This is a genomic window from Corallococcus carmarthensis (assembly GCF_003611695.1).
In the GTDB taxonomy this organism is placed as follows: Bacteria; Myxococcota; Myxococcia; order Myxococcales; family Myxococcaceae; genus Corallococcus; species Corallococcus carmarthensis.
Map to the genome: position 1 here is coordinate 1 of NZ_RAWE01000041.1, position 57,671 is coordinate 57,671.

Sequence of the window (57,671 nt, forward strand, 5' to 3'; positions counted from 1 at the left end):
CCCCCACGCCCGCGCCGGACCGCTCGCCTTCACCCGCGCGTCCCGCGCCACCGAGCATCTCCATCTCGGTCGGACGCATCGAGATCGTCGGCAGCCGTGCGCCCGCGCCACGGCCGGTCGCGGTGCACGCGCCGCGCTCGCATCAGATCGAGCCCGGGCTCCCGCTCGGCCCTTTCGGCGGGAGGTGGTAGGTGGCGACGTTCAACAACCTCTACCACGCGACCGAGGCCATCAAGCACGTCCTCGAGACGCGGATCATCCCGGCGCCGGGCAACGTCATTGCCGGCCCTCCGCCCGACAACGCCATCACCATCGAGGAGCTTCGGGTGTCGCTCCTCTGGGTCAACGAGCAGGCGGGCCACAAGAACGACGGCTACATCCGGAACCCTGACGGCACGTCGTCACCGCCTCCCGCGTCACTGTCCCTCTTCGTGCTGATCACCGGCTACGGCGAGGACCCCGAGACCAACTCCGCCGGCGCCCACCGCCTCATCGGCGAGGTGCTGCGGATCTTCCACTCGGAACCGCACATCGAGCTGCCCATCCCGGCGCTCCCGAGCAACAGCGGCAGGGGCCGGATCTCGCTCAGCCTGGTGCCGCTCACGCCCGACCTGATGGAGAAGCTCTTCTCTCCGCTGCAGATCAAGCACCGGCCGTTCCTGCTCTACGAGGTGGGCCCGGTCCAACTCGTGAGCAGGCTGGCCGCGACTCCGGTGTCCCCGGTGGTCGCCCCGGGAGGCGTGGTCCTGACCGGGCCCTCCATCGCGACGCCGCCCAGGATCGCGCGGCTCGTGCCGAACAGCCTCGCTGAAGGGGGCTACCTGCGCATCGACGGCGCCTTCTCGTCTCCCGTCGACGCGGTCTGGATTGGCACCCGGAAGTTCGTCACCGGCGGCTTCGACGTCATCGAGCCGGGCCGCTCCCTCGGGCTCAAGCTGCCCACGGCCGGACCGGGCGCGATCGAGCCGGGCACCCACCGCGTGTCGGTGATGAGCGGCAAGGTCGGGTCGGAGCCCGCAGACCTTCGCGTCGTCCCGGCGGGTACCTGGTCGGTCGACGGGCCGAAGGCCCTCTCCGTGGCGAAGGGCGCGCTCTTCAAGCTGGAGGGGCAGGGCCTCGCGTCCGCCACGCAGGTGTACCTCTGGCCGGACAGCGGCATCTTCGCGCCCAGCGACGTGCATCGGGTTGGCGGCCTCACCGTCACGCCCACCTCGGTCGAATTCACCGTGCCCAACCTGCTTCCCGGCGACTACCGGTGCTCGGTCGAGCTCACCCTCGGGGCCTCGGTGCCGTTGCAGTTCACGCCGTTCGTCAGCGTGGAGATCCGGGCATGAGGGACGCCGTGCCTGCTCCCGTGTCCGCGCTCGCCCTCGCGCGCGAACTGGCGCTGCTTGGCGCGGAGGCCGCTGTGCGTGAGCGAGAGACCTCCACGTTCGACGTGGCGGCGGGGTTCGCGCATGCGCCCGACCGGTTCCGTGAGCTGGGCGCCCGGATGCGCGCGTGCCTGCTGCAACAGGACCCGATGACGGCCCGGCTGCGTGGCCGGCTCGGCCTCTCCGAGGAGGGCACCTGGCTCGTCGTCCTTGCCGCCGCGGTCGAGGCCCACCCGGAGTGTGCCGCGGCAGCGAGCATCCTCGCCGAGGATGAGCGCGTGCACCTGGTGACGCCGGCCGCGTTCGCCCGGCTCCTCGTGTCCGCGCAGGGCGTCCCCTTCGAGCGCGCCCTGTCCGAGGCGATCGCGGGGGGACCGGCGGAGCGCATGGGCCTGCTGGAGCGCATCGAGGTGGCCGTCCAGAAGCCGCTGGCGCAGGTGCCCGTGCGCCTTTCGCCCGCCGAGGCCCGGCGCCACCTGCTCGGAGATGTGCCCGACGTCGAGCCCTCGCAGCTGGCTGTCACGCGCGAGCCTCCCTCCCGCATGCTCGGGCTGCCCCAGGCACTGGTCGAAGGGGCCCGCGCCATCCTCGACGAGGAAGGGGTCCTATGCCTTCGCGCCGGGACGGCTCGCACGTCGCGTCAGCTTGGACTCGACCTCGCCTCCGTGGCTGGCGAGACGGCCTTCCTCGTTGGCACGGGCGCGGACGAGCCGCCGGACGCGGCCGAGGTGATGCGCCTGCGCGGCGGCCTCCCCGTGGTGGACCTCCACACCGCCTGTCAGTCGCGCCCCTTTCCGGAGGCGTGGATCCGGATGGTGTCGCGGCACCTCCCCGCCGTGGTGCTCCTCGTGCCCCACAACGCGTACACCGGCTCCTGGCCCACGGTGGATCTGCCGGAGCTCGATCTCGGTGCGCGCCGCCGCGTGTTCGAGGCTGAGTTCGGCGAAGGGCCGGTGGCCTCGGCGCTGGCCCTCCGCTTCCGCTCGAGCCTCGACGAGGTGCGCGCGGCCTCCCGTGCCGCCGCCACGAAGCAGCGCCTCTCGGGCGGAGCGTCCTCCGGGATCGACGCGGAAGGCGTCGCGACGGAGCTCCTCGCCCAGGGCGCGCGGAAGATGGGCCGGCTCGTCACGCACCTCTCGTCGCGCGCGGTGTTCGACGACCTCGTCGTGCCCCCGCACCTGCGCGACACGCTCGTCGACATCGTGGGCTTCTATCGTGCAGCGCCCCGGGTGCGCGCGGAGATGGGCCTCTCGGGCACCTCGCCGCTCGGCCGCGGCCTCTCGTGTCTGTTCTCGGGGAGCCCCGGCACGGGCAAGACCTTCGCCGCGCAGTGCCTCGCGAGCGCGCTCGGGCTCAACCTCTACCGCATCGACCTCAGCCAGGTCGTCTCCAAGTACATCGGTGAGACAGAGAAGGCGCTGTCGCGCGTGTTCGAGGAGGCCGAGGCCGGGCACGGCATCCTCCTCTTCGACGAGGCCGATGCGCTCTTCGGCAAGCGCAGCGAGGTCAAGGACGCGCACGACCGGTACGCCAACGTGGAGGTCGCCTACCTGCTCCAGCGCATGGAGTCCTTCGAAGGCATCAGCATCCTGACGACCAACCTGCGCAGCAACATGGACACCGCGTTCCTGCGCCGCCTCCGGTTCGTGCTGGAGTTCCCCATGCCCGACGCCACCATGCGGACGTCGCTGTGGCAGCGCTCGCTTCCTCCCGCCGCGCGCTGGGCTCCCGGGCTGGACCTGCGGCCCTTCGTGGAGCGCTTCACCCTGGCGGGCGGGAGCATCTACAACATCGGTGTCTCGGCGGCGCACCTCGCCGCGGCCGAGCCCGACGGCCTCGTGCGTATCGAGCACCTGGTCCGCGCCACTTACCGGGAGCTGGAGAAGGTCGGGCTCGGGCGCTCGCGGGAGGACTTCGGGCCGCTCGCCGTCCATCTGCCGGGCCAGGAGCAGGAGCTGAACGGCAAGCCCAGGGTCTGGGCGCGGGGGCGCGCATGAGCGGCATCTCCGTCCGCATCGACAGCATCTCCGTGCTGGGCCTCTCCGAAGGTGCCGGCGAGCAGGCCATCCAGGCGACGGTGCAGGACGCGCTGCGCAGGCTCGCCGAGCGCCTCGCGAAGTCTCCCCTCGCGCGCTCCGGAGTGAAGGAGCTCGCCCTGGAGAGGCTCTCGCTCGACGCGCTCCCCGCGGACGAACTGCTCTCCGAGCGCGGCGCGGAGCGGCTGGCCGACGAGTTGTACTCCGCCGTCATGAGGAGGTTCCCGTGAGCGATCCTGTCAGCTACCTGCGCGGCGCCTTCATCGCGTATGAGCCGGGCGGCTACCCGAACGGCGACAAGCGGGTGATTCCGTTCCGCTTCAACCCCGAGATCTTGACCCGGGCCTTCCAGGTCGAGCAGGGCAAGAGCGGTTCGGGCACCGAGGGCGCGGCGAAGGGCTCCGGCAAGGGAGAGCAGGGCGCCGACGCCGCGAGTGGCAACGTCAAGCAGACCCTCACCGTGCAGGTGCGGTTCGACTTCGACGACCGCCTCCAGAGCGCGGAGAGCCTGCCCGCGGAGCTCGGCATCCTCCCGGAGGTCAGCGCGCTCGAAGGACTGCTCTTCCCGGCGGAGAGCCCGCAGGACCGGAGCTCAGACGGCAAGGAGCCTGTCAAGGCACGCAAGCAGCGGCCCACCGTCCTGTTCGTGTGGGGCAAGAAGCGCGTGCTGCCCGTCCGCATCACCGGGATGAACGTCAACGAGACCCGCCACAACCGCGACCTCAACCCCATCCGCGCCGAGGTGGACGTGCAGCTGGAGGTCCTCACCGACGCCGACGCCAAGGACAACAAGGCCGTCCAGGACGCGCTCTCCTTCACCGCTTCGAAGCGCTCGGAGATGGCCCGGCAGTTCCTCGACACGACGGCCGCGCAGGGCACCAACATCCTGCCGCTCTGAAGAAAGGCGCTCACCTGTGATCGACAAGACGAGCCGCTACGCGAAGACCCCCACGGACACCGCCACCGACGCCTCGGGAGAGGAGGTCACCCTCGTGTCGCTCCGCGAGATTCCGGCGACGGGCGGCGTCTTCTTCCACTCGCCCGGCGAGGGGGAGCGGCTGGACAACCTGGCCCAGCAGTACTTCCGCGATCCGAAGAAGTTCTGGCGGATCTGCGACGCCTCCAGCGTCCTCGACCCGTTCGACGTGCTCGTCCCCGGACGGCCCGTCCTCATCCCGCCGAACCGCTGAGGAACCATGCCGGATCCGCGAATGCTCGTATCCATCGATGGGGAGCCGATCGAGGCCTCGGTGCTCGGTCTGCTCACCCGTATCGAGGTGCGCGAGAGCGACGCGGACCCGAGCTTCCTCGCGCTGCGGTTCAACGCCACGCAGTCTCCCGAGGGCGAGTTCTCCCCACTCGACGAGGGCCTCTTCGTGCCGTCCGCGAAGGTCTCCGTGCAGATTGAACCGCCCGGCGGCAACTCCGTGCGCCTCTTCGAGGGCTTCGTCACGCACGTGCGCCCGCACTTCGAGTCCGTCGAGTCGAACTGCTACGTCGAGGTGCTCGCCATGGACGCGGCCGTGCTGCTCGCCGCGGAGGAGCGGGTGGAGGCCTACCCCGACGTCACCGACACCGAGGCCGCGGAGAAGGTCTTCTCCCGCTACCAGCTCACCTTCTCCGGCGAGACGACCGGCACGCGCCACGAAGAGAAGAAGCAGCTGCTCGTCCAGCGCGGCACCGACTGGGAGCTGGTCCAGCGCCTGGCCCGGCGCAACGGCTTCGTCTGCTACCTGGAGCCCGACCCGCAGAGCGGCGCCGTGACGGCGTACTTCCGGCCGCGCGCCATCAAGGACACGCCCCAGCCCGACCTCACCCTCCTGCGGGACGATCCCAACCTCAAGTGGCTCGACCTCCAGGCCACGATGACCGGGCCCGCCCGCGTGAAGGGCGCGGCCATCGACCCCATTGGCAAGCGCATCGTGCGCTCCGACGGCAGCCCCAAGCTGGACCCCCTGGGCGAAGCGCTGATGGGCGATGCGCTGGAGAAGGGGTTGAAGCAGGCGGGAGCCACTGGCTCCGTCACGCTCCTACGCGACCCGTTCCCGGCGGAGACGGCCATCGCTGACGAGGGCTCGGCCGCCACCGACCGCGCGCTCTTCGGCGTCGAGGCGAGGGGCGAAGTGGACACGCCCCTGTACCGCGGGCTCCTCCGCGCGCGCCGCCCCGTGCTGATCAAGGGCGTGGGGCGGATGTTCGCGGGCGTCTACTACGTGCGCGCCGTCCGGACGACCGTGGATGAAGGGGTGATCAGCCAGACCTTCGTCGCCGAGCGCAACGCGCTGGGCCTCTCCGGGAAAGAAGACTTCGGCCAGAGCGCCGAGGAGGTTCCGCCGCAATGAAGGTGGAAGACCTGCTGCGCGCGTTCGAGGAGCGGTTCCTGCACCGCTTCTATGGAAAATACGAGGGCGTCGTCACCGACAACGCGGACCCGCTGGAGATTGGCCGCCTTCGCGCGAAGGTGCCCGCCGTCCTGGGAGAGGACGTCGCGACGGGCTGGGCCCTGCCGTGCGTGCCCTACGGAGGCGGAAAGGACCGCGGCTTCCTGTTCACGCCGGAGGTCGGTGACACGGTGTGGATCGAGTTCGCGGCCGGTGACCCGAGCCGCCCCATCTGGTCCGGCTGCTTCTGGGGCGCCCCGGAGAGCACCGGCCAGGCCGACGACCTTGGCACCGAGAGCGGCACGGAGGTGCCCACCTCCGAGGGCACGAAGGCCGGCCCGATGAAGCACCTGCTCCGGACCAAGGCAGGACACCGCATCTTCCTGGATGACGACGGCGAGGTCGTCGTGCTCGCCCACGGCGGCGACAAGGTCGAGCTGCGCCTGACCAAGGACGGGGAGCTGATCATCAAGGCCGACAAGATCAAGCTGGGCGACTCCGCGCAGCAGGCCGTCGTCCTGGGCGACGACTTCATGCAGCTCTTCAACAGCCACACGCACCCGACCGGCGTCGGACCCTCGGGGCCACCGGCCCAGCCGATGCAGTCCAGCCACCTGTCGAAGAAGTCCTTCACCGAATAGGCCCGCCATGCCCCTCGTGCTCGACACGCTCAAGACCCAGCTCGAACAGACCTGGCTCGTCCCGGAGGGCGGCTCCTATCCCCAGGACGTGAACGCGTCCGCGGACCACTTCGCGACCGCGGTCTCCAGCTGGTTCGCGGCGGGGCAGGCCGCGGGCATCCCCTGTGCGACGGCGCTCGCGCGCAAGTCCCAGCTCGCGTCGGCGGCGGCGGGCGCGCTCGCCGCGCAGTCGGCGCAGGCTGCGGGCACCCAGCTGGCCATGGGCGTGGCGGCGTACATGGCGGGCCAGAGCTTCCCTCCCGGCACGGCGTCGTTCCCGGCCGCGGCGGGCGCGGCGGTGTCGCAGATGATCGCCGTGTTCTCCGACGTGGACGGGTCGGTGTCGCAGAAGGCGCAGCAGATCGCCACGGCGTGCACGCTGCTCGCGTCCACCACCCTCGTCATCTTCCCCATTCCGCCCGGCCCTCCGCCCGCGCCCATCACCTGAGGAGGACACCCCATGGCCGATCGCTTCCTCCAGCATCCCTTCCGGTTCGGTGCCCAGGGCGGGGTCGCCGTCATCGACGACGCGGACAAGCACCTGCGCGACAAGATCCTCGCGGTCCTGTTCACCGCGCCGGGCGAGCGCGTCAACCGGCCGGACTTCGGCGTGGGTCTGAACCGCGCCGTCTTCGACGAGCTCAACGACCTGACGATTGGCGCGCTGGAGTTCCGCATCTCGCAGTCGCTCCGCCGGGACATCGGCGATGAGGTCCTGGTGGACGGCGTGGACGTGGAGGCCTCGCCCGAGGACGGGGAGCTGCTGGTCAAGATTGCCTTCCGCCGCCGCACCGACCGCAAGCCTCGCAACCTGGAGGTGAGGCTGTGACGTCCCCGTGGCTACAGTGGTCCGGCCGCCATGGGACCTCGCAGTTCCAGGGCATCGACTACCTGGAGCTGAAGCTCCTTCCCGACGAGCAGGCGCCCACGTCGGCCACGCTGGTCGTCCACCTCCAGCGGCCCTGGGTCGCCCCCCAGTTCTCGGAGAAGAGCTTCGCCATCTCCGGCGGCCTGCGGATCACCGACGTTGGCTTCACCTACGTGGGCGAGGACGGCGCCCAGAAGACCGTCACGCTCGCGCTCTCGAAGGTCGGTGATGCGTCTGATTACACGTTGACGCTCCTCTCCGCCGGAGATGGGCCGTCCAGCCCGCGGGTCCACCCCTTCTTCGGAAGCGCGACGTTCGAGTTCACCCTGAGCTGCGAGCGCGGCGACTGCCGGCCGCTCGCGGAGCAGCCCCCGAAGGCGTTGCAGCCGCGGCCCGCGGTGGACCTCCTCACCAAGGACTTCGCGGGCTTCGTGCAGATGTTCGGCGACTGGGTGCGGGTGAAGAACCCGGCGTGGGCCGACCTGTCGCCCGCGGCGCTGGAGCGCGTGCTCGTGGAGTTGCTCGCGCACCACGGCGACTTCCTGAGCTACTACCAGGACCGCGTCGCCAACGAGGCGTTCGTCGACACGGCCAGCCAGCGGTACTCGCTCCGCCAGCACGCGGAGATCCTCGGGACCCGCCTGTTCGACGGCACCGCGGCGGAGACGCTCCTGTGCTTCCAGGCCCTGAGCGACGGCTACCTGCCCGTGGGCGTCGAGATCACGACCCCGGCCGGAGCGAGCGGCGCGGAGGTGGTGTTCTGGCTCACCGAACGGTCGCGGGTGCTCGCCGCGCACAACGTGCTGCCGCTCGCCGCCTGGCCCGGGGCGGAGGACGCCATCATCCCCGCGGGCGCGAGCGAGGTGCTCCTCTGGGGCACGATCGAAAACCTCTACGTGGGCCAGCCGCTGGCGTTCCTGCAGGGCAATCACTTCTCCACCACGCCCCCGGCCGAGCCCGTCCCCCCCGCGCAGATCGTGACCGTCACGGCCTTCCGCCACGAGCGGCTTCCCGGCTGGACGGCCTCTGCTTCCGACGCCCCGCACACGAACGAGTCCGAAGTCACGGTCGTCGCGTTCGAGCCGCCGCTCGCCACCGCTGTGCGGCCGGCGTGGGGTGAGCCGGACGCGCTCCGGATCCACGGTAACCTGGGGCGGGCCCGGTTCGGCCGGTCCCGGCAGGATCGCTACAGCCGCTCCGAGACGGCCTTCTCTCGCGACCGCCAGAGCTACGTGCTGGAGCGGAGGCCGGGGTTCTCGCACCTGCTGCTGCGCGCACTGCGGCTGTCAGAGACGCAGGTCGTGTTCGAGTCCTCGGTCACGGCGGCGGGGCTCACGGTGTCCTCGGTCCGGGTGGAGCTCTCCATCGGTTCGGAGAAGTGGCAGCGGGTGGAGCACCTGCATGCCTCCCAGTCGTTCGACAGGCACTTCATCGCGACCTCCGACGAGGACGGCTCTCTGTGGTTGGAGTTCGGTGACGGCAAGCAGGGTCGCGCCGTCGAGGTGTGGTCCGAGGACGCGCTGAGCCAGGCGCAGCAGAACAGCGAGCAGCTCCCCGGCGACATCGTGGTGGACTACCGCACGGGAGACGCGGTCGCGGGCAACGTGGGCGCCGGCGTCCTGACGCGTTTCGTGCCCGGCCAGTCCTCCGTGGCGGGCTTCACCGGGCTTCGCGGGGTCAACGTGCTCCCGGGCAGGGGAGGGCTCCGGGCCGAGACTCGGGAGGCCGTGCGCCTCCGCATTCCTGCGTCGCTCCGGCATGGTCCCGTCGAGCGCGCCGTCTCGCTCGCCGACTACGCCGCGGCGGCCGCCACCGTGAAGGACGTGGGGCGCGCGACCGCCAGGCTCCTGGGTGGACCCTTCAACGCGGTGCTCGTCCTGGTGGATCCAGAAGGACAGGCGGGGCTCTCCGAGCCGCTCCGGCAGGCTGTGTTCGACCGCATCGATGCGCTGCGCATGACGGGGCGGGAGCACTTCGTGAGCGCCGCGGAGTACGTGCCCATCGACGTGCGGCTCGGCATCTGCGTGGAGCCGGGTTCGCTGCCCCACCGCGTGCGTTCGGCGGTCCTCGCGGCGTTGCGCCCCGGCTCCAGCGCCAAGCCGGGCTACTTCCACCCGGACCGGCTGAGCTTCAGCGACGGGCTGGAGGTCGGTGAGCTGCTCGCGTTCGTGCAGCGCATCCCGGGGGTGCGGTCGGTCAAGGCCCTGCGGTTCCGCAAGCTGAAGGTCCTGTCTCCGAATGAGGTCGAGTCGCGCATCACGCTCGCGCCGACCGAGGTCGTCCGCAACGACGGCGACGACGACATGCCGGACCACGGCAAGTTGAAGGTCCTCGTCGTCGGACTCGACGCGGGCGTCACCGAGAAGGACTTCGTCATCGAGGAGGTCGTTGCCCCGTGAGCCGCCCACCGCGCTTCCGCACCGCGTACTCCACCACGGGCGAGCCCCTCGCGGGCCAGTCCGTGCTCGACTACCTGCCGGACGAATTCGCCGACCTGCTCGACGAGCAGCGGACGCTGGCCTCGCACGAGCTGGGCTTTCCACCCTCCACCGCGCAGGGCGACTTCGCCGGCACGCTGATGGAGCTCGCGGCGCTCCTCGGCCACACGCTGGGCGCCTATCAGGACCGGTACGCGAACGATGCCTTCCTGGGCACGGCGCTCACGGCGAAGGCGCTGGTGCGCCACGGACGCCGCCTTGGCTACGAACCTGGACCGGGCCTCGCGGCCACCGGGTACGTGGTGCTGACCCTCAAGGACGGTGTGTCCGGCACCGTGCTCCGGGGCCTGGCGATGGGCTCGGCGTCCGTGGGCGAGAAGAAGGCGCAGGACTACGAGACGACCGAGGACGTGGCCGTCAGCGCGGCATGGAGCGAGCTCTTCCCGTACGACGCGCTCGCGGTCCTGCCGCTCGCCGGCAAGTCGACGTTCGAGGTGGAAGGGACGGGCTTCGGCATCGAACTGGGCGACTTCGTGGTCATCGAGCGGGGCAGCACCCTCACCGCACACGAAGTGAGCGCGCCGCCCGTGGAGGATGGAGGACGGACGCGGCTCACGGTGAAGCAGCCCCTCACCGGGAGCAACGGCGACTACCCGGGTGCCGTCGTCTGGGCGAAGCCCGCGCACGACCTCCACCTCTTTGGCTGGGACACGCCGGCCTCCTCCTTCACGGAGGCGGAGCTGCAAGGCGGCGAGCTTCCGGCCAGCCCCGGGGCGTACCCCGTCCACGGCTACACCGTGACGCCCGCGTACGACGCGAACGACCTCTATCTGTCCGAGGAGATCAAGAAGTCGGTCGCCGGTTCTCCTGGAGTCCTCGTCACCAGCGCGGGGCCCTCGGCGCTCAAGGTCACGGCGGAGACGTCCAGGAACGTCACGTTCTCGAAGATCCGCCACGTGGTCGTCCAGATTCCGGCGGACCCCACGAAGCCGACCGGGCCCCAGGTCACCGTGCTGGATGAGAAGCCCACCGTGAGCGTGGCGAGGACCGTGACCGCCATCCAGGCGAAGGCGGGCGGCACGTCCCTGGTCCGCAGCGGCCAGGCCATCCGGACGAGCCGGTGGCTCCTCGGCTTCGCTGTGAAGGCGCCCCTGGTCGCGACCGGGCCCAATCCGGTGACCGTCACGCAGCCCGGCTCGACGCCCGTCCGGCTCGACCGCCAGGCCGCGGATCTGGAGCCCGGCCGGCTCGTCGCGCTGGGAGAGCGCGGGGGGGCAGGGCGCTTCGAAGTCGTGCGCCTCACGTCGGTGGGGTCGTGGGCGGACGGCGCTGGTGCCGTGCGGACGCAGCTCACCTGGGAGCCCGTGGAGCCGCCCGAGGCTGGCGCCCCGTGGGCGCTCGGGACGCTTCGCATCCTGGGCAACGTCGCGCGCATCTCCCACGGGAAGACCGCGACGGAGGTGCTCGGCGGCTCGGATGGGAGCACGCCCTTCCTGCGCCTCCCGCTCAAGCAGAAGCCGCTCACGTACCTGCCCTCACCGGACGGCGCCGAGCCCGAGTTGGAGGTCCGCGTGGCCGACGTCCTGTGGAGCCGCGTCGTGGACTTCGTGGCGGCGTCGCCGGAGGACCGGTGCTACCTGGTCCAGCGCGACGAGACCGGCACGGTCAGCGTGGTGTTCGGGGACGGCATCCAGGGAGCCATTCCTTCCTCCGGGAGGAATCACATCGCCGCGACGTACCGCACCGGCATCGGCCCGGATGGCGACGCGGACGCCTTCGCCGTGAGCCGGCTCAAGAAGGCGCATGCCCTGGTGGAGCGCGTGGCGAACCCGCTCGCGGTGAAGGGCGGCGCGGCCCCGGCCGAGCCCGAGGAGGTGCGCACACAGGCGACGGGCTACATCCGGACGTTCGACCGCGCCGTGTCCGTGGAGGACCACAAGCAGCTCGCGCTGCTGTTCCCCGGCATCGTGAAGGCGAGCGCGGAGTGGACGAAGATCGAGGGCGACCTGGAGGGGATCCGCGTGGTGGTCGCCGACGCGAAGGGCACGGCCGCGACCGCGTCCTCGGTGAAGGCCTTCCTCCAGGCCCGCCGTGACACCACCGTGCTGCTCGACGTGGTGGGCCCCGAGCTCGTCGGGCTCAAGCTCAAGCTGGTGCTGGAGAGCGACCCGGCGTACCTGCGGGAGACCGTCGAGCGGGCGGTCCGTGACGCGCTCTGCGGCACCTCGGAGGCCGAGCCGGGCCTGTTCGCCTTCGTGGCCCGCGACCTGGGACAGCCCGCGTTCCTGAGCGAGGTCTACGAGCGCATCGAGCGTGCACCCGGCGTGCGCTTCGTCGAGCTGCGCCTGTTCGACACCCTCGAAGAGGTCGGCAAGGGCCAGCCCCCACGGGTGGCCGATACCGTCATCGCGTCGCCGAAGCAGATGCTCGTGCTCGCGCCCCAGGACATCGAAATCCTTCCCCCGGAGGCCCCATGAGCGGCGAAGGCGGTGACACCCCCACGCTCGACCCCGGCGTCCGTACCCTCGTCACGGACCTGCTCTATTCGCACCTGCCGGCGCTGTACCGCGTCGTCGACATGGCCGAGGGAACGCGCGAGCCGCGGAAGTCCCTCGCGCCCAAGGGCGTGGAGGAGCTCTACAAGTTCCTGCGCATCCTCGCCGCGCCCATCGCGCGGACGCGTCAGAACATCGAGGAGCTGCACGCGGACCTCTTCATCGACAAGAGCGCCGATTGGATCCTCCCGTACCTCGCGGACATGATCGGGATGAGGCTCGTCTTCCCCGAGGCTCCGTCCAACCGGCGCGACGTGCGCGGCACGGTGGGCTGGCGCCGCCGCAAGGGCACTCCCTCCATGCTGGAGGAGATGGCGGGAGACCTCTCCGGTCAGCTGGCGGTGAGCCGCGAGGGGTGGAAGCGGATCCTGCTCGCCCAGGACCTGGACCTCTACCGGCCCGAGCGGACGATCGCAGGGCTTGGGCCGGCGACGGTCGCCGAACGCGCGTCGGGCCCGCTCGATACGTCGTTCCACGCCGTGGATCCGCGCCGGATTGGCCGGACCACCGGGCGCTACCACCCCAAGCACGTCGCGCACTGGCTGTACCCGACGAAGCTGTTCCCCGTCACGGAGGGAACGGCGAGGGACCGCACGCTCTACGACGGCGGCGGGGCGCCCAAGGTGGATTACCGGTTCGCGTTCAACCCGCTGGGCGCGGACGTGCCCCTGCGGGTGCGGCGCGCGTCGGCGGAGGACCGGCTCGCGGGAGATCGCGTGCCGCCGCTGCACTTCGCCGCGCGCCCGGGTGATTACTTCGACCAGGAGGGTGGCAGCGGCGCGCGCTTCACGGTGCGCTTCACGGGCCTGCCTGCCGCCGTCGCCACGGCTTCGAAGGAGGCGCGGGCCTCCATCCGTCTGCCCGCGGAGCGCGCGCTCGCCGCGGACCTCTGTGACGTGCTGCTCCTCTCGCACGTGGCGGAGCGGCTGTCGTCGCCGGTCCGGGTCGGAGTGATGGCCGTGCCGCTCACCGGCGCGGATGCCAACGTGCCCAACACCGCCGCGGGCGTGCTTCGCGGCGAGGTGCGGATTGAAGCGCGCGGTGGGACATCGTCCCTCGGCGTGGCGGGGCCCGTGGCGGGCCCGTATGCCGTCATGCTGCGGCTCGTGGCGGACGGGGGCGCGGGGTACTTCCCGGGCGCCGTCATCGAAGTCGCCTGCCGCGCGCCCTCGGCCGCGATGCCGCCCTCGGATCAGCGCCTCGCCGCGATGGGGTTCCTCGCTGGCGCGCTCGCCGTGGAGCTCCCCGCGACGTGGGTGGTGGGAGAGCGGTGGCTGTTCGTCGCGGCGGACGGCAGCGTGTACGACGCGGATCCTCCCGGCACCGCGCTGGCCGTCACTCCCCAGGGGCTGCGTCTGCCCGGAGAGGCCCTGTCCGCGGGACCGGGACCGGCGTGGCCCCCGCTGCCGCTCACCTCCGAGCCCGAGCCGTGGCGCGGCATTCCCTCCGCGACCGCACGGGGGCCGGTGGTGGTTCACGGTCCACGCGCGCTCGACGTGTCCGGGGCTCCGGCGACGGCGGGCAACACCGTGGCGCTGCGGCTGGTGTTCGCGCTCCGGGTGAAGACCCTCATCCGCCCCTTCCTCCAGCTTGCATGGACGGGTTCGGATCCCACGGCGGTCACCGCGTGGAAGGCCTTCAAGGAGGATGGCACCAACGTGACGAGCGCGGCGGAGCTGCGCGCGGCGTGGGCGTTCTTCGCGCAGGAGAACGCGGCCTCGCGGGACGATGCCGAGCTCTGGCTCCGGCTGGAGTCCGATACACAGCGCATCCTCCTGCCGTCCTGCGAGGTGTCGTTCACGAGCGACCAGTCGGAGGCGGTGCTCATCCATCTTCCGGCGCTCGAGACGAAGGTGCCACCGCTCGCGGGGTGGTCTCCGTCACTCGCCTTCGCGAGCGAGGCCGTGTCGGTGAGGCTCGACGGTTCGACGGTCTGGGCCGGCAGCCTGCAGGTGGCGCGCTTCGCGTGCGGAGCCATCACTCCCATTCACGAGGCGAAGACGCTCCGCCGCCGCCAGCTCCGGCAGCGCACGCTGTGCTGGTGGAAGAACGAGGATCCGATGAACCCCCAGCTCGGCCTCGCGACGCCAGCGGGCTTCCTGGACATCGATCCCGCGCACGGGCTGTTCTCGTTCGCGAAGACCGAACCCGCGGCGCCGTTCACCGTGGCCTCGGTGCACACGGGGGCCGCGGGCTGGCCGCCGCGCCCGGTCACGGTCGACTTCCTGGAGGGCTATTCGTTCCACACCGGGGCCCGCCCCGACGCGCGAGAGCCCCTGCTCGCCGAGGAGCTGCCAGCGCCGACGCGGCTCGTGCTCGGAGGAGGCAGCCTGCACCGGGGCGCCCCCCTTTCGTATCAGGCACTGCCACGCTACTCGACGCTCGGGGAGGCGCTCGCCGCCGTCGTCGCGGATGGCGTGAAGGCGGCGGCGCACGAGGTCATCCAGCTTGAAGACAGCGCGACGTATGCGGAGAGCGCGCTGGTCTGGCCGGCCAACGTGAAGTCGCTCACCGTCCAGGCCGCGGAGCTCCACCGGCCCGTGCTCCTGCTCGGCGCGGCGTGGTCGAGCGGCGCGCCCCCGGCGTACGAGAAGCTGACGCTGCATGGGCTCGCGATCCGGCAGACCACCTATCCGGGGGCGCCGCCGGTTCCGGCCACGCTGGCCCTGGACCTGCCGCCCGCCACGGAAGTCGAAGTGCGGTTCTGCACCGCGCTGACGCCACACGACCTCTGGAGGTTCACGGCCGCGTCCGGCTCGGACACAGCGATCCGCCTCTTCCGCTGCCTCGCGCCCAGGCTCCAGGTGAACGGGGCCGCCACCGTCATGGTGGAGGAGAGCGTGCTCGACGCGGCGGGCGGGGCGGCCGTCCAGGCCATCGACAGCGAGGTCCGCTTCGAGCGCTCGACGGTCGTGGCGCTGCGTGCGGACCTGGGCGGAGCGCCTGCGGTGGATGTGCGCGTCATCGAGGCGAGCGAGAGCCTCTTCACCGACGTGGCGCGGGCGCGTGACCGGTTCCACGGCTGTGTCCGCTACAGCCGCGTGGAGCCGGAGAGCCTGCTGCCCCGCAGACATCGGGTCACCGAGGACATTCCCCTGTTCGTCACGCGCGACCGGACCGATGCCGCGCACCTCCGTCTGTCCGAGGAGTGCCCGAGGACCATCGCGCGCGGCGCGGAGGACGGCTCGGAGATGGGAGCGTTCCACGGCGCGAGGTTCGCGCAGCGGGGCGACGCGTTGCTCACGAGGTTGATCGAATACACCCCCGCGGGGCTCCAGACGGGGCTCCTGCGGATGGACTAGCGCGCCGGGCCACTTGGTCCGGCATGACCTGAGACACCGGCGAGAGAACGACAATGAAAGGTGATTTCACCAGAGGCCATCGCCCGGATGCGCGGCGCAAGGAGAAGTACCGGCGCGTGCTCCTGCAGGAGGGGCGGCTGGTCCTTGATAGCGATGTCGCGGCCAGCGTCGACGCTGCCGACACGCTGCTGCGTGACCTGGCGTCGGACGTGGGTTGCGAGCAGGGCAGTCCGAACCTGGGCTACCTCGCGACGCCGGGCCCGCTGCTCGCGGTGTTCGAGACGCTCGACGGCGTGACGCTGCCAGCACCGGGCGGCACGTTCGTGGCGTACCGCGACTACGGCGCGAAGTACCACGAGCGCTTCCCATCCCTCTACGTGGGGGCGAAGGTGGCGGGTGGCTTCGTCTCCATCCACGCCCGCCGCAAGCTGGGCAAGGCCCGGTATCCGAAGGTCCGCCTCTGGCTGCGGGCCAACGCGAGCGTGGAGGTCAAGATCCAGGGCGTCAGCGCGGGGACCGTCGCCGCGAACGACGCGACCCACTTCAAGTTCTACGACGTCCAGGTGCCCGCGGGCGCGCCCTCCGAGTACGACACGTTCGAGATCGGCTTCTCCGCTGCGGGCGCCTCCAACGAGGCATGGCTCGGCTTCATCGAGGGCTTCGAAGCCGCCACCAAGGCGCCGCTGTTCTCGTACACGCGCGGCCGGTACTACCTGCAGGGCCTCGCGGTCGAGTCGGCCGACGACGGGATGTTCTGGGAGTCGACCTTCCCGACCAGCAAGGGCTTCGCCTCGGGGGACACGACGCCTGCCGCGGGGAGCTACGTGGTCGCCTACCTGGAAGGGTGGGAGCGGCTCATCACGCGCATCGAGGACGGCGGCATCCTGGAACAGGCGCTGGGCGGCGTGCTCGACACGACGGTGCGCTCGAAGGCGGTGGGCCAGGTGAAGCTCGCCGTGTTCGCGATCGACGGGACCAATCCGCTCACGGGCATGGACGACGTGCCGGCTGCGTTCGCGAACGTCGATGCGGGCACGGGCAAGCTGAAGCTCACCACCAAGGTGGCCCCGGACAACCTGGACCCCTGCGCGATTCCCGAGGCCGGCGGCTACACGGGCGCGGACAACCGCTTCTACCGGTTCGAGGTGCACAAGGGCGGCGAACTCGGGAACGTCGAAATCAAGTGGTCGAAGAACAACGGCTCGGATGTGTTCGCCGTCGCTGCCGTGGCGAACACGCTTCAAAGCCTGACGCTCGCGCCCGGCGCCGAGGTGAAGGACGGTGACCTCATCGAGCTGGTCGACGAGACCGACGACCTGGGCGACGCCGCCCCGGCCCAGGTCGCGCTCGGGACGAAGTCCTTCAAGGCCGCGCAGCGCTCGGCCGGACAGCTCTTCTACGCGGAGACGACGGCCACCTCCGGACAGCTCAAGCTGCGCGACCCGGTGACGCGGTTGCCGGTGAACGTGCCGGGGGACTTCGCCAACAAGGTCCAGGCGCCTCGCAAGGCGCGCGTCTGGCACGGTCTGCTCGTCACGAAGCCCAAGACGCTGGCGGACCCGCCCGTCACCGTGTTCGACCTGGGCGATGGCATCACCATCGAGCTCTCCGGCGCGGCCTTCCGCCCGGGGGACTACTGGCAGCACGAAGCGCGCAAGATCAAGGACAACCAGAACGGTCCCTGGCAGGAGTCACCCCACGGTCCGGAGCGGCTGTTCGCGCCGCTGGCGCTGTTCCAATACACGGGCGAGACCGCGCCGCTCCTGCTCGTGCGCTGGTACGACCACCAGTACTCGGCGCTCTGCGAGCTGAACGCGGACGACATCGCGTACGACGGCGGCAAGGTCGGCACCGACGCGGACACCGTGCAGGAGGCACTCGACGAGCTGTACGAGAAGGAGGACGGCGGGTGCTGCGACGTGTCGCTCTCGCCCTCCGAGGGCCAGGCGGATGACACCGCTCGCATCCAGAAGGCCATCGACGACGCCGTCGACGGCGGGACCCTCTGCCTGGAGCGGGGCATCTACCGGATCCACGGGACGCTGAACGTCGTCGGCAAGCGGGTGATGCTCGCCGGGTGCCCGCACGCGACCCTGCTCGGCCTTGGGGGCGACGCCCCGGTGTTCTACGTGCATGGGGATGCGTGCCTCACCCTGCGCGATCTCCTCGTCTTCGCGCGCGACACCTCGGGTCCCATCGTCCAGCTCACGCTGTCCGGGGATCCGCCGGGAGGCGAGGGGTCCGAGAAGGTCGTCCTGACGCGGCTCCGCCTGGAGCGGTCCGCGCTGGTGCACCCCGGGATTGATGGAATCGCGATCCGCGTCGCCAAGCCCGAGCTGCCGGTCCTCAAGCCCGGGGTCGTCACGCCGTTCGTGCTGTATCCCGACGCCCGGGGCGGCACGTCCATCCACGCCGAGGACTCCATCCTCCTGAGCACATGGGGCGTCCTCGCGGAGTACGTGTTCGAAGCCGAGCTCGTCGAGTCGGTGGTGGTCTTCGAAAAGGCCGGCCTCTACGCCAAGACGGTTGGAAGCCTGCGGCTCCGCGGCACTTCGTTCCAGGGCTGGTTCGATCAGAACCGTCGCAAGGCCCTCGCCGAGTCGATGGACGAGGAGCTCGAGAAGGCAGTCACGAAGATCCTCGAGTCGGACGTGCGCTACTTCTCAGGGGACAGCGTCGGCGTCGCGGTGGGAGGACTTGAGTATGGGCGGAGCGTCATCGAGCGGTGCGCGCTCTTCTGCGGAACCCCGGTGTTCCTCGGGTACACGTACGACTTCGAATCGATCGGCAACGACTATGTGGGCTCCAGCATGAGCGTCCGGATCGACTACCTGCTGCGGGGCCGGATGTCCGGGGACCGGTTCACCGGGTACGACCCGGCCGGGCTCTGGCTCCCCTGGGTGGCCGATTCAGTGGACATCGAAGGGTGCTCGTTCACGGGCCAGCGCGGCATCCTCTGCGCGGCCGGGTTCGATGGCAGCGTGCTGCCCACCTTGGAGAACGTGTATCCAGGGATCCGTGCGCTCAACATCCACAACAACCGCTTCTCGGTCTACTACGTAGGCGTCCAGCTCGGGCCATTCCTCAAGCCGAATGACGAGGAAAGCAGTCCGCCCGTGGTGAGCATGGTGGGCGTCGCGGTGACGGCGAACGTCTTCCGCGATGTCTCCGTGGGGGTCGCCTGCACGCTCAGCGCTCCACCCCCCTGGGAGGGGGAGCAGGGCGTGCACCTTCAGCGGCTGCGCATCCTGGACAACCAGATTGACGCCGCGGTCGGTGTGCTCGCGCTGGGGAGCGACGTGGCCGTGCGGGGCAACACCGTGCGCGGCCAGCAGGCGATCGTCATCGACGACGTGCTCGGCGTTCCAATGCTCAAGGCGAGGCAGATTGGCCTCTACCTGTCCGACGGCGGGTACCTTGCCGTCCAGGACAACGTCATCTCGCTGATCGCGCTGTCGCCGCTCGAAGAGGGCGGGAGCGTGGGCATCCTGCTCTACGAGCGTTGGACCGAAGGCGAGCGCGAAGACATCCAGGTCCAGGACAACACCGTGACCGCGTCGGTTCCGTTCTGGGCCGCCGCTGGCGAGACGGGCGCTGGGACGCACCGGCTCCTCCTGGAGGCGAATCGCTTCACCGGGCTTGGATGCAGGAGCGAGCAGCTCTTCGACTCCACCGTGCGGAGCAATTCCTTCACGGGCGGGCTCCGGATCTTGAACTCGGGCAACAACGTCGTGTCCGGCAACCGGCTGGAGGCGCCCCAGACCAGCCACATCGCGCTCGGTATCACCCAGGCGTGGGGGGAATGGCAAATCGAGGACAACCGCGCCGAGGGGAGCATCGTGCTCACTCCGTACGTGTACACATCCGGCAAAGTGGCGAGCACGTCCCCGCGCTTCATCGAGTCCATGCAGCAGTGGGTCGACCCGGCGAACGGGGTCGCCAGGGGGACCGTCTCCGTCATGGATGCCCAGTCGGTCGTCCAGCCCTATCTGAAGGCGCTCGCCGTGGGCACCCTCGACAAGGAGAACGCGTACCAGGCGCAGGTGGAGGGGAACTGGGCGACGTTGGACCTGGTCATCGGCTGGCCGAACGTGACCGTCAAGTCGTTGCACGACACGTATCCGGGAGCAGTCGCGGAAGCGAACTCGGGGATCCAGATCGTGGGCAACCGGGCCGGCGGCATGCTCATCACGAACACGTACGGCCGGCTCGTGTTCGCGAACAACTACGCGGTGGACTTCAACATCCCGGCATGGAGCCAGACCGGGGCCATCACCGCTCCGAACTTCAACGCACCCTGATCAGGAGGACGCGCTTCATGCGACCCACGCAGAACATGAAGAAGGTCTTGAGGCCCCCCGAGGGCAGCGACAAGCGCCCCCAACTGCCCGCGCCCAATGCCCCCGGCGCTCAAGTGACCGCGCGGCGCAAACAGCTGGAGCTGAAGCTCAAGTCGATTCGTGAGCTCACGGGCAGCGCCATGCTGACGCAGACGATGACCGCCGGACGGGAGCTCATCCAGGAGCTCGCGAAGGCCGCGCTGCAGGGCAAGAAGGAGGATCCGCAGTCCCAGCCGGGCTCCACCGTTCCGGCCAATCTCCCGGCGAAACCGCCCACCAAGGCGGAGGCCGCGAAGATCGAGGAGGCGGAGCGCAAGGCGCTGGAGGCCTGGAAGGGCTTCGAGAAGGACTCGCAGGAGCGGCTCGCGCTCCGCATCCGCCGGGGTGAGGCGACGCTGCGGGCCCTGACCGCCTATCAGTCCGCCCGTGCTCGCGGGCTCGGCGGGCCGAAGAACCTGCCGCGGAAGCCGGAGAAGGGCTGACGGCGGGTGGGACAGCCGGCCTCAAAGACTCCGGCGCTTGCGAGTGCGCCGACCACGGCGGCCCCCGCTTCAAGGGCCGCTGAGTCCGCCGGTGTGTCCCACGCGGCCGAGCCGGGTTTCTCGGGTGGCAGTCCTCTCGGCCCCTCGACCCGGTCGCGGATGGAGGGTGCCTTTGGACGCTCGTTCGACGGGGTGCGCGTGCACACCGATGCGCGCGCGTCGGGCTTCGCCGCGGAGCACCAGGCCGAGGCCGTCACCACCGGACAGGACATCGCGTTCGGGACGTCGAAGTACCGCCCCGGCACCGAGGGCGGCGACAGGCTGCTCGCGCATGAACTCACCCACGTCGTGCAGCAGGGCAACTCCGCGCGGGGCGCACCGCAGGCCAAGAGCGAGGTCTCCACTCCGAACGAGCCAGCCGAGATGCAGGCCGACGCGGCCGCCTCACGGGTGGTGTCGGGACAGCCGGCCGGCGTCACGGCGGGAGGATATTCGTGGTCGACGCGCAATCGGCTGATGCGCAAGGCGCTGTCCGGCGCGGGCGCACCGGGCATGAGCGTGCCGGTGCCGGTGCCGGGCAAGGCCGCGGAGACCGCCGGGCCGACGGAGGCGAAAACCGACAACGGCACGGAGGTCACGGGCGGGCCGCCAGGGAAGAAGCGGAAGAAGCCAGAGGAGGCCGGGGCGGAGGCGGAAGCAGGCGAAGCCGCGAGAGCGCAGGAGAAGGCGCCTGGAGAAGAAGGCGCCGGCACGGAAGGGAAGACGGCGGAGGCGCGGCAGGCAGGCGTGGAAGAACCCGCACCCGTTCGGAAGAAGCTGGAAGGGAAGCAGGGCCCCGGAGCGGTCGTGGGTGGTGGCCTCGCCGGAAGGCTCGCGCAGTCGCTGCGAGCGAAGGAGACCCGGGGAGAGGAGAAGCCCGCGCTGTCGCCCGGCGCGAACGAGGCGCTTCGGGAAGCAGCGGAGTCCGGCAAGGCGCCCGGATCCGCCGGGACGAAGAAGGAGGAGGGCAAGGCCGGTGACGCCAAGGCGGCCGGACTCCTGGCTCCTGAAGGAAAGGCTCCCGGTGAAGTGGCCCGGCCGCGTGAGACGAAGCCCGCGGGTGAGGCTGGCCAGGAGAAAGCGCTGGTTGAAGCGAAGGCCGGTGTCGCCGGGAAGGAGCCAGGCGCGCCTGTCGAAGGCAAGGCCGAGGCGAAGGACAAGGGCGCCAAGGGCAAGGATGCAAAGGGCGCGGAGGCAGAGGGCGCGGGGGCGGCTGAGAAGGGCGCCGAGGGTGCAGCAGGGCCAGGGAAGAAGCTGGCAGGGCCCGAGAGTGAAAAGGCCCTCGCGGGAGAGAAGGAAGAGGGCGCGGGGAAGGGCAAGGGCGGTGACGCGAGCGCGAAGGCCGAGGGCCAGGCCAAGGCGCGGCAGGGTGTCCCCGGGGATGTGAAGAAGGCCCTCGACGGCGCGAACGAGAAGGGCCTGGCGGGTGCCTCACCGGCGACAGCGGAACGCGAGCCTGCGGCGGCTGGTGGCGGAGGAGGAGGCGGCGGTGGCGGTGGTGGCGGAGAGGGAGGTTCCGAATCCCCCGAGGCACAGGCCACCGAGGAGAAGGTCGACGCGCAGCAGCCCGAGGAAGAGAAGGTCGCCGAGGCGCAACAAGATCAGGAGGCCTCCGAGGGTGGAGGCGGCGGCGGAGTCGAAGCGGAGGCCGAGGGGGACGGCGGAGCGGAGGCGGTGGAAGGCGCGGGAGGTGCCAGCGCGGAGGCGGTGAGTGGTGGCGGCGAGGGATCCGCCGAGCCAGCCAGCTCCGAGAGCGCCGGACTGGAGTCACCCAGCGGCGATGCCGTGGAGAAGGGGCCCACCGAACAGCAGGTCGAAGCGAAGGAGTCCGCGGCGGCGGCGGAGACGAACAGGGAGGTCGACGAACAGAAGAAGGCCGATGCCGAAGAGGAGCAGGCGCCGGAACCGGCTCCCGAGAGCGCGGGCCCCGAAGAGGGGGGACTCTCGCCAGCGGAGCAGGGCGCGGCGACGGCGTCCGTGAGCGAGGACACGGGCGGCGGTGCAGGAGCGGTTGCCGGTGGCGGTGGCGGTGGTGGCGCCATTCCAGACAAGCCAGCGCCGGCCGTGCCCGATGTATCCGGCAGCGAGCCCAAGGCCGGGCTAGCGTCGCTCAAGGGACAGGCCCCCATGGCCATCCAGGGTGCGCTCGGCGGCGTCTCCCAGGCGGTCTCCACGGCCGTCGGCGACAAGAAGCAGGCGCTCGCCGCGAACCCACCCACGCGCGCGGCCTCCTCCGGCATGCCCGGCAAGAAGGGCACGGCGCGGCTCGGTCTCGACGGTGGAGGCAAGGGCGGCAAGAAGGCCGACAAGGTGACGGAAGGCGCCGCGGTCGAGACGCCTGCCGCCGAGCCCGTGCCGGAAGCGCCGGCCCCCGCCGTCAACGCGGTGACCGCCCCCGCGACGAGTGGCGGTGGCGAAGGGGAGATGTCACAGCAGGACGCGGACCGGATGGGGTCCGCGGTCGACAACATGCCCACCTCGGATCCGGAGGTGAGCACGAGCGCGGGCCCGCCGCCCACGCTGGCGCTCGACGGGAACGCGGATCCGGCGCAGGTCACGGCCCAGCGCGTGAAGATGGATCATGCCGTGGCGGCCGCGCACGACACGGGCAAGGCCGACGCGCAAAAGCCGATGGGGGAGAACGAGATTGCTCCCCAGGAAACCCACGAGACGCTCGCCGCGAACGTGCCGGCCAGCGGAGCGGCCGCGGGCGGGGGCCCCGCGGGTGGAGGTGGCGGCTCCGACGCGGAGGCCGCGTCGATCATCGCCCAGGAGAAGAGCCAGGGAGAGATCGACGCCGCGGTCGAAAAGGGCCAGGGCGACATGGCCCAGGAGGAGGCGAAGGAACAGGAGGCCTCCGCGGCGGAGACCCAGCGCACCGAGGAGCTGGCGGCCCAGGCGGAGTCGGATGCCGCGGCGGAGCAGGAGTCTGAGAAGGCCGCCGCCCAGGGCGAGGTCGCGAAGAAGCGCGGCGAGTGGAACGAGGAGCAGCAGGCCGCCGTCGACAAGAGCACCACCGAGGCCGACACCCAGCAGGAAGAGGCCGCGGCGAAGGTCGAGACCGAGAAGACCCAGGCCGACGAGAGCGCCGGAAAAACCATCTCCGAGGGTGAGGAGAAGGCCCAGAAGGCCAAGGAGGAAGGAGAGGCCAAGGCCGAGCGGGAGAAGGCCAAGGCGAAGGAGGAGTCGAGCGGCTTCTTCGGCTGGCTCGCGTCGAAGGCGAAGGCGTTCTTCAACAAGATCAAGGAGGCCGTGAAGAGCGTCATGAGGGCGCTCCGCGCGGCGGTCAAGGCGGCCATCGAGGCGGCGAAGAAGGCCGCGGTCGCGCTGATCGAAAAGGCGCGGCAGGCGGTGGTCGCGGCCATCCGTTTCGCGGGGGACGCGCTGATCGCGATCAGCGACGTGGCGCTCGCCGCGTTCCCGGAGCTCAAGGCGAAGTTCCAGGGCGCCGTCCGCCAGACCGTCCAGGACGCCGAGGACACGGTCAACAAGATCGCCGACGGGCTGAAGAAGGGCGTCACGAAGCTGCTCGACGCGCTCGGCGAGTTCCTCGACAAGGCGCTGGGGCTCCTCGAGAAGGGGCTGCTCGCCGCCGTGGATGCGGTCGCCGCCGTGGTGGACTCGGCGATCAAGGCGGCGGAGGCCGTCGCCAAGGCGCTGGGGACGTTCCTCGCGCTCATCAAGGACATCGCGGCGGGCCCGGGTCAGTGGATTTCGAACCTGGGCGCCGCGGTCGTCGACGGCATCAAGAACCACCTGGTGAAGGCCATGAAGTCGGCCATCAGCGAGTGGTTCAAGAGCAAGGTCGAGGAGGTGCTGGGCATCCCCATCGACCTCATGAAGGCGCTCTTCACGGGCGGCTTCAACCTGGAGGCCATCGGGAAGATGGCCTGGGAGGCGCTCAAGACCGCCGTCCCGGGCATCCTCATCCAGCTGCTGATCGAGAAGCTGGTGGCGATGATCGTGCCCGCCGCGGGCGCGGTGATGGCCATCATCGAAGGCATCCAGGCGGCGTGGGGCGCGGTCAGCCGGATCATCGCGGCCATCGACTCCTTCATCACGTTCCTGAAGGCGGTGAAGGGCGGAGGCGCCGGCCCTCAGTTCGCGACCGCGGTGGCGGCGGGTGCCGTGGCGGTGATCGACTTCGTCGCCAACTGGCTGCTCAAGCGCCTCATGAAGCCGGCGAAGAAGGTGTCCGGCAAGCTGGCTGCGATTGCAAAGAAGATCCTGGCCAAGATCAAGAAGGCGCTCAAGAAGGTCGGGAAGAAGCTCAAGAAGGTCTTCAAGAAAGCCGGCCAGAAGCTCAAGAAGCTGAAGGAGAAGCTCTTCGGCAAGAAGAAGAAGGGCAAAGGCAAGGACAAGAAGAAGGACAAGGACAAGAAGAAGAAGGAGCAGATCGAGAAGGCATTGCGCGAGGTTCCTCCCAAGGTCAGGGCGCTCGTCGCCAGACGGCCACGGAAGCTCATGCTCACGATGCAGCTCCTGAAGCTCAAATTCCAATACCGCCTCAAGAAGCTGGCCATCAGTGGCAGCCGTCCCAACTTCACCATCTCGGGTTTCATCAACCCGCCGCTGCCCGACGAAAAGATCTTCGGGGTGGATTCACACAAGTTCCTCAAGGCGGTCCAGCTCGTCGCGCAGAAGTGGGCGAGGAAGCGCAAGGCGGAAGAGCGCAAGCCGGATGAGGATTTGATGTCCATGCCGCAATTCGGAGTCGAGTCCCGCGGCTTTGGAAAGCATGGCGTCCATAACGCCGGCATGGCGGGCACGGAGCCGATCTCCTTCGAGACGAAGGGGAGCCTGACGCTCATTCCTGGCGTGGAGAAGCCGCGCTCGTATGGCGCGATGACGGCTGAGCTCGAGAAGTTGAGCGCGGAGGATCGCGACAAGTTTGGATCCCTGCTCGCACAGCTCGTCAAGAGCAAGCGCGCGGACGCCAACGTGGCGGGGCTGGGTGAGGTCTTCGGGACGATGTTTGTCTCAGAGCGGAAGCGACACTCGAAGAACCTCGTCTACGCGCTCATGGCGGTCCAGACGATGGCCGCGGGAGGCGGGTCACCGGTGGAGGTGCTGAGCCCGAAGCAAGGGGAGGGCGGAGGCGTCTTCCCGCCAGCCTACAAGGGCGCGGTCCAGGGCCAGGGCGGCACGTCCAGGCTCGGGAACGACCCGAGCCAGGAGGGACTCGACAAGTGGTCCAGCAAGGAGAAGGCGAGGCAGGAGAAGCTGCCGCCTCACATGCAGACCGACCCGGAGAAGACGTTCGCCGAGGCGTATCGCCGGGAAGTGGAGCAAATCAAACGGTGGGCCAAGGCGGCGGGGCTGGACGACAAGGTCTTCAACAAGGATATGTCTGCCGAAGAGATCGCCGATATCATCGAGGGTGCTCTCGCGAGCTACTTCTCAAAGGGATGAGGCACGGATGCGCACCATGATCCTCAAAGAGGCTGTCGGGCGGGAACGGATGGGGGAGGTCATGAGCAAGCTGGGCCTCGCGCTCGCCAAGGACGAGACGGTCGAGCAGATGGCCTGGCAGATCTGGATGACCTCCGACCGCCAGAGCGCTGTGCACGCCATCGATGACTTCGTGACGAAGGTCCGCTACCTCTCCATCCGCGGAAAGAAGGAGGGCGCGCTCGCGAAGCAGTTGGCGGAGGGCCTCCCCGTCTGGACCCGCGATGACCTGCTCAAGCACGCGCTCGAACTTCTCCGGAAGGGCTCGGATGAGGACAGGCAGCGAGCCGCCTTCGAGGTGGCGGCGGAGATGGACGAGTACGATGCCGCCTCCGCGGGCGTCCTGACCGCGTTCATCAAGATGGACGAGCCGGGCATCCGTCTGGCCGGAGCCCGTGCCTTGCGCACCCGGCCGTGGACGACCTTTCGCAGCACCGCGGAGCAGCTCTCCGCGGACCCGGAGCCGGAAGTCGCCGCCATCGGGAAGGAGATGCTGGCGCGAATCCAGGAGCTGCATGGGCAGTAAGCCCTGCGTGCCTTCGGGGACGCGGGGCTGCCTGTCAGCCCTGACCGGAGGCCCGCTACAGCAGGCCGTCGAGCCAGGTGAGCTGCGCGTCGATCGTCTCCGCGATGACGAGCGGCTGATCCGACGTGCTCGGATCGGTGTAGGGGTTGCCAATCTCCTTGTGCTGCCACTTCACCCAGGTCTGCTTGTACCAGCCCCAGTCCAGGTGGGTGCCCGTCGAGGGCGGCGTGGTGCCCGCGTACGCGGAGAAGGCGCGGATGCCGGTGGCCGGTGCAACCTCCTGGCCCCCCACCACCTGATACAGGTGCAGCCGCTCATGGCGCGGGAACTGGGCGGACAGGTTGGTGGCCCAGGCGCCGTAGAACGTGCCCCAGGGGCGCACGGGGTTGTTGATCTTGGTGTCGAACGTGCCCAGCTCGCCCTGGCTGTTCCTGCACACGCCATCGAACGACGACACGTAGATCTCAATGCCATCCAGCCCCGTGTTGGCGCGGAGCGCCTGGGCGATGCGCATCACCAGACACCCGCCGCGTGAGCTCCCTGCCAGGTAGATGGACCGCGTCTCGGGCCGGACCTGGGCCTCGAGCCAGTGGACGAACCCGTTGACGATCCGCTGCTTCGTGTCGCTGTCGAACAGGTGGTCGAAGTTGCTGTCGTTGGCCACGGACAGGTGCGTCTTCCCCGGGGGAAACCAGCCCAGGGCATTCAGCTTCATGGCCAGGGAGCGGCCATCCAGGAGCACATTGGGGCAGGAGACGCCGTCACAGGACGCGTCCCAGTTGGAGGACTGGCCCGTCACTCCGCTGGAGTGGCCGCTGCTCGAGATCTTCTGCCCGGCGGTCATGAAGACGATGGCCTCGCGCACGCTCGGGGCTTCCACCTGGGCGATGCGGATGGCGTGGAGCGTGCTGTCGGAGGCGCCGGCCGCGCGGAACTGCTCGAAGCCCGGCGCCGCCTGGTAGACGCCAGAGGCATTCATGGAGACGACGCGCCGCGATACCACCGTCCGGCTGCTCCCGTTGGGATAGGACAGCGCCTGGGATTGTGAGTCCAGGGGCGCCTCGGGCTCCATCTGCAAGGCTTCAGATTCTGGCGGAGCACATCCGGCGAGTGCGCCACCCAGTACCAGGGCGAGGCCCGCCCAGAGAGAGAAGCGACGAGGGAAACCAGCGGTGTGGACCATGGAGTGCTCCTGGACTCTGGAGTGGGCTGCGCGGAGCGCGGCCGGGAGCCCTCAGACTAGGCCTGCCGCGAGCGCGGTTCCCAGGGTAAGCCGCGTCACGCCCCCCAGGGAGACCTTGTCTCCTGTTCGGCGGCGCTCCAGTTCGGCGAGGAGCTCCGCCTCCCATGCCCGCTGCCGCGGCTCCGGCAGCTCGCCCACGAGCTTCACCACGGGCCCGCCCAGTTGCTGGATCCAGGTCACAAGGTCGCGCGCATCGCTGGACTCCACGACGGGGACCTCCAGCTCCTCGGAGGCCTCCACCGAGAAGCCGTTTCGCACGAGGGCTGCCTCCAGAACGGCCGGGTCCGCGTGGCGGAACACCCCGGGCTCATCGGCGCTCGGAAGGGGCGGGACCTCGCGATAGCGCTCGAGGATCCGGCGGGCGAGCGAAGCCCAGGGAACTCGCGCCGGTTCGGCCCATGAGGCGATGACGAGCGCTCCCCCGGGCTTCAGCGCGCGGTGGATGGACGCGAGGGCCCGCTCGGGCGCGCGCATGTACATCAAACCCCAGCGCAGGGTGGCCACGTCGAACGTCCCCGCTCCGGCCTGAAGCGTTTCGGCGTCAGCCACCTGGAACGCGATGTTCTCCAGGCCCTCGCGCCGCGCCCGCGCCCGGGCGAGCTCAAGCACGCCGTCCACCAGGTCGATCCCGAGCACCCGGCCCTGTGGGCCCACGCGGTGGGCCGCTGGCACGGCGGGCTCGCCTCGGCCACTCGCGACATCCAGGACGTGCATTCGCCGCGAGACACCGGCCAGGTCGAGCATGCGTTCGGTCAGGGGGCGTGAGAGCCGCGCCTCCATCTCGTCGTGGCAACGCCAGAACTCGACCATCCGGGCCCGGGATGCGTCCAACTGCTCACGTGAGGTGTCGCTCATGTCCGGGCGCCTCGAATCGCGGGGGGTCCGCCGGGAAGTCTCTCACGACCGCGGTTTGCGAACAGATGCTCGCGGCAGCGCTACTTCCGGGGCCGCTTGAGCAGGCCCTCAATGCCCTTGCGCGCCTGGTTCACCGGGTTGTCGCCCACCTTGGGCAACAGTTCCTTCGCGATGTTCAGCGGGCTCCCCGGCTTCACCTCTGGCGCACCCAGCGTGCCCGTGATCGTCAGGGGAATGGTCACCGGGGCGCCGCTGGGAAGCGCGCCGTGGGCGATGGCGGAGAGGAACGGCTGGGAAGCATTGAGCGTGCCCTCGAGCTCCAGGCGCTCATCCAGGCCCACCCTGCCACTCAACGTCCCGCCGCCAATGCTCGACTGGAATGCCAGGGGCTTCGTGAAGGCGACCCAACCGTCCTGGACCCGGAACTGCAAGCTCAGGTCCTTCAGCTCGGTGCCCTGTGCTGTCTTCCCGGCCGTTCCCGCCGTGCCCTTCTGGCCTGGCGCCGTCAGGACCGGCGTCACCGTCTCCCCGAGGTTCGCCGTCATGAGGGCACCGTCCTGAAGCTGCACGTTCCCGAAGCCGGTGAGGGTGTTTCGCGCCTGGTCCCAGTCCGCCCCCGTGCCGGTGAGCTGAAGGTTGCCGCTGGCCCTGCCTTGCAGTGACGGGTGTCCCGACAGGGATTGGAAGGCCTGCGCGGTGTCCATTCCGGTGAGCACCGCCTTCAGGGACCACTCCGGCTGTTTCTTCGTGAGGTCCACCTGGGACCCACGGATGTCCGCGCGCCCGCCATAGACGGTCGCGCTCCCGCGCTGCACGCGCAGCAAGCCATCATCCAGCTTCGCCTGCGTGTCCACGTCCGTCGCCACGAGCGCGCCATGATGCACCTTCGCGAGCTTGAGCGTGCCGCCCACGTCGACCTTCCCCAGTTCCTCGCGCATCGAAGCAGGCAGCGCGGTGGATGTGGCTTCTTTCTGAGGGTGCTCTGGCAGAGCCCCCAATAGCTGCCTCAAGTCCAGCTCCTGCCCCTGCAACGCGAACCGCACGCGCGTGGGCGCCATCGAAACCGAGACCGTCCCGGCGAGATCGATGCCTGGCCCCTTGAGCGCGAGCTTCGTGAAGTCGACCTTCGCCGCCTTCACATGGGCCGGGTCGATGCGTGAGGTGAAGGCAAACGAACCGCTCGCCGGTTCACCGCGAAGCTTCAGCGCCGTCGCCGTGCCCTGGCCCGCGAGCGCGTACGCGCCCTGGTCTGTCTTCACGTCCGCGCTGACGTCCACCTGGCCTCCCGTGAGGTAACCCGCTGCCTTTGGAGGCAGGAAGTTCCGGAACGCATGCACGGAGAGGTCCTTGCCGCGCAGGTGCATCGTCACCTGGGGCCACGGCTGGCCGGGCTGGGGCCTGCCGGCGGGGAGGGGGGCGACCTTGAAGTCCACCGCCACGTTCTGTGCAGGTGCGGCGACCGCTGCCTTCAAGGAGCCCTTGAGCGTCAGGCCGGGCCCAAGGCCCTTCAAATCCATATCGATGTCCCGCAGCGCCACCGTGGCGGTGCCACGGGCCGCCTGGGCGTCGGTCACGTTCACGACTCCGTTTCGAATCTGGAGGTCCTCGATGAGCGTCTCTCGCTCGGCCTCCGGCTGGGAGCTCCCGGCCCCCGGCTGTTGGCTCCCGAGCGACTCGTAGTTCCACGTCCCGTCCTCGCGCCTCACCAGGTTCAGGTGGGTGTCATCGAGCTTCAGTGCCCCCACTCGCACGTCCTTGCCCAGACTCCGGATCAGTGGCCAGAGCTGGACGGTGGCGGTCGCACGACGGGCTTCGAGGAATGGCGGGTCATTGCCTTCGCCCTCGACCCGCAGATTCGTGACCGTGGCCCCGGGCCTCGGCAACCCGTGGGCCTCGATCTTTTCGACGCTCACGGGGCGGCCAAGGGACCGGGTGGCGATGCTCTCGAGCTGCCCACGGAGCTGCCCGACGATCCACGACGGCTTCAGCGCCAGGACGCCGACACCCAGCACCAGCACGGCGGCCAGGGCTCCGAGCACCATCAACAAGACGCGGCGGGCGGGGTGGGCAGTCCTCTTCATGCCCTGGAAAGATGGGAACGCTCCGCCGCTGTGGCCCCTCACGAAGCCATGCTTCCAGGTCAGCACTGCCCAGGATGCAGGGAGGGGCTGCTCAGGGCCTGCCCAGCAGCTCCAGCGCGGAGGTGGTCAGCAGGGTGACGCCAGTGCGCAGCGCGCGCTCGCGGTCCGGCGCGTAGAGGGGCGAGTGCGGGGAGGGCAGCGCCTCCTCCGTGCCCTTGGCCTCGGCGAAGCGCTTGGGCTCGGTGATGCCCAGCCACAGCATCACCGCGGGCACGCCCGCGCTGCCGTACTCGGAGAAGTCCTCTCCGCCCATGACGGACGGCGTCTCGCTGAGGTTCTTCTCGCCCAGCACCTTGCCCACCGCGTCCACCAGCCGCTTCGTGAGCGCAGGGTCATTGAAGGTGGCGGGCGTGCCTTCGGTGACCTTGACGTCGGGCGGGCGGGACGCTCCGGAGACCATCGCCTCCGCTTTGGCGATGCGCTCGATGCCGGCCAGCAGCGCCTTGCGCACCTCCGGTTTGTACGTGCGCACCGTGAGCTGCAGGCGCACCTCGTCCGGGATGATGTTGCTCTTGGTTCCGCCGTGGATGGAGCCCACCGTGAGCACCGCCGGCTCCAGCGGGCTCTTCTCCCGGCTGACGAGCGTCTGCAGCGAGAGGATGGTGCGCGCCGCCATCACCACCGGATCCACGGTGGTGTGCGGGTATGCACCGTGCCCGCCCTTGCCGTAGAGGGTGACGTCCACCGAGTCCACGCTCGCCAGCGCATAGCCGGGGGTGAACCGCACCGTCCCCGCCGCGGCGTTGGCCACGGTGTGCATGGCCACGGCGAAGTCCGGCTTGGGGAAGCGCTTGAACAGGCCGTCCGCCAGCATCTGCCGGGCCCCCGCGCCAATCTCCTCGGCCGGCTGCCCCACCAGCATCAGCGTGCCACGCCACCGGTCCTTCGTTTGCGCCAGCAGCGTGGCCGTGCCAAGCCAGGACGTCATGTGCACGTCGTGCCCGCACGCGTGCATCACCGAGACCTCCGTCCCGGCTGCATCCTTCGCCTTCGTCTTGCTGGCGTAGGGCAGCCCCGTCTTCTCCTCCACCGGCAGCCCGTCCAGGTCCGTGCGCAGCATCACCGTGGGGCCCTTGCCGTTGCGCAACAGGGCCACCACGCCGTGCCCGCCCACCTTCGGGGTCACCTCGAAGCCGAGCTTGCGCAGGCGCTCGGCCAGCTTCGCCGCCGTCTTCTCCTCCTGGAGTGACAGCTCGGGCGTCTGGTGCAGGTCGCGGTAGAGCGCGTCCAGTTCGGGGTACAGCGCGTCCAGGCCCGCGAGGACCGTGGGAGGGGGCGCCGCCGCGAGCACGGGGCCGCCGGGCGCCGCCAGACAGGCGAAGAGCAGGGGAAGCAGGGAGAGCGTTTTCACCAGGGAGTCTCCTGTCCGTCAGGGAGCGTCCCACTACAGCACGTCCTGAGCGGAGCTTCGCGCCGGAAGCCCCTCACGCGAAGGCGGCGCTGCGCAGGACCATCACGTCGGCGAAGGCGTGGCGCTGCGGCGCGAGATACAGCGCCCCCTGCGTCACCTGTTCGAGGAAGTGCTCGCCGTAGTCGTGGCGGGGGCCCGACGCGTACACGGTGATGTCCCGGGCCCGCGCGACGTCCCCGAGCATCCGGGCCACCGCGTGCGCCACCTCTCCCCAGAAGGGGAAGTACAGATAGAACGCGGTGCCGTCCGACAGGTCCACGTCGCGGACATCCGCGTGGATGAACTCCAGGTTCGGCAGCGCGAAACGTTCGCTGTTGCGGCGCGCGGACTCGACGTACGTCTGCCCATACTCCACGCCCTTGACCCGGGCCGAGGAGCTCGCGGCGACGGTGATGGCGAACTTCCCGTTGCCACAGCCGAGATCGTAGACCGTGTCGCGCAGCCCCGGACTCGTGGTGGAGAGGAAGTCGGAGATGCGCTGGGCCCGCGAGGCCATGTTCACCTGACCGAACGGGGGGCGGTCCTGGCCGGTGGTGATGCGTGAAATGCGTAGCAGGCCCTCGAGCCAGTCATCCGCCGCCGTGCTCGCGCGGCCCGTGGCCTCGGTGAAGCCGAGCCCCTCCCACTGCTCCCGGAAGCGTGCCGGTGAGAGGTCCCCCGCTCGAAGCTGCTGGGCGACGTCAGCTCCCGACGCATCCAGCGCCGCGGTCACCAGGAGTGAACGCGCCTGCAGCGCGGCCCAGAGCTCCTGGAGCTCCGGACGGGCCCGCACATCCAGGAGGAGCAACTCCGGTTCGACGTTCTCCTGCACGAAGGCGAACCGCTCGAAGAGCTCCCACTGCGCGCCCATGCCCAACGTCCGCAAATCCGTTGGGGCCAGGAGGGTCTCGGCGCGCTCGACCCACCAGGGAGCAGCGGGGGGAACGGGGGGAGAGGGCGCCATGGGTCAGGAAGGTATCAAATCGCCAGGTCCCCTGTTGGAGGGCGCATCTTGCTCGCTCTGGCAGCAGCGTGTCATTCCTGAAGCCTCTCTGCCCCTCATGGTCCAAGGGGCGTTCTTGGACTCACCATGCACTCCTTGCTGCCGTCCCGGGCCCTGTCCCTGGGGCTCTTGCTGACCCTGCCCGCGACCCTGGCCTTCGCGGCGGAGCCGCCGTCGCAAGGCGTGGTCCTCGCCGCGGAGCCGCGCACCTTCGCGGAGGCGAATGCACTTCCTCCCAAGCTCAGCGAGTCCGCGCCCTGCGACCTGGGCCTGGGCCGCACGCCCGACATCACCGTCTCTCAGTCGGTGACCGTGGATCCGCCTGTTCCCTCCGGTTGCCTTCCCGCCGTGGCAACGGTCACCCAGGAGCTGGCCCTGCCGGATGGCTCGCGAGTCCAGCGCGTCTTCCGCATCGTGGATGACGCTCCTGGCACCCAGCTGCCGCCGCCTCCGCCGCGCCCTCGCGTCCGCGTCCGCTGCCAGTCGCGGCGGCTGGAGCTGTCCGTGGAAGGCGTCCCCGAGGCTCCCGTGCTGATGCTGGAGCCCATCGCCGCCACCGGTGACTCCTCCGTGCGGCTGCGGGTATCCCGGGACAACGAAGCCCGCTTCCTGCCCCTGCTGATCCGGGACGACGCCGGGGCCCGCAAGGCGCTGGAGGAGCTGGCCTTCCTGGTCAGCCACGGCGTGCCCTCCCGCTTCTCCAAACGCGACGCGAACGTGCCGGAGGCGGACAGCGTCGCGGCGCTGGCAGCCGCATTCGAGCGCGCCCGGAAGCGCTCCGCGTTCGCCGCGGGTGACGATGTGGAGCCGTACGTCCTTCGCGATGCCCTGGCTCCGGACTGGGAACAGGAGGGAGACAGACCGCCGTTGAAGGTGGGCGCTCCCGAGGATATCGGCGAGGTCCGGCCGCCTGATCCGTACTCGGACTCGGATTGGAACGCGGACCTGTTCTGGCGTCAGGGACGGTTGTGCGTGGTGCAGCAGGACACGGGGAAGCGGATGCGCTGCTACGACCCCGTGGCGCGGCGCTGGGGCAAGGCCGTCCCCGTGAACCGGGGTGACCTGTCCGACTGGAACCCTCGCATGGGGTCCTGCGGCATTCCCCTGGGGACCCGAACCGTCCGGCCTCCCGAGGGCTACCGGCTCGGACTGCGCCTGTCGCCCCGAGCCGTTCTGCTCTGGGGCGTGCACACCCACGAAGCCCTCCTCCTGGAGGTTCCCGAAGGCGACGGTCCTCCGCGCCTGCGCCCGCCGGAAGCGGAGGCGCTGAAGAAGGCGATGCTCGCGTCCCCTGGCTCCCGGCTGCTCGGCGAAGGCCGGTTCATGTTGAACGAGGGCCGCAAGGCGTTCTGCTCCGTGCGCAGGCCCCTGGGGTGCTGGTCCCTTCGGGAGGAGGAGGGTGGCAATGAGCTGTCGCAGGGCCGCGTTTCCCCGGACGGCCGGTGGCTCGCCTATCTGCGCGGTCCCTCCCCGAGTCGCATCGACGAGGCGGAATCCACCCTGACGCTGGTCGTGCGCTCCCTGGAGCTCGGGCCATACGTCGCGCCTCGCGAGCCTGTTTCGATGGCACCGCCGCTGGTGCGGACGGACGTCGTGATGGAGAAGCTGACCTGGCTGGAGTCCGGCGCGCCGGGCCCGAACGGCGCCCTCCGCTCCGATGCGCGGATCGCCTGTGATCTGGGCCAGGATCCACGCATCCCCTTCGAACTGGAGACGACGCGCGCGGTCTCGTCCAACAACCCCGCGAGCGCGTCCGCGGACAGCTGCTCCAACGACAAGGTGCGCCTGTATCAAGAGCTGCGCGTGCCCGGAGGCCTGAAGTTCTCCCGCAGTGCCTTCGTCCGCGCCGGGGACAGGCGGTCGCCGGTGGCCGAGGTGAAGGTGCGCTGCCAGCCGGGCCGCCTGTCGCTCTGGGTGGAGGGCGTGCCCGACTTCCCGGCGTTGACGCTGGCCGCGAACCCTGGCGCGTTCGGCGCGGTGCGCTGGGAGCTGGCGCCGGAGACCGAAGGCCGGCTCCAGGCGCTGCTCGCCCGCGACGACGCGCCCGCCCGCGAGGCCCTGGACGCCTTCGCGAAGCTGGTGAAGCAGAACGAGGACGGACGCATCTCCCGCATGGGCTGTCTCTCCACGGCGTTGGAGGCCATCCCCGCCCGGCTGGCGCTCGCGGACGGGTTCCACCCGGAGCTGCATGTCGTGATGAAGACCGACGGCGCCTGCGCCGAGCGCTACGGCCTGCGTGCCCTCCAGCAGCGGCTCCAGGCCGCCACGCCTCCGCCTCCGCTGCGTGTCGGAGCGGTGAAGGACAAGCCGGGCGTCATCGGCCAGGTGCGGTCATTTCCCAACATGCCTCCAGAACGTTGGCCCCAGCTGTACTGGAGGGACGCCACCCTGTGCAGGGTCCAGGAGGAAGGGAGCGGACAGGTGCGCTGCTACGACCCGGTGGCGCGCAAGTGGGGGCCTACCGTCGCCATGAAGGACCGCCCGGTTCCGCGGGAGGACCTGTTCGTGAGCTCCTGGAACGGGTGCTACCCGCTGGGGGGCCGCACCGTTCCCCTCGCGGATGAAATGCACGAGGTCATGCCCCTGTCTCCGCGGGCCTCGCTGTTCACGGACACCTCGCGCGGCGACCTGGCTCCGGAGTTCAAGGTCCTCGAAGTTCCCGAGGACGCGGGCCCCGTGCGCACGCGTGCACCCACCGTGGAGGAGCTGGCGCTCGCGGCGCGGAGCGGCGGAGGCTCCATCTCCCTGGGCAATGGCGGACTCCTGCTGCATGACCCGAGGAGCGGCTCGCTGCGGCTGTGCACGGCGGTGCGTCCGCTGATGTGCTGGAAGCTGGACCTGGAGACCGGGAACCTCATCGCGCGCGCCACGGTATCTCCCGATGGGCGCTGGCTCTCCTACGTGTGGTTCCCCAAGGGGCAGTCAAACCCCGGGGAGCTCGTCGTGCTGCCGCTGCTCCCGGGCGGCGCCGCGTCCCCGGCTCCGAAGCCCTGAGACGGGTTGAGCCAGAAAAGACCGAGGCCGGAAGCCGCTGGGGCTCAGCGGCTTCCGGCCTCGGTCCTTCAGTGTCCCCGACGGGATTCGAACCCGTGGAGGAGGGGTGCCTAAACCCGCGACGGTACACGCCTTTCGAGCAATCGCGAGTGAATCCGGGCTCTTCGAGTCCACGGGCCAGTCCTCGCCAGTCCCACCTGTCCGCTGGAGTCCCCTCCAGTCTTGGAGACATTTTGGAGACGGAAGCAGGGGCGATGCGCTGTCCATGTCGCTGCCCCGGCTCGCTGTCGCCTGAATCCGACGAGCCCCTCTGCCTGCTGACCGTCCGAGAAGTTGCGGAAAGGTGGGGGACACCACGCATGGGTCTGGGAACTGAGAGCGGCGGTTTCCTAACCCTTGAAGGGCCCCTCGGCACTCGGGTGATGGCATCTAAACTCCCGAGATTACTGGTCGCAGGAGTTCATCCGCGTTCGCCCGGAGCCGCTCGATTACGTACCAATTACGTACCGGCCGTCTCGCCGTTAGGGTGATGGCTCCGCCATGAGGGGAGCGCAGCATGGGCCGTGTGTCCCCAAGGGGCTGCGTGGCTTCTCCACCCGCCTAAGTAGGTCGCCAGAAGTTCTCTAACAAATCGCGCAGCCAGAAGCCCTCGGCGAGGCAGCCTGCCTTGCGGAGGGCATCCTGGGGCGAGAGCCCCAGCACCCACTGGATGGCGGCGTCGACGTGCTGCTCCGAGGAGCCGCTGTCGCGTACACGTACCGCGGTCGCTTCCACGCCAGGCCTGCCTCATGCAACCGACGGCGCAGCGTGCGAGGTGACACCTCGAGACCTTCGCGCTTGAGGTGGGGGCATAGCAGCGGCACCGTCCAGCCATGGCTCGCCCAGCCCGCCTTCTCTGGGCTGGCGCGGACCACCCTGCGCAGACGCTTGGAGGTCAGACGCGGGGCTGCTTCAGGCCGACCTGTGCGCGGGGCATCCACCAGCGCTGACGGGGTGCGCTCTCTGAGGTAGCGCCCCAGCCAGAAGTAGACGGCTGGCCGACTCAAGGCCGCCAGGCGCCCAGCCTCGCCCGGACCTTTGCCCTCGGCGATGAGCTTGATGGCCAGAAGGCGACGGAAGTGGCGGGCATCGCGTGCCTGCCGCATCGCCCGCTCCAGCTTCCGCCTGTCGTATGTTGTCAGCCCCAACTCCGCAGGGCTCCTTGCCGGTCGCATGCCCCAGAAGCTGTGCATGCCGCCGGAATTTGTCTCGGAACTTCTGGCGGCCTACTTAGGCTGCGAAGGTGGATGCGCTGAGGAAGGAGCGCACCCCCGTTTGGACTGGGCCGGGCTGCTGAAAAGGACGTTCGCCCTGGATGTGTTCGCGTGCTTGAGGTGTGGAGGCAGGCTTGAGGGTGTTGGCGTACGTGAAGGGAGAAGGAGGGGTGAGAGCGATTGTGGAGCACCTGGGGTTGCCCACGGTGAGTGCGCACCTGGCCCCTGCGCGAGGGCCGCCCCAGAGCGCGGGGTGTTGAAGCTCAACGTTCCGAGAGGGCATGTCAGACCGGTGATGTGCAATCTCCTCGGCGGGGGCGAGTGGCTCTGGGGAAGGCGGACCCCTCTGACCCGCAGCGCCACGACATGAAGCCCTGGAGGCTTGGGACTTGGAAACCCCTGGACGCAGATTCGGAAGCGCCGTGGTCATCGGCGGCAGCATGGCGGGGCTCCTGAGCGCGCGGGTGCTCGCGGACCACTTCGACAAGGTGACGCTGGTGGAGCGGGATGTCCGGATGGAGGGGCCCGCCGCGCGCAAAGGTGTTCCGCAAGGGCCGCACATCCACGTGCTGTTGGACACGGGCCGGCGCATCCTCGACAAGTACTTTCCGGACCTGTTCGAGCAACTCCAGGTCCAGGGCGCCGAGTTCATCGACTCGAGTGGAGACCTCGCCTGGCACCACTTCGGGGTGTGGAAGCTGCGCCGCACCAGCGGCATCCCCGGGCTGCTGTGCACCCGGCCCCTGCTCGAGTGGAACGTCCTGCGCCGGATAAAGGCGCGGCCCAACGTCGCGGTGCGCGAGGGCTGCTCCATCGAAGGGCTCATCTGCGACGAGAAGGGCACGGGGCGCATCACGGGCGTCCGGGTCAAGACACCCCAGGGCGAGGAGTCGTGGGAGGCGGACCTCGTCGTGGATGCCAGTGGCCGGGGCTCACGGATGCCTCAGTGGTTGGAAGCCATCGGCTACGCGCGCCCGGAGGAAGAGCAGGTCATCGTGGACCTTTCCTACACGACGTGCCTGCACGAGCCGCCGCCCCACTTCCAGAAGGAATGGAAGGCGCTCTTCCTCTATCCAAGTCCTCCCAAGGCCTGGCGCGCGGGTTTCATCTCACACGTCGAGGGAGGCCGGTGGCTCGTCACCCTCAATGGCTACTTCGGGGAGCACGCGCCCACCGAGTACGCGGGGTTCCTCGAGTACGCGCGCTCACTGACGCGTCCGGACCTGTACAACTACCTGAAAGAGGCCACGCCGATAGGGCCCATCTCCCAGCACAAGGTGAAGGACTGCCGGTGGCGGCACTACGAGAAGCTGCCCCGCTTTCCCGAGGGGCTGGTCATCCTGGGAGACGCCGCGTGTGCCTTCAACCCCCTCTACGGGCAAGGCATGTCGGTGGCGGGGCTTGGCGCCGAGTTGCTGGACACCTGCCTTCGCGAGCAGGCCGAACGAGGCGAGCTATCGGGCCTGGCGCAGCGCTTCCGCGAGCGGCTGCCTGAAGTCATCCGGCTCCCGTGGCTGTTGGGCACGGGCATGGACCTGCTGTATCCGCAGGCCGTCGGGAAGCGGCCCTTCGGGCTGGGCTTGCTGCACTGGTACATCCTGCGGCTGATGGAGCGCACGTCGACCGACGCACACGTCCATCGCCAGTTCTACCGGATACTGCACCTGCACGCGGGGCTGGAGGCGGTTCTCCAGCCCTCCGTGGCCTTGCCCGTGTTGGGCCATGGCGTCATGTCGCTCCTCCGCCCTCTCGAGCGGCTGGCGAATACCGAGACACGGCCTCCCCCTCTCACGCCCCCGCGTCCAAGCCCTGTCCCGGTCCAGAAGTCCACGGGGTAGCCGCCGCTGCCCGGGCCCTCGATGCGTCAGGAGGTCGCGGGGGCCATGGCGGCGGCGGGGGCGCGCTTGAGCGCTCGGGCCGTGGCCATGGTGGCTAGGTGGCTCCGGCCGCGCTTGAGGCTCTGCACCTCGCGCTGGGCCTGGTGCTCCAGGCGTCGAATGCTGGAAGAGGGGCGGGGCGAGTCTCCAGTTTGGAGACATTCTGGAGAAGCGAAGGAGCCTGAAAACACCGAGGCCGGAAACCGCTGGGTCTCAGCGGCTTCCGGCCTCGGTCCTTCAGTGTCCCCGACGGGATTCGAACCCGTGTTACCGGCTTGAAAGGCCAGCGTCCTGGGCCTCTAGACGACGGGGACGTCGTCACTGCTTGAGTCGCGGGGGGCTCGAACCCCCGACCCTCGGCTTAAAAGGCCGGTGCTCTACCAGCTGAGCTAGCGACTCGCTATTCTTTTTTTGGCACCGGCTGCGGATCCGCCAGCGGCTCCGCGAGGCGCTTCCTACCAGCAGCGCCCGGGGAGTTCCACTGGCGATCGCAGGCGCCGCTTCCTGACACGCTCCGTCCTGGCGCCGGTGAACATCCCGCCCGCCCGCGCCCTCCGCACGTCAGCGTCCGGCGCTATACACAGGGCATGTCCCAGGAAGTTCCCGAGCCCCCCGAGGACGAAGAGGAAGGCGAACAGGCCCCGTTCCGCCGCTACCTCACCCGCACGGGCGCCGAGCGCATGCACCGCGAGCTGCTCCAGCTGCTCAACGAGGCCCGCCCCAAGGTCACCGCCGAGGTGTCCGCCGCCGCCGCCCAGGGCGACCGTTCAGAAAACGCCGAATACATCTACGGCAAGAAGCGCCTGCGGGAGATCGACCGGCGCATCCGCTTCCTCTCGAAGCGCCTGGACACCGCCACCATCGTCGACCCCTCGGAACAGGAGGACCGCTCGAAAGTCTACTTCGGCGCCACCGTGACCCTGGAGGACGAGGGCGGAATCCGCAGCAAGTACCAGATTGTCGGCTCGGACGAGATCGACGCCTCCGGAGGCCGCATCAGCGTCGAGTCACCCATGGGCCGCGCGCTCCTGCGCAAGGCCCCGGGCGACACCGTGGAGGTGCGGCGCCCCCGGGGTGAGATTGAACTCACCCTGGTGGACATCCGCTACGACTAGGACGCCCCCATGCCCCGGACACCTGAGCTCAGCTCCCATGCTCGCCGCACCTATTCGCGCCTGAGCAGCGTGGACCTGGCCGCGTCCGCGGAGGAGGCCCTGTCCCTGGACGACCTGGGCCTGGAGTCCGGCGGCGACCGCGTGGGCCTGGCGTTCGGCACCTACAGCCGCGAGGGCCTGGAGCGCGCCCTCCAGGCCTACGGCTTCGCGCAGCGCCTGGAGGAGCGCGTGGGCCCCTGCGAGCTGCGCCTGTCCTGCCAGGATCCGTTCCAGCCGCGCGTCACCCTCCTGAGCCGCCGCTACCACTCGCCCGTCGTGGACCTGTCCCTGCGCCAGGCCCTGGGCGCGGAGGTCGGCTTCACCCGCTCGGCCGCGGAGGCGCCGCTGCTCTACGTGGACAGCCTCCTGCTGCAGCACCCGGGGCGCCCCTTCGACTGGAGCCGTCCGCCGCTCCCCGGGCAGCTCCACCCCGGCCTGTCCCTGTCGCGCGAGCTGATGGAGCTCTTGCACCTCATGGCCCGCCGCATCGGCGCGGAAGGCGTGGCGCTGACACCCGCGACGTTCTCCGCCGCGTGCGTCTACGAGCCGCGCTTCACCTTCGTGGACGGCGCCGCGGAAGGACAGTTCAGCGCCCTTCGCGGCGCGGGCCGTGGATGGCCCCGCTGGCTGCTGGCGTGGGCGGTGGAACTGGGCTGCATGCGGGATGAGCAGGGACAGCCGGCCCTCTTCACGCCCTCGCCGATGATCAGCCCCCTGTCGCGGCGGGTGGCCCGGCGGCTCGATACGCGCGGCTGGCAGAAGGCGTGGCGCTTCCAGTCGAAGCAGGTGCTGTCGCTGGACGAAGAGGCGCTGCAGGCGCGCTTCCCCTGGGCCCGCATGCCCCCCGGGCCCCCGCCCGAAAGGATGGTGGAGGTGCTCGGGTATGATCCGCTGGCGCCCGCGTCGCCATACCAGGACGCCTGGGAGCCTGTGTCCGCTCCGCCGCGGACGGCCGCGACCTCCTGAGGTCCCCGCTGTAGCGCCCTGTGCCGTCGGCCGTGCTCTTTCGGACGGACCTTCGTGCTTCCAGACGGGAATGCGGCTGGTCCCCCCTCGTTCGGTGCCTATATTGGGAGGCGTCGGTCATCCACGTCGTCGCTCGCCGTCAGCAATCGCACCCGAACCAGGTCAGGTCGCGAAGCCCTCGATGCGAAAGAACTTCATCCTCGACACGAACGTCCTCCTCCATGACCCCCGCAGCATCTACGGGTTCAAGGACAACAACGTCATCATCCCCATCTACGTCATCGAGGAGATCGATCAGTTCAAGCGCGATCTCTCCGAGCTGGGGCGCAATGCGCGACTGGTGGCGCGCTACCTGGACTCCTTCCGCGCTGAAGGCTCCATGAAGGAGGGCGTCCCGCTGCCGCACGGCGGGATGCTCCGCGTGGCCTTCACCGACCGTTCGCTGCCGTCCTCCATGGCGGACAGCAACCTGGTGGACAACCGCATCCTCGCGGTGGCCCTGGACCTGATGGAGACCGAGCCGGAGACCCAGGCCGTCTTCATCACCAAGGACACCAACCTGCGCATCCGCGCCGACGCCCTGGGCCTGTCCGCCCAGGACTTCGACACCGAGCGCGTTGAAATCACCGACCTCTACACGGGCTTCACGGAACTGCTCGTGCCGCGGGACATGGTGGATCAGCTCTACAAGCCCGGCGGCGAGGTGGAGGTGCCGGCCCAGGACCGGCTCTTCCCCAACCAGCTGGTGCTGCTCAAGGACGAGCTCAACCCGTCCCACACCGCCATGGCGCGCTTCAACGGCGCCAAGGCGCGGCTCGTGCCGCTCGCGCGCCAGAGCAAGGAAGGCACCTGGGGCATCCGTCCGCGCAACATGGAGCAGGCCTTCTGCCTGGACCTGCTGCTCAACGACGAGATCAAGCTCGTCACCATCGTGGGCAAGGCGGGCACGGGCAAGACGCTGCTCGCCATCGCCGCGGGCCTGCAGAAGGTGACGGAGGAGGGGCTGTACCACAAGCTGCTGGTCAGCCGTCCCATCTTCCCCCTGGGCCGCGACATCGGCTACCTGCCGGGCAGCGTCGAGGAGAAGCTCAACCCCTGGATGCAGCCCATCTTCGACAACGTCGAGTTCCTCATGAACCTGAGCCGCGCGGACAAGAAGGCCGGGCGCGGCCACCATGAGCTCATCGACCTGGGGCTGATGGAGATCGAACCGCTCACGTACATCCGCGGGCGCAGCATCCCCAACCAGTTCATCATCGTGGACGAGGCGCAGAACCTCACCCCGCACGAGGTGAAGACCATCCTCACCCGCGTGGGCGACAACACGAAGATCATCCTCACCGGCGACCCGTTCCAGATCGACAACCCGTACGTGGACTCCACGAACAACGGGCTCGTGCACGTGGTCAACCGCTTCAAGAACGAGAAGATCGCCGGCCACATCACCATGGCCAAGGGTGAGCGCAGCATGCTGGCCGAGTTGGCGGCCAACCTGCTGTGAGGCGCCCGAAGCCCGTGCCTGCTAGAGACGAGTCATGACCCAGGACGGCACCGACAAGCCCGAGACCCCCGGCGAGGAGAAGAAGCCCCTCGTCGAGTACCCCTCCGTCTACGAGTACAAGGTGATGGGCAAGGCGACGGTCGAGGAGACGGCCGGCTTCGAGGAGCACGTGCGGTCGCTCTTCCGGCGGAAGATGGGGATGGAGGTATCCCCGGACTCCATCCACGTGCAGCACAGCCGCAAGGGGAAGTTCGTGTCCCTGAGCGTGTCCGTGTTCCTCCTGTCGGAGGAACAGCGCCGGGGCATCTACGAGGAGCTGCACCAGGATCCCCGCATCGTCTACTACCTGTGAGGCAGGCGGTGCGCGGGCGGATCCCCCAGGGGGGCCCGGAGCCCGCCGGCGGCTGGAAGTCCGGCCGGGGTGCGTATATGAGGGAGGAATGAGTCCCGCCGAGCACTTCCCCCTGTACCACCCGCCGGGGGCGCAGCGCGCGTTCGGATCCGACGATGCCACGCGCCGCTTCGCCAAGGTGGCCCAGCTCGAGCCGGGCTCGCGCGTGCTGGTGCTCGGCTGTGGTCCGGAGGGCAGCGCCGCCATGTTGCTGGCCCAGGAGCTGAAGTGCTCCGTGGTGGCCGTGGACACGGATGAAGCCCTGGTGTCGCCCGTGCGCGAGCGCGTGCGCTCCCAGGGCCTGACGGATCGCATCGAGGTGCGCCGCGTGGCGCCGGACGCGCTGGGCATGCTGGACGGCCCCTTCCACGGCATCCTCGTGCCGGGGCGCGTGCAGTACCCGCTGGACGTGTCGCTGCGCGTGTTCCGCCCGCTCCTGGGCAAGCGCGGCCGCGTGGGCTTCACCTTCCCGGCGCGCGTGGGCCGCTTCACGCCCAAGCCCGTGCTGGACTTCTGGGAGAAGCGCCTGGGCGCGCCGCTGCTCCTGCCGCGCGAGCTGCTGCAGGCGCTGGAGACCTCCGGCTTCGAGCCCGAGTCCGTGGAGTCGCTGCACGACACGGAGCTGGACGCGCTCTACAAGGAGATGGAAGCGCACCTGCCGGAGGCCGCGTCGCAGGAGAGCGCCGCCTTCCGCGAGGAGCTGGCTCTGCACCGCGAGCACAACCAGCGGCCGGGCGTCAGCTACGCGTTCGCCGTGGGACGGCGCAAGGAGCCGGGTGAGAAGCCCCCGGCGTCGCGCGACCGCGGCTGAGGCTCAAGAGCCGGGCAGGGGCTTGGGGGTGAAGCGCGGGGGAGGGCCCGGATGCGCAGGGCCCTTCAACCGCCGGGACTACTGCACGCCGTTGAAGTCGAGCAGCTCGATGGACTCGGGCGCCACGGACAGCGTGACCTGCTCGCGGTAGCCGGCCGCGTCGCCGCCGACCTGGAAGGGCATGGGGCGCGCGAAGCGGATGGTGACCTCGCGGGCGTGGAAGTCGTGCAGGCCTTCCGGAGCCCAGCGGCCGTTCCACAGGCGGGGCAGGTTGGCCAGCACCTGCGTGGGCGACACCTGGCCCAGGCGCAGCTGCAGGAAGCCCCGGCGATCATTCGCGTGGGGGAACATGCGGAAGCCGTAGCCGTAGAAGGGCATGGTGCCCGCGGCGGCCATCATCAGCTTGCCCCGGAAGAGCAGCGCGCCCGGCGCCAGCGGCCCGCCCACGGCCTGGCCTTCCGCGCTCAGGCGGTAGGCCTCCGAAGGGCCGTTGACCACCTCGCACTCCACCAGCACGGAGCTGGTGAGGTAGTGCGGCACCGTCTTGAAGGCCACCGCGGAGAAGTAGCCGCCACCGCCGGACATGACCCGCTTGAACATGCCCTTGCCCAGCGACTCCTTCACGGCGATGTAGTCGTTGAGCACCTTGCCATCCACGCCCAGGCCCGCGAAGGGCGCGCGCTGGCCGTCCACCTGCACCAGGTCCATGGTGCGCACGCCGGGCACTTCCGCCGCGCGGGCGCGCACCACGTCGTTGAGGATGCCGTCGCCGCGGGTGCTGGACGCGTTGACGAACGCCGCGATGCCGTTGCCCGTGCCCAGCTTGAGGATGCCGAAGCGCGGCGCGGCCTGGCCGGCGAACTTCCCGCGCGGGCCCACCTGCTGCAGCACCTCGTTGACGAAGCCCATGAAGGTGCCGTCGCCGCCGCCGGTGAAGACCGTGGGGTAGCCCCGCTCCAGCACCGTCTGCGCGATGCGGCGCGCATCCAGGGGCGAGCGCGACAGGAACAGGTCCTCCTCCGGCACCACGTGGGACAGCAGCTTGACCACCCGGGCGTCCACCTTGCGGGCATTCGCGTTCAGCAGCACCGCGACCTTCGGTTCGGCGGACGGAAGCGCCGACGGCGAGCGGCGGAAGTCCGTTGAACGGAGGGGCTGAACCAGCATGGACGACTCCAAAGGGGCGGGGAGCGGTATGACAGCGCTGACGCGGTTTGCACTGTGCACTTTTCTCGCCAACCCTTGACGCGTGGCGTCGGCCGGGTGGCTGGAAGTGATTCCGAGGGGTTGAACGGTCCGCTGGTGTCCAATATGCCCGCCCGGTTGCTACCGCGGGGTGACGGCAGTGTAGAGCGCGTTACGCACCCGTGGCGTGCGGATGGCGTTCCGGTGACACGCCGCTTCCCGGGCCTGCGCACTGCGCTACGCACCGAGCGTCATCACCTTTGCGCTGGGTGCCCGGGCCTGCGGGGAAACCCGCCCTCGCGTTTGACACGCCGGGGGGGGTGGTTACGTTGGGCATACATCGGGATTTCGCAGGAAAAACGCAGTCATTTCCAGAGGATGGGAACCGTGGGCAAGATTATCGGAATCGACCTGGGCACCACGAACAGCGTGGTGGCGATCATGGAGGGTCGCGAGCCCAAGGTCATCGTCAACGAAGAGGGAGCCCCCACCACGCCGTCGGTGGTCGCCTTCACGAAGGACGGGGAGCGCCTGGTCGGTCAGGTGGCGAAGCGCCAGGCCATCACCAACCCGGAGCAGACCGTCTACTCGGTGAAGCGCTTCATGGGCCGCCGTTTCGAGGAGACGACCGAGGAAGCGAAGCTCGTCCCCTACAAGGTGGCCCGTGGCCCCAACGGCGACGCGCGCGTGGACATCTCCGGCAAGCAGTACAGCGCGCCGGAGATCAGCGCGCAGGTGCTGCTGAAGCTCAAGCGCGCCGCGGAGAACTATCTGGGTGAGAAGGTGACGGAGGCGGTCATCACCGTCCCCGCGTACTTCAACGACGCCCAGCGCCAGGCCACCAAGGACGCCGGTGAGATCGCCGGCCTCACCGTGCGCCGCATCGTGAACGAGCCCACCGCGGCCGCGCTCGCGTACGGCATGGACAAGAAGAAGGATGAGAAGATCGCCGTCTACGACTTCGGCGGCGGCACCTTCGACGTGTCCATCCTGGAGGTGGGTGAGAGCGTCGTGGACGTGCTCGCGACCAACGGCGACACGCACCTGGGCGGCGACAACATCGACCTGGAGATCATGAACTGGCTGATCAGCGAGTTCAAGAAGGACACCGGGCTCGACGTCAGCAAGGACAAGATGGTCATCCAGCGCCTGAAGGAGGCGGCGGAGAAGGCCAAGATCGAGCTGTCCAGCGCGATGCAGACGGACATCAACCTGCCGTTCCTCACGGCGGACGCGTCCGGTCCGAAGCACCTCAACGTGAAGCTCACGCGCGCCAAGTTCGAGCAGATGATTGGGCCGCTGGTGGAGCGTTCGCTGGAGCCGTGCCGCAAGTGCCTGAAGGACGCGGGCCTGGAGCCCAAGGACCTCAACGAGGTCGTGCTCGTGGGCGGTACCACGCGCATCCCCATGGTGCAGGAGGCGGTGAAGCGGCTGTTCGGCAAGGAGCCGAACCGCACGGTGAACCCGGACGAGGTGGTGGCGGTGGGCGCCGCGGTGCAGGCGGGCGTGCTCTCCGGCGAGGTGAAGGACATCCTCCTGCTGGACGTGACGCCGCTGTCGCTGGGCGTGGAGACGCTGGGCGGCGTGATGACCAAGCTCATCGAGCGCAACACCACCATCCCCACGCGCAAGTCGGAGACCTTCTCCACGGCGGCGGATGGCCAGACGCAGGTGGAGATCCACGTGCTGCAGGGTGAGCGCGAGATGGCGGGCGACAACCGCAGCCTCGGCCGCTTCCACCTGACGGGCATGCCCCCGGCGCCGCGCGGCGTGCCGCAGATCGAGGTGACGTTCGACATCGACGCGAACGGCATCCTCAACGTCAACGCCAAGGACAAGGCGACGGGCAAGGAGCAGAAGGTCACCATCAGCCACTCGTCCGGTCTGTCGAAGGACGAAGTGACCAAGATGGTCGACGACGCGCGCAGCAACGAGTCCGCCGACAAGGCGCGCCGCGAGCTGGTCGAGGTGAAGAACCAGGCGGAGAGCCAGTCCTACGCCGCGGAGAAGATGGTCAAGGAGAACAAGGACAAGCTCACCCCCGACGTGGCGAAGGCCATCGAGGACGGTGTCGCGGAGCTGAACAAGGTCCGCGAGGGGCAGGACAAGGACGCCATCAAGGCGGCCCTCGAGAAGCTCCAGCAGGCCAGCTACAAGGCGGCGGAGGAGATGTACCGCGCCACCGGCGGCGCGCCGGGCGCCACGCCTCCTCCGGGCGCCGAGCCCTCCGCGGCTCCGGGCTCCAGCGCCCAGCCGTCCGCGAAGGACGACGTGGTGGATGCCGAGTTCCGCCAGTCGTAAGGCCGTGAGCCTCCCGCCGCCTGGCGGGGGCTGAAGTCCGAGGGCCGGTGCTCCGGAAGGGGCGCCGGCCTTCGTCTTTTCCGGCGCGGTGGACGGGTGTGCCGGACGCGGGATGAGGGCCGGGAGCAACCCCGCGATTTCACGCGGGCGCGGGTGGCGGGCGCGCTGCAAGGGGCGGGCGGGTCCCTCGCTGTCCTCCACCCAGGTGTCCCGCCATGTCCCGCATCGACTCCCTGTTGTCCGGCGTCCTCCCCGACCTCGCCGCCCCCGAGGGCGCATCCCTTCCCCTGGCCACGCGCCCGGAGGCGCCTTCACGGACGACGGCCGCTCCGGCCAACTCCGTGGAGGTGTTTCGGGGGGCCGGCGCGCCGGCCGCGAGTCCCGCGCGGACGCCGCAGGTGGCGCCCCGGGCGCGGGAGGGCAACGGCTTCGACTTCTGCGTGGGGGGCGCGTTCCCGCCGAAGCCCACGGGCTCGCTGAAGGAGCAGGTGAAGCAGGGCGCGCGGCTCCTGGAGCAGACCCAGGCCGCAGCCTTCAGCGTGACGCTCGACAAGGGCTCCGCGATGGATACGTACGCGCGCACGCAGCTGGGGCACCTGGACCCGAGCCCGCCCATCGCGGGCGCGCCCACGGCGCTCACCGACTACACCAGCACGATTCCCGGCGTCTCCGCGAAGGCGGCCTTCGAGGCCTTCGTCGGCAACCCGGAGCTGCTCTTCGGCGCGGCGGGCATCTCGCTGCGGCCGGCGGCGCGCGCGCTGACGGATGGCGCCCGGCTGTTCCTGGAGGAGCAGGGGCCGCCGCCGGTGTGGGCGCCCATCGCCGTGAAGCTCAACGAGACGGAGCGCGTCGTCCACATCACCACCCTGGACGGACACCCGCTGCGCGGCACCAACCAGTTCGTTTTCGACGACGACGGCAGCGGAGGCACGCGCATCCGACAGTACTCTGCCTTCCAGGGCAGCTCTCCCGCGACGTCAGTGGGGCTCGTGCTGATGGATCCTATTGAACGGCAGCACGACATCTGGCGCAGTGTGCACGGACAACTGCATGAGATGCTCAAGCCGCGTTGACATACTGGGCCCAGGGGAAGGTGACGCATGACGACGCTCCAGACGACACCGCCGGGACATGACGTGGTCCTCTACGACAGCCACTGCCGCGTGTGCAGCGGCGCCGCGCGGGAGATGCGCAAGCTGGTGGGCGGGCAGGGCACGGAGCTGCTTTCGTTCCGCGACGAGGGCGTCCTGAACGCCTTCCCGGGCGTGAGCTTCGAGCGCTGTGAGAAGGCCATGCAGCTCATCCAGGCGGATGGCACGGTGTTGGAGGGCGCGGAGGCCATCGTCCGCGCGCTGGGCCGGCGGCCGTTGGGGCGGCTGCTCTACGTGTACTACGTCCCGGGGCTGCGGCAGCTGGCGGACGCGGTGTATGGGGTGGTGGCCCGCTACCGCTTCCGCATCGCGGGTCGCAACTGCCCCGACGGGGCCTGCGCGGTGCACTTCAAATAGGGGGAGGGGCACGGGTAGCATGCGGCCTTCCCCGCATCCCCTGGCCCTTTCGTGACTTCGCCTCCACCCAACCTGCAGGCCGCCCAGTCCTTTCGCCGCTTCTTCGGGGAGCTGAGAGAGACGTACCTGGAGCGGGAGACGCTGTTCACGCAGATTGAGCTGGCGCTGCTCTGCCGGGAGCACGTGCTGGTGGTGGGGCCGCCCGGGACGGCGAAGAGCGCCGTGGCCAGCGCTGTCCTGGGGCGCATCACCGACGAGGTGTCCGGGCTGCCGTCGCTGTTCTCCAAGCAGATCGCGGAGACCACCCTGCAGACGGATCTCATCGGTCCGGTGGACTTCAAGGTCCTCACGGAGACGGGGCGCACCGAGTACCTCACCGACGAGGGCATGCTGGGGGCGGTGCACGCGTTCCTGGATGAAGTCTTCGACGGCCGGGACATGCTGCTGCGCTCCATCCTCAACGTGATGTACGAGCGGGAGCTGAAGCACGGCCGCAAGGTGACGGCAGGCCGCACTGAATGCGTGGTGATGACGAGCAACCGGTACCTCACGGAGGTGCTCGCGCGCTCGCCGGAGCTGCTGCTGGCGTTCGCGGACCGGTTGAGCTTCATCAGCTTCGTGCCCAAGGCCTTCGCCCGCCGGGAGAGCCGGGCCGCCATGCTGCACCGCTTCGTGCACGGGACGCGGCCGGACCTGCGCGCCACGCTGACGCTCCAGCAGTTGGATCTGCTCCAGGACGCGGTGGCCCAGGTGAAGGTGCCCGGCCACGTGCTGGAGGGCGTGGAGATGCTGACGGACGCGCTGGAGCGCGCGCTCGTGGCGCAGGTGTCGAAGCTGCCGGACTACGTGCCCACGAAGTACTTCTCCCAGCGCTCGGTGGTGAAGGCGCTCTGGACGCTGAAGGCCGCGGTGGTGCGCGATCAGATCTACCGCCGTCCGGACCGGCCGCTCGAGGCGACGGTGGAGGACCTGGACGCGCTGCGCTGGTTCTTCCTGCTGGGCGGCCCGCCCGCGGCGGAGGCGGACGCGCTGCTCAAGTCCGCGGTGGATCCGCGCGAGCGGGCGCAGCTGGAGATCGTCCGGCTGGAGCAGCGCACCTTCGACGAGGTGCTGGGCAAGGTGCGCCAGGAGCTGGGCGGCGGCGTGGAGCGCGAGGCGACGACGCTCGCGGCCGCCGACGACGTGAACGCCGCGGAGGCCTTGAGCCGCAACTGGCAGGCGGGCGTGGTGTCCACCACCGCGCGTGGCGTGCTGGGCAAGCTGGTTCCCGGGCCGCGCCACGGCCAGAACCGCGCCCCGCTGCTGGTGGCGGCGCGTGCGCTGGTGAGCGCGCTGGAGCAGCGGCTATCGCGCGGCATGGCGGGGCAGGGCGAGGGACGTGGCGGCGTGGCGTTGCTCATCGCCATCCGCGACGTCCTGGAGCTGAGCCGGGCGGTGCCGGAGCTGCGGCCGGGCTACCCCGCGCTTTGCGAGGCGTCCGCGCGGTTCCTGGAGCAGGCGCTGGAGATGAGCGCGTCCGCGGCGGAGGGGCTCGCCTTCGAGGACAGCGTGAAGATGGAGTGGCTGGTCGGACTCGCGGAGAACCTGGAGGAGGAGCTGGGCGTGATGGGCTCGCTGGCGGCGATGCTCAGCGAGGCGGTGCCCTCCCTCCACGAGCGGCTGCGCGACGCGGACCGGGACACGCGCCGCCGGGTGGTGGCCGCGCTCCGGCGCCGGGTCTCCGCGGCGTTCCCCGCGCAGGCGCCCCGGGGCCGCAAGGATCCACTGGATGCGCTGTCCGCGGACTCGCGTCGGCTCACCCAGCTGGAGAACGCCCTGACGGCGCTGGACCCCTCGCAGGCCGGGTTGAAGCAGGAGCTGCTCCGGCCGCTGAGCCTGGCGTATGCGCGCGAAGTGCTGGGGGCGACCCCGTTCGAGCGCATCGAGCAGTACGGCCGCGCGGTGCAGGCGGTGGCGGAGAACCTGCGGCGCGAGGGCGTGACGGCGGAGCCGGTGCTCGCCGAGTGCCGCGACCTGATGGAGACCCGCCTCCGGGAGCACGCCCGCGTGCTGTCGCGCGAGGTGGCCAGCCCCCCGCCTGCCCCCAACGCCGTGCTCAACGGCGACGCGTACACCTACTACCGGGGCGAGCTGACCGCGCAGGCTCCCGACGGCGAGCTGACCGCGCTGGTGGGCCTGGACGGGCAGCTGATGGCGGCGCGTCCGCCGTCCGCGTCGGCGTTCCTCTCCGACACGGTGCGCGCGGCGGTGGCCGAGGCGGAGCTGTCCTTCCTCCAGTCGCGCATCAAGTACCTGCGCAGCTGGTTGACGCAGTTGCTGTCCGCGCTGCCGGCACCGGACGCGCTCAACGGCCGTGCCGACGCGGAGCGCACCTTCGAGCGGCTGGTTCGCAGCCGCTTCCCCCAGCTCGCGCTCAAGGAGGGCGAACTGGTGCGGCTCAAGGCCACCCTGGGCCTGCTGGAGACGCTGCCGGGCGAACTGGGAGAGAGCGCGCGCAAGCTGTCCGCCCAGCTTCGTGGCATCGACGAGGACTTCGGACGCTTCAGCCGGCAGGTGCTGGAGCGGCGGACCGCGCAGTGAGCGCCGGGGCCGTGCACGGAAGGCGGCGCTGAGACGTGCTGGCGCGTCGGCTCACCCCTCTGCGGCAGCGCCTGGATGCGCTCCGCCAACCCACGGCGGCCCGTAGCGGCGCGTGGTCCTGGCCCTTCGGCCGCAAGCTGAAGGGGGCGGAGGACCTGTCCCTGCCGGTGCTCGTGGCGCTCGATCGCGAGCTGGACCGCGTGGGCGTCCACACCGCCGCCGATGCGCGGCTGTTGCTCGCGCTGGGCACCCAGCGGGGCAGGGCGGGTGCGCTCGCGCAGGGGCTCGCGGCGCGCGCGAACCAGGCCCTGGAGGAATACGAGGAGTGCCTGCGCCTCGTGGAGCGGGCGCACCGCTCTGGAGAGATGCCCGCGGGTGCGCTGACCGCGCTCGACCGGGGCTTCGTGCGGCTGGCCCGCGCGGTGAAGGTGGCGGACCTCTTCGGACGTCCGCTGGAAGCGCAGGGCGGGGACGACGCGCCGTTCGAAATCTTCGAGCGCCCGAGCGAGACGACCCGCGAGAGGCCACCGGGCAACGCGCGCCTGGCCATCGCGGAGCTGCTGGCCGCCCGTGCGCGGGACAACGTCATCGACCTGGTGCAGAAGCGGCGCGACCTGGACCTGGCCCACGAGATGCTGCTGCGCCTGGGCACGACGGACGCGGACCGCGCCCGGAGCATGGCGTTGCGTAACGACGTGGCGGAGGCGCGTGAGCGGGTGCGCGAGGTGCCGCCCACGCGCTCCCTGGAGGCGCTGGTGCGCGGCGTGCGGGAGACCGCCCAGAAGGATCCCCGGGGCGCCTACCGTTCGCTGCAGGGCCTCTACGAGCGCGCCATCGAGGCGGGGGACGCGGAGCTGGCCTCGGCGGCGCGGCGTGCGCTGACGCCGTTGCTGCCCCCGGAGTCCCGGCTGACGCGGATGGTGGAGGAGGCGGAGGCGGGCTCGCGGCTGCAGTGGCTGGGGGAGGCGGATGCCGAGGCGGACTCCGGGCGCGAGGCCGAGGACGCTCCGGACGAGCAGCTCGCGGACCTGGCGTTCTCACTGAAGCCGGAACAGCTGGCCACGTTCGACCTGGCGGCCGGGTGCGCGCGCTACTTCGACGTGGAGGACGCGTTGTCGGAGGAGATCGTGGAGAAGGACGCCGCCGCCGCGCGGGCCGTCCCGCGTCAGGTGTCCTATCCGACGCAGACGATGTCGTTCGCCACGACGGGGAGCCTGGACGAGGTTCATCACTTCGTCATCACGGATCCGCGGCGCCTCCTCCAGGACCTGGCGGCACACCGTCAGCTCGTGCGCACCTACCTGGACGACGCGCCACCTCCCAAGCCGCGCAAGGTGAAGCGCACCGCCGTGCGCGTCTACGTCTGTGATGCCTCTGGCTCCATGCACGGCGCGCGGGCGCGCTTCCGCGACGCGCTGATCATCGCGGAGCTGAACAACCTGCGCGTGAAGGCGCGGCGCGGAGAGAACTTCGACCCGCTCTACTTCAGCTTCTTCAACGACGTGCCCACGGAGCTGGCCCGCGTGGACACCGCCGCGGAGGCGACCCGGCAGATTGAAAAGCTCTTCCGGGACTCGCCCGCGGAAGGGCAGACGGACATCTCGCTGGCCCTGCTGTCCGCGTTCGACTCCATCCGCGCCGCGCAGGGGCGTGACCCGTACCTCGCGCGCGCCACGGTGGTGCTCATCACCGACGGAGAGGACCGCGTGGACCTGGACCTCATCCGCCGCACCCGCGCGCCCATGGGGGCCCTGGACATCGCACTGAGCTTCATCTCGCTGGGCGAGGAGAACCCGGACCTCAAGTCCCTGGTGCTGGAGCAGCGCGCCGCCGGAGGCCGTGCCTTCTACCACCCGCTCTCCGATGAGGAGATCCGCTGGGCGCGCACGGAGTTCGACACGCCCTGGCGCACGCTCCTTCCGCGCGATGTGCCGGCCTCGCTGGAGGCCCTGGAGGCGCTGGCCCCGCATCTGGATGCGCTGGAGGCGGTGGCGGCGGGCCGCGCGCTCGGGACGGGCGTTGCCGTGGAGGCCTCCTTCGATGCGCTCTTTCCTTCCTCGCCCGCGGCGCCCACCGTGCCGGAGGCGCCCGGCATGGAACTCGTGGCGCGGGTGAAGGACATCCTGGAGGCGGTGGGCGAGGCCGCGTCGCTTGCTCCCGCCGACCGGCGCGCGACGGAGAGCGTGGTGCTCCTGCAGCACCTGCTGTCCATCTACGGACTCACACCCGCGCGCTACCTGGCCGTGCTGTCCGGCGGCGGGCGCCCGGTGGGAGAGGCGTTGGAACGGGTCCGGCTGCTCTGCCGCCCGTTCGGGTAGGCTTCAAGGCACGCGCCATGTTCGGCTTCCTCAAACGCAAGAAGACGCCTCCGGCGCCCGTGGACCCGCTGGCCACGTTCGACCGGCTCATCGAGGACCTGGAGCGCCAGGCGGCCGAGGTGCGCAAGTCCGCCGCCACGCTGCTGGCCCTCAAGGGCGAGCTCTCCCGCGGGGTGACGCGCTACACGGCCCGCCTGGGAGACATCGCCGGGCGGCGCCAGACGGCGCACGACCGGGGCGACGCGAAGGGAGTGGGCGTGCTGGAGCGCGACCGCGTGCAGACCGAACGCCTGCTGGAGTCCACGCGCGAGTCGCTGCGGCGCGCGGAGCGGGACTCGGAGCTGCTGCTCGGCGCGGCCAGCGAGCTGGGCGAGCGCGTGGCGGACCTGCGCATCGAACGGGAGAGCGCATCCGCGCGGATGGCCGCCGGCGGCGTCGTCACCGAGGCGCTGCGCGAGCAGGTGGAGCGCTTCGACCGGGTGATGGCGCTGGAGGCCGCGCGCGACGAGGTGGAGAAGGCGCACGCCCTGGCGGACATCTACCGCGAGGAGCACGTGCCCCCAGCGGCGCCCGAGCGCGTGAAGTAGGGGAGCGCCTAGTTCCGCCGCGCCGTCTGGTGCAGCTCCAGCACGATGTTGCCGCCCTTGAGCAGCCGCACCGCGCCGGACGTCTGGCTCACGACGAGCGCGATGCAGTGGGTGGTGGAGGTGATGCCCGCCGCGGCCGCGTGGCGCGCGCCCAGGCCCAGGGGAATCTTCACCGTGTCGTCGTTGGCGGACAGGTAGCGGCCCGCGGACAGCACCACGCCGTCCTCGCGGATGACGAACGCGCCGTCCAGCACGGAGAAGTTCTTGATGGCGTCGCGGATCTTCGGGTCGAGCACGTTGCGCTCGGACTCCGACAGGCCCTGGAATGGGTTGATGGTGAGCTGCCGGCTCTTCTCCAGCACGGCCGTGTGGTCGCCAATCGTGATGATGGTCCCGATGGGATGGCCTTCGAAGCCCTCCTGGCCAATCTGGAGCGCCAGCTGGATGAGCGCGTCCACCACCTGCGAGTTGAACTCGTCGCCCAGCTTCACGCCCTCGATGGCCAGCCGGTCGTCCAGCGACCCGCCAATGCGCATCTGCATCAGCGTGTCCGGCGCGCGGCCCACCTTGCCCGTCATGCAGAGCACGAGGTCGCCTTCCTTGAACGCGCCCTGGGACAGCGCGGACACGAGCGCCACCTTCACCCGTTCGGTGCGCGAGTAGTCGTACGCGGGGATGACGAGCGCGCGGACCTTCTTGTGCTGGTGCTCCTGCGCCAGCTTTTCCAGCGTCACCGCGTAAACCAGCTTCTTGCGCGCGGCCTTACCCCGGAGGTCCTCCGGCGGAATGGGCGTGTCGCAGATGTAGAGGAAGTGGTCGACCTCGCTCTTGGCGGCCAGGGAGAGCGCCGAGCGCAAGAATTCCCGATCGAACTTCGTGTTGTCGCTCAAGGCGCCCCTCATGCACCCACGTTTTAAAGCAGGTCAGCTTGACACTGGGAACTGCATGAATAAAGCTTTCGGGCCCTTTTTTTCGGGGTCAGGCCCCCTCTACCCGTCCAACGGAGCCGCAGGCTGTGAACCAGAAAGATCTCAAGCGTTACAAGAAGATGCTCGAGGACAGCAAAACGAGCCTGCTCGAAAGCGCGAAGAAGACCCTGGTGGAGGAATCGTCCTTCGACACGGACGACCTGCCTGACGAAATCGACCAGGCCGCCTCCGAGTACACCCAGTCCATGGTCTTCCGCCTGAGGGATCGCGAGAAGTTCCTCCTGCAGAAGATCGACGCCGCCCTCAAGCGCGTGGAGGACGGCACCTTCGGCATCTGCGAGCGCTGCGAGGAGGACATCTCCCCGAAGCGTCTGGATGCGCGTCCGGTGACGACGCTCTGCATCCGCTGCAAGGAGGAACAGGAGAAGAAGGAGAAGTCCTACGGCTAAGGCCGTGGCTTCTCCGGACCGCACGGTGCTCCATGGCCCGTGCGGTCCTCGCAGCGCGGTGCGGTGACGACGCTGCTTCAGGCCGCCGCGGGCTGGATCTCCACCCGCAGCAGCTGACGGCCGATGAGGAAGTGATCGCCGTTGTCGACGAAGGTCGGCCCCGCCAGGCGGATGAACGTGCCGTTGGACGAGCCCACGTCGCGCACCATCAGCCGGTCTCCGCGCACCTGCAGCAGCGCATGCCGCCCGGACACGAAGCCGTCCGTGGGGAAGGCGATGTCGCCCTGCTCACGACCCAGCAGGTTGTCGCCGTCCTTGAGCGGGTAGGCCGCGCCGCGCAGGCCGCCCTCCAGCAACTGGATGAGCCGCAGCCGGTAGCCCGGATCCGGCGAGCCCCACACCTGCGTGCCACCGGGCCCGAGCGCCGCGGTGGAGATGGGCTCCAGCACCAGGCGCTGACGGCCCAGGCGCAGCTCTCCGCCGGCGGGCAGCTCGCGCTCCTGGCGCAGGCGCACGAAGACGCCGTTGGCGCCGCCCACGTCCTCGATGGCGAGCCTGGCGCCGGAGAAGAAGAAGCGCGCCTGCACGGGCATGATGAACGGGTCGTCGTTGAGCGCGATGTCCGCCTGCTGTCCGCAGGTGAGGGTGTCGCGCTGCATGCGCACGAGCGACTCGGGGCCGCCGTCCGCCCGCACCACGCGGATGGAGACCTGCGGGCGCGACGAGACGTGCGCCACGGCCATCACCATGGTCCCGGAGCGCAGTGCCGAGCCGCAAGCTCGGCACACAGTGGCATCCCGGGAATTCTCGGTGTCACAGCGGGGGCAATATTCCACGGCGTCCATGCGAGCATCCCTTCTAGCAGGCCCGCGCCGCGTTGGGGGGCCCGACAGCGCACGGCTTGCTCCCCACCCGAGGGGCATGGTGAAGTCCCGCCCCCACTGACTGGACGCTGACGTGTACTGCCCTTCCTGCGGCGCTGACGCCGAAGACTCTTCCCGCTACTGCCCCGCCTGCGGCGCGACGCTCCTGCGCTCGGCGGAGGGCGGCGACGAATACGTGGGCAAGACGATTGCCTCCAAGTACCGGGTGGAGGCCCTCATCGGCGAAGGCGGCATGGGCAAGGTGTACCGCGCCCGTCAGCTCGCGTTGGACAAGGTGGTGGTGCTGAAGGTGCTGCGCCACACGCTGCTGTCGGACGAGCGCACCGTCGCGCGCTTCCAGCGCGAGGCCAAGGCCGCCAGCCGCCTCAACCACCCCAACTCCATCAGCGTGCTGGACTTCGGCCAGGCCGACGACGGCGCGCTCTTCATCGCGATGGAGTACGTGGCCGGGCAGGACCTGCATCAGATCCTCAGCCGCGAGTGGCCGCTGGGCGAGGCGCGCGTGGTGCGCATCGCCCTCCAGATTCTCAGCGCGCTGTCGGACGCGCACGGCGCGGGCGTCATCCACCGGGACCTGAAGCCCGAAAACATCATGGTGGAGCAGCGCCGCAACGAGCCGGACTTCGTGAAGGTGCTGGACTTCGGCATCGCGAAGATCACCGACTCGCAGGACGAGGGCCCGGCCCTCACGCGCGCGGGCTTCGTGTGCGGCACCCCCGAATACATGTCGCCCGAGCAGGCGCGGGGCGCGGTGTTGGATCACCGCTCGGACCTGTACGCGGTGGGCGTCATCCTCTACCAGCTGACGACGGGCCTGCTCCCCTTCGAGTCCGACTCGGCGGTGGGCTTCGCCACCAAGCACCTCACCGAGGAGCCGCCC

Annotated in this window: 41 protein-coding genes, 2 tRNA genes and 1 pseudogene (1 of these 44 running past the window's edge); 32 read left to right on the forward strand and 12 right to left on the reverse strand. The window is 70.0% G+C overall.

Annotated features, from left to right (window positions below; translation table 11 throughout):
* From D7X32_RS46235 to D7X32_RS14060, 17 genes are all read left to right on the forward strand, one after another.
* Positions 1-191 (forward strand): hypothetical protein (locus D7X32_RS46235; RefSeq protein ID WP_208752418.1); only part of this gene is annotated, 191 nt, incomplete at its 5' end.
* A complete protein-coding gene (locus D7X32_RS13985; RefSeq protein ID WP_120603042.1) occupies positions 192-1,334 on the forward strand; it encodes a Pvc16 family protein in 1,143 nt (380 codons plus the stop codon).
* On the forward strand, positions 1,331-3,370 hold the full coding sequence (locus D7X32_RS13990; RefSeq protein ID WP_120603043.1) for an ATP-binding protein: 2,040 nt from the start codon (positions 1,331-1,333) through the stop codon (positions 3,368-3,370). The genes D7X32_RS13985 and D7X32_RS13990 overlap by 4 nt, the downstream gene beginning before the upstream one ends.
* Positions 3,367-3,639 (forward strand): hypothetical protein, encoded by a 273-nt coding sequence (locus D7X32_RS13995; protein WP_120603044.1) that lies wholly within the window; start codon positions 3,367-3,369, stop codon positions 3,637-3,639. Before D7X32_RS13990 ends, D7X32_RS13995 begins: the two co-directional genes overlap by 4 nt.
* Complete coding sequence (locus tag D7X32_RS14000) at positions 3,636-4,307, forward strand: CIS tube protein (protein WP_120603045.1); 672 nt, start codon at positions 3,636-3,638, stop codon at positions 4,305-4,307. Before D7X32_RS13995 ends, D7X32_RS14000 begins: the two co-directional genes overlap by 4 nt.
* Positions 4,308-4,323: 16 nt before the next feature.
* Complete coding sequence (locus D7X32_RS14005; protein WP_120526610.1) at positions 4,324-4,599, forward strand: LysM domain-containing protein; 276 nt, start codon at positions 4,324-4,326, stop codon at positions 4,597-4,599.
* Between the two features lie 21 nt (positions 4,600-4,620).
* Positions 4,621-5,751 carry a phage late control D family protein gene (locus D7X32_RS14010; protein WP_158625676.1) on the forward strand — a complete coding sequence of 377 codons (1,131 nt, stop codon included), beginning with the start codon at positions 4,621-4,623 and terminating at the stop codon, positions 5,749-5,751.
* Positions 5,748-6,431, forward strand: coding sequence for a phage baseplate assembly protein V (locus D7X32_RS14015; protein WP_120603047.1), 684 nt, complete (start codon positions 5,748-5,750; stop codon positions 6,429-6,431). Before D7X32_RS14010 ends, D7X32_RS14015 begins: the two co-directional genes overlap by 4 nt.
* A gap of 7 nt (positions 6,432-6,438) precedes the next feature.
* A complete protein-coding gene (locus D7X32_RS14020) occupies positions 6,439-6,918 on the forward strand; it encodes a hypothetical protein (RefSeq protein WP_120603048.1) in 480 nt (159 codons plus the stop codon).
* Positions 6,919-6,930: 12 nt separating this feature from the next.
* Complete coding sequence (locus tag D7X32_RS14025) at positions 6,931-7,299, forward strand: GPW/gp25 family protein (protein ID WP_120603049.1); 369 nt, start codon at positions 6,931-6,933, stop codon at positions 7,297-7,299.
* Positions 7,296-9,737: a baseplate J/gp47 family protein gene (locus D7X32_RS14030; RefSeq protein ID WP_120603050.1), complete on the forward strand. Its 2,442-nt coding sequence runs from the start codon at positions 7,296-7,298 to the stop codon at positions 9,735-9,737. Before D7X32_RS14025 ends, D7X32_RS14030 begins: the two co-directional genes overlap by 4 nt.
* On the forward strand, positions 9,734-12,253 hold the full coding sequence (locus tag D7X32_RS14035; RefSeq protein WP_120603051.1) for a baseplate J/gp47 family protein: 2,520 nt from the start codon (positions 9,734-9,736) through the stop codon (positions 12,251-12,253). The genes D7X32_RS14030 and D7X32_RS14035 overlap by 4 nt, the downstream gene beginning before the upstream one ends.
* Positions 12,250-15,633, forward strand: a complete 3,384-nt coding sequence (locus D7X32_RS14040; protein ID WP_120603052.1) for a serine/threonine-protein kinase — start codon at positions 12,250-12,252, stop codon at positions 15,631-15,633. Before D7X32_RS14035 ends, D7X32_RS14040 begins: the two co-directional genes overlap by 4 nt.
* A gap of 116 nt (positions 15,634-15,749) precedes the next feature.
* The gene (locus D7X32_RS14045; protein ID WP_158625677.1) at positions 15,750-19,934 is read left to right on the forward strand and encodes a DUF6519 domain-containing protein; all 4,185 of its coding nucleotides are present in this window, start codon (positions 15,750-15,752) and stop codon (positions 19,932-19,934) included.
* Between the two features lie 17 nt (positions 19,935-19,951).
* Positions 19,952-20,455 carry a hypothetical protein gene (locus D7X32_RS14050; RefSeq protein WP_120603054.1) on the forward strand — a complete coding sequence of 168 codons (504 nt, stop codon included), beginning with the start codon at positions 19,952-19,954 and terminating at the stop codon, positions 20,453-20,455.
* 93 nt (positions 20,456-20,548) lie between these two features.
* Positions 20,549-25,906: an eCIS core domain-containing protein gene (locus D7X32_RS47515; protein WP_279635580.1), complete on the forward strand. Its 5,358-nt coding sequence runs from the start codon at positions 20,549-20,551 to the stop codon at positions 25,904-25,906.
* Between the two features lie 61 nt (positions 25,907-25,967).
* A complete protein-coding gene (locus tag D7X32_RS14060) occupies positions 25,968-26,471 on the forward strand; it encodes a hypothetical protein (RefSeq protein ID WP_147450146.1) in 504 nt (167 codons plus the stop codon).
* Between the two features lie 55 nt (positions 26,472-26,526).
* On the opposite strand, the gene D7X32_RS14065 is transcribed toward D7X32_RS14060, so the two are convergent.
* The 5 genes from D7X32_RS14065 to D7X32_RS14085 form a co-directional block, all read right to left on the reverse strand.
* Positions 26,527-27,543 (reverse strand): hypothetical protein, encoded by a 1,017-nt coding sequence (locus D7X32_RS14065; RefSeq protein WP_244239002.1) that lies wholly within the window; start codon positions 27,541-27,543, stop codon positions 26,527-26,529.
* A 162-nt stretch (positions 27,544-27,705) separates the two neighbouring features.
* The gene (locus D7X32_RS14070; protein ID WP_120603058.1) at positions 27,706-28,569 is read right to left on the reverse strand and encodes a class I SAM-dependent methyltransferase; all 864 of its coding nucleotides are present in this window, start codon (positions 28,567-28,569) and stop codon (positions 27,706-27,708) included.
* Positions 28,570-28,649: 80 nt separating this feature from the next.
* A complete protein-coding gene (locus tag D7X32_RS14075) occupies positions 28,650-30,650 on the reverse strand; it encodes an AsmA family protein (RefSeq protein ID WP_120603078.1) in 2,001 nt (666 codons plus the stop codon).
* Positions 30,651-30,741: 91 nt separating this feature from the next.
* Positions 30,742-32,061, reverse strand: coding sequence for an amidohydrolase (locus tag D7X32_RS14080; RefSeq protein ID WP_120603059.1), 1,320 nt, complete (start codon positions 32,059-32,061; stop codon positions 30,742-30,744).
* Positions 32,062-32,134: 73 nt separating this feature from the next.
* Complete coding sequence (locus tag D7X32_RS14085) at positions 32,135-32,971, reverse strand: methyltransferase domain-containing protein (protein ID WP_120603060.1); 837 nt, start codon at positions 32,969-32,971, stop codon at positions 32,135-32,137.
* Positions 32,972-33,190: 219 nt separating this feature from the next.
* Between D7X32_RS14085 and D7X32_RS14090 the strand changes: the two genes are divergently transcribed.
* Entirely contained in the window at positions 33,191-36,097 is a 2,907-nt protein-coding gene (locus tag D7X32_RS14090; protein ID WP_120603061.1) for a hypothetical protein, read from the forward strand.
* A 600-nt stretch (positions 36,098-36,697) separates the two neighbouring features.
* On the opposite strand, the gene D7X32_RS46240 is transcribed toward D7X32_RS14090, so the two are convergent.
* Positions 36,698-36,871: a hypothetical protein gene (locus D7X32_RS46240; protein ID WP_208752419.1), complete on the reverse strand. Its 174-nt coding sequence runs from the start codon at positions 36,869-36,871 to the stop codon at positions 36,698-36,700.
* A gap of 23 nt (positions 36,872-36,894) precedes the next feature.
* Positions 36,895-37,329: pseudogene (locus tag D7X32_RS14100) on the reverse strand (helix-turn-helix domain-containing protein); the annotation flags it as partial.
* 410 nt (positions 37,330-37,739) lie between these two features.
* Between D7X32_RS14100 and D7X32_RS14110 the strand changes: the two are divergent.
* A complete protein-coding gene (locus D7X32_RS14110) occupies positions 37,740-39,188 on the forward strand; it encodes an FAD-dependent oxidoreductase (RefSeq protein ID WP_120603062.1) in 1,449 nt (482 codons plus the stop codon).
* A 280-nt stretch (positions 39,189-39,468) separates the two neighbouring features.
* Here the strand turns inward: D7X32_RS14110 and D7X32_RS14120 are convergent.
* Positions 39,469-39,541: transfer RNA gene (locus D7X32_RS14120), tRNA-Glu, on the reverse strand.
* A gap of 12 nt (positions 39,542-39,553) precedes the next feature.
* Positions 39,554-39,626: transfer RNA gene (locus D7X32_RS14125), tRNA-Lys, on the reverse strand.
* Between the two features lie 188 nt (positions 39,627-39,814).
* Here D7X32_RS14125 and greB point away from each other — a divergent pair.
* The 5 genes from greB (at position 39,815) to D7X32_RS14150 (ending at position 44,050) form a co-directional block, all read left to right on the forward strand.
* The gene (greB, locus tag D7X32_RS14130) at positions 39,815-40,342 is read left to right on the forward strand and encodes a transcription elongation factor GreB (protein WP_120603063.1); all 528 of its coding nucleotides are present in this window, start codon (positions 39,815-39,817) and stop codon (positions 40,340-40,342) included.
* A gap of 9 nt (positions 40,343-40,351) precedes the next feature.
* The gene (locus tag D7X32_RS14135) at positions 40,352-41,347 is read left to right on the forward strand and encodes a deacetylase (protein WP_120603064.1); all 996 of its coding nucleotides are present in this window, start codon (positions 40,352-40,354) and stop codon (positions 41,345-41,347) included.
* Positions 41,348-41,528: 181 nt separating this feature from the next.
* Positions 41,529-42,848, forward strand: coding sequence for a PhoH family protein (locus D7X32_RS14140; protein WP_120603065.1), 1,320 nt, complete (start codon positions 41,529-41,531; stop codon positions 42,846-42,848).
* A gap of 34 nt (positions 42,849-42,882) precedes the next feature.
* Positions 42,883-43,200, forward strand: coding sequence for an HP0495 family protein (locus D7X32_RS14145; protein ID WP_120603066.1), 318 nt, complete (start codon positions 42,883-42,885; stop codon positions 43,198-43,200).
* An 88-nt stretch (positions 43,201-43,288) separates the two neighbouring features.
* Positions 43,289-44,050: an SAM-dependent methyltransferase gene (locus D7X32_RS14150; protein WP_120603067.1), complete on the forward strand. Its 762-nt coding sequence runs from the start codon at positions 43,289-43,291 to the stop codon at positions 44,048-44,050.
* Between the two features lie 78 nt (positions 44,051-44,128).
* On the opposite strand, the gene D7X32_RS14155 is transcribed toward D7X32_RS14150, so the two are convergent.
* On the reverse strand, positions 44,129-45,217 hold the full coding sequence (locus tag D7X32_RS14155) for a diacylglycerol/lipid kinase family protein (RefSeq protein WP_120603068.1): 1,089 nt from the start codon (positions 45,215-45,217) through the stop codon (positions 44,129-44,131).
* Positions 45,218-45,622: 405 nt separating this feature from the next.
* On the opposite strand from D7X32_RS14155, the gene dnaK reads away from it, so the two are divergent.
* The 6 genes from dnaK (at position 45,623) to D7X32_RS14185 (ending at position 54,529) form a co-directional block, all read left to right on the forward strand.
* Positions 45,623-47,536 carry a molecular chaperone DnaK gene (dnaK, locus tag D7X32_RS14160; protein ID WP_120603080.1) on the forward strand — a complete coding sequence of 638 codons (1,914 nt, stop codon included), beginning with the start codon at positions 45,623-45,625 and terminating at the stop codon, positions 47,534-47,536.
* Between the two features lie 215 nt (positions 47,537-47,751).
* Positions 47,752-48,609 (forward strand): hypothetical protein, encoded by an 858-nt coding sequence (locus D7X32_RS14165; RefSeq protein ID WP_120603069.1) that lies wholly within the window; start codon positions 47,752-47,754, stop codon positions 48,607-48,609.
* A 27-nt stretch (positions 48,610-48,636) separates the two neighbouring features.
* On the forward strand, positions 48,637-49,044 hold the full coding sequence (locus D7X32_RS14170) for a thiol-disulfide oxidoreductase DCC family protein (protein ID WP_120603070.1): 408 nt from the start codon (positions 48,637-48,639) through the stop codon (positions 49,042-49,044).
* Between the two features lie 51 nt (positions 49,045-49,095).
* Complete coding sequence (locus D7X32_RS14175; protein WP_120603071.1) at positions 49,096-51,624, forward strand: AAA family ATPase; 2,529 nt, start codon at positions 49,096-49,098, stop codon at positions 51,622-51,624.
* Positions 51,625-51,659: 35 nt separating this feature from the next.
* Positions 51,660-53,942, forward strand: coding sequence for a vWA domain-containing protein (locus D7X32_RS14180; RefSeq protein ID WP_120603072.1), 2,283 nt, complete (start codon positions 51,660-51,662; stop codon positions 53,940-53,942).
* 17 nt (positions 53,943-53,959) lie between these two features.
* Positions 53,960-54,529, forward strand: coding sequence for a PspA/IM30 family protein (locus D7X32_RS14185; RefSeq protein WP_120603073.1), 570 nt, complete (start codon positions 53,960-53,962; stop codon positions 54,527-54,529).
* Between the two features lie 8 nt (positions 54,530-54,537).
* Here D7X32_RS14185 and D7X32_RS14190 read toward each other — a convergent pair whose 3' ends face one another.
* Complete coding sequence (locus D7X32_RS14190; RefSeq protein ID WP_120603074.1) at positions 54,538-55,419, reverse strand: DNA integrity scanning protein DisA nucleotide-binding domain protein; 882 nt, start codon at positions 55,417-55,419, stop codon at positions 54,538-54,540.
* A 125-nt stretch (positions 55,420-55,544) separates the two neighbouring features.
* Between D7X32_RS14190 and D7X32_RS14195 the strand changes: the two genes are divergently transcribed.
* A complete protein-coding gene (locus D7X32_RS14195) occupies positions 55,545-55,907 on the forward strand; it encodes a TraR/DksA family transcriptional regulator (protein ID WP_120603075.1) in 363 nt (120 codons plus the stop codon).
* 77 nt (positions 55,908-55,984) lie between these two features.
* Here D7X32_RS14195 and D7X32_RS14200 read toward each other — a convergent pair whose 3' ends face one another.
* Positions 55,985-56,752: a double zinc ribbon and FHA domain-containing protein gene (locus D7X32_RS14200; RefSeq protein WP_120603076.1), complete on the reverse strand. Its 768-nt coding sequence runs from the start codon at positions 56,750-56,752 to the stop codon at positions 55,985-55,987.
* A gap of 112 nt (positions 56,753-56,864) precedes the next feature.
* Here D7X32_RS14200 and D7X32_RS14205 point away from each other — a divergent pair, with 112 nt between their 5' ends.
* Positions 56,865-57,671, forward strand: partial view of a serine/threonine-protein kinase gene (locus D7X32_RS14205; RefSeq protein WP_120603077.1) — the 5' end (the start) only. 876 nt of this gene lie beyond the right edge of the window; only the first 807 of its 1,683 coding nucleotides appear in the window; the start codon lies at positions 56,865-56,867; its stop codon lies off the right edge, out of view.

Excerpts from the sequence above, each read along its gene's own strand:
- D7X32_RS14135 (WP_120603064.1), top strand. The coding sequence starts at position 40,352 with ATGCCCCGGACACCTGAGCTCAGCTCCCATGCTCGCCGCACCTATTCG.
- D7X32_RS14015 (WP_120603047.1), top strand. The coding sequence starts at position 5,748 with ATGAAGGTGGAAGACCTGCTGCGCGCGTTCGAGGAGCGGTTCCTGCAC.
- D7X32_RS14155 (WP_120603068.1), bottom strand. The coding sequence starts at position 45,217 with ATGCTGGTTCAGCCCCTCCGTTCAACGGACTTCCGCCGCTCGCCGTCG.
- D7X32_RS13995 (WP_120603044.1), top strand. The coding sequence starts at position 3,367 with ATGAGCGGCATCTCCGTCCGCATCGACAGCATCTCCGTGCTGGGCCTC.
- D7X32_RS14060 (WP_147450146.1), top strand. The coding sequence starts at position 25,968 with ATGAGCAAGCTGGGCCTCGCGCTCGCCAAGGACGAGACGGTCGAGCAG.
- D7X32_RS13990 (WP_120603043.1), top strand. The coding sequence starts at position 1,331 with ATGAGGGACGCCGTGCCTGCTCCCGTGTCCGCGCTCGCCCTCGCGCGC.
- D7X32_RS14165 (WP_120603069.1), top strand. The coding sequence starts at position 47,752 with ATGTCCCGCATCGACTCCCTGTTGTCCGGCGTCCTCCCCGACCTCGCC.
- D7X32_RS14025 (WP_120603049.1), top strand. The coding sequence starts at position 6,931 with ATGGCCGATCGCTTCCTCCAGCATCCCTTCCGGTTCGGTGCCCAGGGC.
- D7X32_RS14040 (WP_120603052.1), top strand. The coding sequence starts at position 12,250 with ATGAGCGGCGAAGGCGGTGACACCCCCACGCTCGACCCCGGCGTCCGT.
- greB (WP_120603063.1), top strand. The coding sequence starts at position 39,815 with ATGTCCCAGGAAGTTCCCGAGCCCCCCGAGGACGAAGAGGAAGGCGAA.
- D7X32_RS14010 (WP_158625676.1), top strand. The coding sequence starts at position 4,621 with ATGCTCGTATCCATCGATGGGGAGCCGATCGAGGCCTCGGTGCTCGGT.
- D7X32_RS14065 (WP_244239002.1), bottom strand. The coding sequence starts at position 27,543 with ATGGAGCCCGAGGCGCCCCTGGACTCACAATCCCAGGCGCTGTCCTAT.
- D7X32_RS14185 (WP_120603073.1), top strand. The coding sequence starts at position 53,960 with ATGTTCGGCTTCCTCAAACGCAAGAAGACGCCTCCGGCGCCCGTGGAC.
- D7X32_RS14140 (WP_120603065.1), top strand. The coding sequence starts at position 41,529 with ATGCGAAAGAACTTCATCCTCGACACGAACGTCCTCCTCCATGACCCC.
- D7X32_RS14150 (WP_120603067.1), top strand. The coding sequence starts at position 43,289 with ATGAGTCCCGCCGAGCACTTCCCCCTGTACCACCCGCCGGGGGCGCAG.
- D7X32_RS14145 (WP_120603066.1), top strand. The coding sequence starts at position 42,883 with ATGACCCAGGACGGCACCGACAAGCCCGAGACCCCCGGCGAGGAGAAG.
- D7X32_RS14090 (WP_120603061.1), top strand. The coding sequence starts at position 33,191 with ATGCACTCCTTGCTGCCGTCCCGGGCCCTGTCCCTGGGGCTCTTGCTG.
- D7X32_RS14200 (WP_120603076.1), bottom strand. The coding sequence starts at position 56,752 with ATGGACGCCGTGGAATATTGCCCCCGCTGTGACACCGAGAATTCCCGG.
- D7X32_RS14170 (WP_120603070.1), top strand. The coding sequence starts at position 48,637 with ATGACGACGCTCCAGACGACACCGCCGGGACATGACGTGGTCCTCTAC.
- D7X32_RS14075 (WP_120603078.1), bottom strand. The coding sequence starts at position 30,650 with ATGAAGAGGACTGCCCACCCCGCCCGCCGCGTCTTGTTGATGGTGCTC.
- D7X32_RS14020 (WP_120603048.1), top strand. The coding sequence starts at position 6,439 with ATGCCCCTCGTGCTCGACACGCTCAAGACCCAGCTCGAACAGACCTGG.
- D7X32_RS14085 (WP_120603060.1), bottom strand. The coding sequence starts at position 32,971 with ATGGGCGCGCAGTGGGAGCTCTTCGAGCGGTTCGCCTTCGTGCAGGAG.
- D7X32_RS14050 (WP_120603054.1), top strand. The coding sequence starts at position 19,952 with ATGCGACCCACGCAGAACATGAAGAAGGTCTTGAGGCCCCCCGAGGGC.
- D7X32_RS14070 (WP_120603058.1), bottom strand. The coding sequence starts at position 28,569 with ATGAGCGACACCTCACGTGAGCAGTTGGACGCATCCCGGGCCCGGATG.